General features: G+C 68.5%; 54 protein-coding genes and 6 tRNA genes (1 of these 60 only partly in view). 16 read left to right on the top strand and 44 right to left on the bottom strand.

The features are described 5' to 3' along the window. Nucleotides 1–153: 153 nt before the first annotated feature. Both ABDC25_RS03380 and ABDC25_RS03375 read right to left on the bottom strand, forming a co-directional pair. A tRNA-Arg gene (locus tag ABDC25_RS03380) sits at nt 154–226 on the bottom strand. A gap of 64 nt (nt 227–290) precedes the next feature. Continuing rightward, entirely contained in the window at nt 291–875 is a 585-nt protein-coding gene (locus tag ABDC25_RS03375; RefSeq protein ID WP_021198158.1) for a hypothetical protein, read from the bottom strand. A gap of 130 nt (nt 876–1,005) precedes the next feature. Here ABDC25_RS03375 and ABDC25_RS03370 point away from each other — a divergent pair, with 130 nt between their 5' ends. Beyond that, nucleotides 1,006–1,845, top strand: a complete 840-nt coding sequence (locus ABDC25_RS03370) for an SDR family NAD(P)-dependent oxidoreductase (protein ID WP_347124826.1) — start codon at nt 1,006–1,008, stop codon at nt 1,843–1,845. A gap of 25 nt (nt 1,846–1,870) precedes the next feature. Here ABDC25_RS03370 and ABDC25_RS03365 read toward each other — a convergent pair whose 3' ends face one another. The 8 genes from ABDC25_RS03365 to ABDC25_RS03330 form a co-directional block, all read right to left on the bottom strand. Next, a complete protein-coding gene (locus ABDC25_RS03365) occupies nt 1,871–2,734 on the bottom strand; it encodes a hypothetical protein (protein ID WP_021198160.1) in 864 nt (287 codons plus the stop codon). Then, nucleotides 2,731–2,976 carry a hypothetical protein gene (locus ABDC25_RS03360; protein ID WP_021198161.1) on the bottom strand — a complete coding sequence of 82 codons (246 nt, stop codon included), beginning with the start codon at nt 2,974–2,976 and terminating at the stop codon, nt 2,731–2,733. Before ABDC25_RS03360 ends, ABDC25_RS03365 begins: the two co-directional genes overlap by 4 nt. Nucleotides 2,977–3,084: 108 nt before the next feature. Then, a complete protein-coding gene (locus tag ABDC25_RS03355; protein ID WP_029266074.1) occupies nt 3,085–3,750 on the bottom strand; it encodes a GntR family transcriptional regulator in 666 nt (221 codons plus the stop codon). Between the two features lie 111 nt (nt 3,751–3,861). Next, a complete protein-coding gene (locus ABDC25_RS03350) occupies nt 3,862–4,503 on the bottom strand; it encodes an NAD(P)-binding domain-containing protein (RefSeq protein WP_021198163.1) in 642 nt (213 codons plus the stop codon). A 59-nt stretch (nt 4,504–4,562) separates the two neighbouring features. Continuing rightward, nucleotides 4,563–5,528: a GNAT family N-acetyltransferase gene (locus tag ABDC25_RS03345; RefSeq protein ID WP_021198164.1), complete on the bottom strand. Its 966-nt coding sequence runs from the start codon at nt 5,526–5,528 to the stop codon at nt 4,563–4,565. 16 nt (nt 5,529–5,544) lie between these two features. After that, nucleotides 5,545–5,979, bottom strand: coding sequence for a Fe-S cluster assembly sulfur transfer protein SufU (gene sufU / locus ABDC25_RS03340; RefSeq protein ID WP_021198165.1), 435 nt, complete (start codon nt 5,977–5,979; stop codon nt 5,545–5,547). Beyond that, on the bottom strand, nt 5,976–7,283 hold the full coding sequence (locus ABDC25_RS03335; protein ID WP_021198166.1) for a SufS family cysteine desulfurase: 1,308 nt from the start codon (nt 7,281–7,283) through the stop codon (nt 5,976–5,978). The genes sufU and ABDC25_RS03335 overlap by 4 nt, the downstream gene beginning before the upstream one ends. 42 nt (nt 7,284–7,325) lie before the next feature. Then, nucleotides 7,326–7,706 (bottom strand): helix-turn-helix domain-containing protein, encoded by a 381-nt coding sequence (locus tag ABDC25_RS03330; RefSeq protein WP_021198167.1) that lies wholly within the window; start codon nt 7,704–7,706, stop codon nt 7,326–7,328. Between the two features lie 55 nt (nt 7,707–7,761). Between ABDC25_RS03330 and ABDC25_RS03325 the strand changes: the two genes are divergently transcribed. Together ABDC25_RS03325 and ABDC25_RS03320 are read left to right on the top strand one after the other, a co-directional pair. Next, complete coding sequence (locus ABDC25_RS03325) at nt 7,762–8,190, top strand: nuclear transport factor 2 family protein (RefSeq protein WP_331280346.1); 429 nt, start codon at nt 7,762–7,764, stop codon at nt 8,188–8,190. Nucleotides 8,191–8,346: 156 nt separating this feature from the next. Next, nucleotides 8,347–8,994 (top strand): LysE family translocator, encoded by a 648-nt coding sequence (locus tag ABDC25_RS03320; protein WP_021198169.1) that lies wholly within the window; start codon nt 8,347–8,349, stop codon nt 8,992–8,994. A 32-nt stretch (nt 8,995–9,026) separates the two neighbouring features. Here the strand turns inward: ABDC25_RS03320 and ABDC25_RS03315 are convergent, their stop codons facing one another. From ABDC25_RS03315 to ABDC25_RS03285, 7 genes are all read right to left on the bottom strand, one after another. Next, a complete protein-coding gene (locus ABDC25_RS03315) occupies nt 9,027–9,827 on the bottom strand; it encodes a DUF1206 domain-containing protein (RefSeq protein ID WP_021198170.1) in 801 nt (266 codons plus the stop codon). Between the two features lie 62 nt (nt 9,828–9,889). Next, a complete protein-coding gene (locus ABDC25_RS03310; protein ID WP_021198171.1) occupies nt 9,890–10,525 on the bottom strand; it encodes a GyrI-like domain-containing protein in 636 nt (211 codons plus the stop codon). Between the two features lie 106 nt (nt 10,526–10,631). Then, entirely contained in the window at nt 10,632–11,498 is an 867-nt protein-coding gene (locus ABDC25_RS03305) for a GyrI-like domain-containing protein (protein WP_021198172.1), read from the bottom strand. Nucleotides 11,499–11,626: 128 nt separating this feature from the next. Further along, complete coding sequence (locus ABDC25_RS03300; RefSeq protein ID WP_021198173.1) at nt 11,627–11,761, bottom strand: methionine/alanine import family NSS transporter small subunit; 135 nt, start codon at nt 11,759–11,761, stop codon at nt 11,627–11,629. Next, the gene (locus ABDC25_RS03295; RefSeq protein ID WP_021198174.1) at nt 11,758–13,377 is read right to left on the bottom strand and encodes a sodium-dependent transporter; all 1,620 of its coding nucleotides are present in this window, start codon (nt 13,375–13,377) and stop codon (nt 11,758–11,760) included. The genes ABDC25_RS03300 and ABDC25_RS03295 overlap by 4 nt, the downstream gene beginning before the upstream one ends. A 69-nt stretch (nt 13,378–13,446) precedes the next feature. Further along, nucleotides 13,447–14,121, bottom strand: coding sequence for a haloacid dehalogenase type II (locus ABDC25_RS03290; protein WP_347124819.1), 675 nt, complete (start codon nt 14,119–14,121; stop codon nt 13,447–13,449). A 75-nt stretch (nt 14,122–14,196) separates the two neighbouring features. Beyond that, a tRNA-Ser gene (locus ABDC25_RS03285) sits at nt 14,197–14,285 on the bottom strand. A gap of 189 nt (nt 14,286–14,474) precedes the next feature. Here ABDC25_RS03285 and ABDC25_RS03280 point away from each other — a divergent pair. The 3 genes from ABDC25_RS03280 to ABDC25_RS03270 all read left to right on the top strand — a co-directional run bounded on the left by ABDC25_RS03280 (nt 14,475) and on the right by ABDC25_RS03270 (nt 19,663). Then, nucleotides 14,475–15,185: a potassium channel family protein gene (locus tag ABDC25_RS03280; RefSeq protein WP_347124817.1), complete on the top strand. Its 711-nt coding sequence runs from the start codon at nt 14,475–14,477 to the stop codon at nt 15,183–15,185. A gap of 83 nt (nt 15,186–15,268) precedes the next feature. Next, the gene (locus ABDC25_RS03275) at nt 15,269–16,921 is read left to right on the top strand and encodes an MFS transporter (protein ID WP_235045204.1); all 1,653 of its coding nucleotides are present in this window, start codon (nt 15,269–15,271) and stop codon (nt 16,919–16,921) included. A gap of 147 nt (nt 16,922–17,068) precedes the next feature. Continuing rightward, nucleotides 17,069–19,663 (top strand): family 78 glycoside hydrolase catalytic domain, encoded by a 2,595-nt coding sequence (locus ABDC25_RS03270; protein WP_347124815.1) that lies wholly within the window; start codon nt 17,069–17,071, stop codon nt 19,661–19,663. Between the two features lie 4 nt (nt 19,664–19,667). Here ABDC25_RS03270 and ABDC25_RS03265 read toward each other — a convergent pair whose 3' ends face one another. Continuing rightward, nucleotides 19,668–21,953: a glycoside hydrolase family 3 C-terminal domain-containing protein gene (locus tag ABDC25_RS03265; RefSeq protein ID WP_347124813.1), complete on the bottom strand. Its 2,286-nt coding sequence runs from the start codon at nt 21,951–21,953 to the stop codon at nt 19,668–19,670. A gap of 94 nt (nt 21,954–22,047) precedes the next feature. Here ABDC25_RS03265 and ABDC25_RS03260 point away from each other — a divergent pair, with 94 nt between their 5' ends. After that, nucleotides 22,048–22,632, top strand: coding sequence for a TetR/AcrR family transcriptional regulator (locus ABDC25_RS03260; RefSeq protein WP_021198180.1), 585 nt, complete (start codon nt 22,048–22,050; stop codon nt 22,630–22,632). Here ABDC25_RS03260 and ABDC25_RS03255 read toward each other — a convergent pair. From ABDC25_RS03255 to serS, 9 genes are all read right to left on the bottom strand, one after another. Beyond that, nucleotides 22,629–23,576 (bottom strand): carbohydrate ABC transporter permease, encoded by a 948-nt coding sequence (locus ABDC25_RS03255; RefSeq protein WP_021198181.1) that lies wholly within the window; start codon nt 23,574–23,576, stop codon nt 22,629–22,631. The two genes, ABDC25_RS03260 and ABDC25_RS03255, sit on opposite strands and share 4 nt — an antisense overlap. Continuing rightward, a complete protein-coding gene (locus ABDC25_RS03250; RefSeq protein WP_021198182.1) occupies nt 23,573–24,538 on the bottom strand; it encodes a sugar ABC transporter permease in 966 nt (321 codons plus the stop codon). The genes ABDC25_RS03255 and ABDC25_RS03250 overlap by 4 nt, the downstream gene beginning before the upstream one ends. A 6-nt stretch (nt 24,539–24,544) precedes the next feature. Next, entirely contained in the window at nt 24,545–25,915 is a 1,371-nt protein-coding gene (locus ABDC25_RS03245; protein WP_347124810.1) for an extracellular solute-binding protein, read from the bottom strand. Between the two features lie 40 nt (nt 25,916–25,955). After that, nucleotides 25,956–27,599: a glycoside hydrolase family 13 protein gene (locus ABDC25_RS03240; RefSeq protein ID WP_292774838.1), complete on the bottom strand. Its 1,644-nt coding sequence runs from the start codon at nt 27,597–27,599 to the stop codon at nt 25,956–25,958. A gap of 186 nt (nt 27,600–27,785) precedes the next feature. Next, nucleotides 27,786–28,790 (bottom strand): LacI family DNA-binding transcriptional regulator, encoded by a 1,005-nt coding sequence (locus ABDC25_RS03235; protein WP_021198185.1) that lies wholly within the window; start codon nt 28,788–28,790, stop codon nt 27,786–27,788. Nucleotides 28,791–28,853: 63 nt separating this feature from the next. Next, nucleotides 28,854–30,107, bottom strand: a complete 1,254-nt coding sequence (locus tag ABDC25_RS03230; protein ID WP_021198186.1) for an LCP family protein — start codon at nt 30,105–30,107, stop codon at nt 28,854–28,856. Nucleotides 30,108–30,157: 50 nt separating this feature from the next. Then, nucleotides 30,158–30,242, bottom strand: a tRNA-Ser gene (locus tag ABDC25_RS03225). Between the two features lie 42 nt (nt 30,243–30,284). Next, complete coding sequence (locus tag ABDC25_RS03220; RefSeq protein ID WP_021198187.1) at nt 30,285–31,106, bottom strand: HAD family hydrolase; 822 nt, start codon at nt 31,104–31,106, stop codon at nt 30,285–30,287. Next, nucleotides 31,103–32,419 carry a serine--tRNA ligase gene (gene serS, locus ABDC25_RS03215; RefSeq protein WP_167254688.1) on the bottom strand — a complete coding sequence of 439 codons (1,317 nt, stop codon included), beginning with the start codon at nt 32,417–32,419 and terminating at the stop codon, nt 31,103–31,105. Before serS ends, ABDC25_RS03220 begins: the two co-directional genes overlap by 4 nt. Nucleotides 32,420–32,524: 105 nt before the next feature. Here serS and ABDC25_RS03210 point away from each other — a divergent pair, with 105 nt between their 5' ends. Next, on the top strand, nt 32,525–33,523 hold the full coding sequence (locus ABDC25_RS03210) for a diacylglycerol kinase family protein (RefSeq protein ID WP_136025284.1): 999 nt from the start codon (nt 32,525–32,527) through the stop codon (nt 33,521–33,523). 19 nt (nt 33,524–33,542) lie between these two features. Here the strand turns inward: ABDC25_RS03210 and ABDC25_RS03205 are convergent, their stop codons facing one another. The 3 genes from ABDC25_RS03205 to ABDC25_RS03195 form a co-directional block, all read right to left on the bottom strand. Beyond that, a complete protein-coding gene (locus tag ABDC25_RS03205) occupies nt 33,543–34,268 on the bottom strand; it encodes a hypothetical protein (RefSeq protein ID WP_021198190.1) in 726 nt (241 codons plus the stop codon). Between the two features lie 47 nt (nt 34,269–34,315). After that, nucleotides 34,316–35,776 (bottom strand): cardiolipin synthase, encoded by a 1,461-nt coding sequence (gene cls / locus ABDC25_RS03200; protein ID WP_021198191.1) that lies wholly within the window; start codon nt 35,774–35,776, stop codon nt 34,316–34,318. 86 nt (nt 35,777–35,862) lie between these two features. Next, complete coding sequence (locus tag ABDC25_RS03195) at nt 35,863–36,036, bottom strand: hypothetical protein (protein WP_021198192.1); 174 nt, start codon at nt 36,034–36,036, stop codon at nt 35,863–35,865. Nucleotides 36,037–36,148: 112 nt separating this feature from the next. Between ABDC25_RS03195 and ABDC25_RS03190 the strand changes: the two genes are divergently transcribed. Continuing rightward, a complete protein-coding gene (locus ABDC25_RS03190; RefSeq protein WP_021198193.1) occupies nt 36,149–37,267 on the top strand; it encodes a DUF4192 family protein in 1,119 nt (372 codons plus the stop codon). Nucleotides 37,268–37,282: 15 nt separating this feature from the next. On the opposite strand, the gene lysS is transcribed toward ABDC25_RS03190, so the two are convergent. Further along, nucleotides 37,283–38,815 carry a lysine--tRNA ligase gene (gene lysS, locus ABDC25_RS03185; protein ID WP_347124805.1) on the bottom strand — a complete coding sequence of 511 codons (1,533 nt, stop codon included), beginning with the start codon at nt 38,813–38,815 and terminating at the stop codon, nt 37,283–37,285. A gap of 80 nt (nt 38,816–38,895) precedes the next feature. Between lysS and ABDC25_RS03180 the strand changes: the two genes are divergently transcribed. After that, on the top strand, nt 38,896–40,773 hold the full coding sequence (locus ABDC25_RS03180) for a DUF2207 domain-containing protein (protein WP_347124803.1): 1,878 nt from the start codon (nt 38,896–38,898) through the stop codon (nt 40,771–40,773). Between the two features lie 41 nt (nt 40,774–40,814). On the opposite strand, the gene ABDC25_RS03175 is transcribed toward ABDC25_RS03180, so the two are convergent. The 10 genes from ABDC25_RS03175 to hpt form a co-directional block, all read right to left on the bottom strand. Then, entirely contained in the window at nt 40,815–41,507 is a 693-nt protein-coding gene (locus ABDC25_RS03175; protein ID WP_029266112.1) for a DUF2520 domain-containing protein, read from the bottom strand. Continuing rightward, nucleotides 41,497–43,479 (bottom strand): PH domain-containing protein, encoded by a 1,983-nt coding sequence (locus ABDC25_RS03170; protein ID WP_347124801.1) that lies wholly within the window; start codon nt 43,477–43,479, stop codon nt 41,497–41,499. Before ABDC25_RS03170 ends, ABDC25_RS03175 begins: the two co-directional genes overlap by 11 nt. Then, on the bottom strand, nt 43,476–44,057 hold the full coding sequence (locus ABDC25_RS03165; protein ID WP_347124799.1) for a PH domain-containing protein: 582 nt from the start codon (nt 44,055–44,057) through the stop codon (nt 43,476–43,478). Before ABDC25_RS03165 ends, ABDC25_RS03170 begins: the two co-directional genes overlap by 4 nt. After that, nucleotides 44,008–44,490, bottom strand: a complete 483-nt coding sequence (locus ABDC25_RS03160; protein WP_021198199.1) for a DUF3180 domain-containing protein — start codon at nt 44,488–44,490, stop codon at nt 44,008–44,010. Before ABDC25_RS03160 ends, ABDC25_RS03165 begins: the two co-directional genes overlap by 50 nt. Beyond that, the gene (gene folK, locus ABDC25_RS03155) at nt 44,487–45,026 is read right to left on the bottom strand and encodes a 2-amino-4-hydroxy-6-hydroxymethyldihydropteridine diphosphokinase (protein WP_347124796.1); all 540 of its coding nucleotides are present in this window, start codon (nt 45,024–45,026) and stop codon (nt 44,487–44,489) included. Before folK ends, ABDC25_RS03160 begins: the two co-directional genes overlap by 4 nt. Then, nucleotides 45,023–45,418, bottom strand: a complete 396-nt coding sequence (gene folB / locus ABDC25_RS03150; protein WP_347124794.1) for a dihydroneopterin aldolase — start codon at nt 45,416–45,418, stop codon at nt 45,023–45,025. The genes folK and folB overlap by 4 nt, the downstream gene beginning before the upstream one ends. A gap of 33 nt (nt 45,419–45,451) precedes the next feature. Next, nucleotides 45,452–46,261: a dihydropteroate synthase gene (folP, locus tag ABDC25_RS03145; protein ID WP_021198202.1), complete on the bottom strand. Its 810-nt coding sequence runs from the start codon at nt 46,259–46,261 to the stop codon at nt 45,452–45,454. Next, nucleotides 46,261–46,869, bottom strand: coding sequence for a GTP cyclohydrolase I (gene folE, locus ABDC25_RS03140; protein ID WP_167254695.1), 609 nt, complete (start codon nt 46,867–46,869; stop codon nt 46,261–46,263). The genes folP and folE overlap by 1 nt, the downstream gene beginning before the upstream one ends. A 1-nt stretch (nt 46,870) precedes the next feature. Continuing rightward, complete coding sequence (ftsH, locus tag ABDC25_RS03135) at nt 46,871–48,871, bottom strand: ATP-dependent zinc metalloprotease FtsH (protein ID WP_021198721.1); 2,001 nt, start codon at nt 48,869–48,871, stop codon at nt 46,871–46,873. 73 nt (nt 48,872–48,944) lie between these two features. After that, entirely contained in the window at nt 48,945–49,496 is a 552-nt protein-coding gene (gene hpt, locus ABDC25_RS03130; protein WP_021198722.1) for a hypoxanthine phosphoribosyltransferase, read from the bottom strand. Nucleotides 49,497–49,627: 131 nt separating this feature from the next. On the opposite strand from hpt, the gene ABDC25_RS03125 reads away from it, so the two are divergent. Beyond that, nucleotides 49,628–50,227 carry a DUF937 domain-containing protein gene (locus tag ABDC25_RS03125; protein ID WP_347124790.1) on the top strand — a complete coding sequence of 200 codons (600 nt, stop codon included), beginning with the start codon at nt 49,628–49,630 and terminating at the stop codon, nt 50,225–50,227. Nucleotides 50,228–50,290: 63 nt separating this feature from the next. Here the strand turns inward: ABDC25_RS03125 and tilS are convergent, their stop codons facing one another. Further along, the gene (gene tilS / locus ABDC25_RS03120; RefSeq protein WP_021198724.1) at nt 50,291–51,283 is read right to left on the bottom strand and encodes a tRNA lysidine(34) synthetase TilS; all 993 of its coding nucleotides are present in this window, start codon (nt 51,281–51,283) and stop codon (nt 50,291–50,293) included. 90 nt (nt 51,284–51,373) lie between these two features. Here tilS and ABDC25_RS03115 point away from each other — a divergent pair, with 90 nt between their 5' ends. After that, the gene (locus tag ABDC25_RS03115; protein ID WP_051667909.1) at nt 51,374–52,039 is read left to right on the top strand and encodes a TMEM175 family protein; all 666 of its coding nucleotides are present in this window, start codon (nt 51,374–51,376) and stop codon (nt 52,037–52,039) included. Between the two features lie 98 nt (nt 52,040–52,137). Continuing rightward, on the top strand, nt 52,138–52,629 hold the full coding sequence (locus ABDC25_RS03110) for an inorganic diphosphatase (protein WP_021198726.1): 492 nt from the start codon (nt 52,138–52,140) through the stop codon (nt 52,627–52,629). A gap of 76 nt (nt 52,630–52,705) precedes the next feature. On the opposite strand, the gene ABDC25_RS03105 is transcribed toward ABDC25_RS03110, so the two are convergent. Beyond that, nucleotides 52,706–54,073: a M23 family metallopeptidase gene (locus ABDC25_RS03105; protein WP_021198727.1), complete on the bottom strand. Its 1,368-nt coding sequence runs from the start codon at nt 54,071–54,073 to the stop codon at nt 52,706–52,708. A gap of 210 nt (nt 54,074–54,283) precedes the next feature. Here ABDC25_RS03105 and ABDC25_RS03100 point away from each other — a divergent pair. From ABDC25_RS03100 to ABDC25_RS03090, 3 genes are all read left to right on the top strand, one after another. Further along, nucleotides 54,284–54,356: transfer RNA gene (locus ABDC25_RS03100), tRNA-Glu, on the top strand. Between the two features lie 29 nt (nt 54,357–54,385). Then, nucleotides 54,386–54,459, top strand: a tRNA-Asp gene (locus tag ABDC25_RS03095). 69 nt (nt 54,460–54,528) lie between these two features. Then, nucleotides 54,529–54,601 (top strand) — tRNA-Phe (locus ABDC25_RS03090). Nucleotides 54,602–54,737: 136 nt separating this feature from the next. Here ABDC25_RS03090 and ABDC25_RS03085 read toward each other — a convergent pair. Continuing rightward, nucleotides 54,738–55,246, bottom strand: the 3' portion of a protein-coding gene (locus ABDC25_RS03085; RefSeq protein WP_021198728.1) for a hypothetical protein. 337 nt of this gene lie beyond the right edge of the window; 509 of the gene's 846 nt are visible here — the last part of the coding sequence; the start codon falls outside the window, past its right edge; the stop codon is at nt 54,738–54,740.

Below are 55,246 nucleotides of genomic sequence, written 5' to 3'. Positions count from 1 at the left end.
ATATGATTTTTGGACTGTATAGAAAAACTCGCGACGTGGGCGGATGCGGACGTGGGCGGATGCGGCAGCATCGAGGACCGATGACAGCGGGCAGAAACGCAGAAACGGCCCCCACCGAAGTGGAAGCCGTTCCTTCACTGTCTCAACACAGTGTGCGCCCGAAGGGACTCGAACCCCTAACCTTCTGATCCGTAGTCAGATGCTCTATCCATTGAGCTACGGGCGCCCAGCCCGCTCAGCGGGCCGTAGAACAGCCTACAACAGTCCCGACGCGAAAGCGAAACGAGGCCTCAGTCCTCCACCGACGCAGCCTTCTGCTGCTTCTTCCGGCGCTTGGCCTTGGCCCTCTGCTCCGACGAGAGCGCCTGCAGATCGACGAGTCGAAGGGCCTGCATCCGCGCTTCGCGCATGCGGTTGTAATCGGGATCCTGATCCGGACGCATGCCTTCGACCCGCAGTCGGCGGTCGAGGTTGTGGCGCACATCCGCCCAGGCGGCGTCACGCGCCTCCTCGACGATCTCGGCGAGCCGATCGCGGTCCTGCATGATCTCTCGCAGGCGCACGGCAACGCCGGTGGACTGCTTGGCACGTCGGCGGAGGTTGCGCACATCGCGGTCGCGGTAGTCGTGCGTCCCCACCGGATCGGAGTGCCGGCCCCTCGCCCTCTTGCGCAACGCGGTGACGGTGGCAGCGGCCTCTTCCGACTCCTCGGCCATGGCACGAAGCGCCTCACGCGCGTCGTCGATGTACTTGTCCATGTCGAAGACGCCGTCTTCGGCGATGGTGCCGATGAGGATGTGGTTCTTCACGGCGAGGCGCGCCGCAGCGGTCGCGATCGCAACGCCCTCGGCGATGGCATCCGCTGTCCGTCCCACCGGTACCTCCTCTCCTTGAGCGTACCGGTATCACTGCAGCCCGGTGTCGGCCAGAATGGTTCGGAATCAGCTTGCCCCACCCATCCGACATCCGCGGGTTCGCACCAGGATCGCGCCATGCAGGAGAGCAATGAAGCACCTCGAACTCACCGGCAGCACCACCGTGATCACCGGAGCGGCGAACGGGATGGGCGCGGATATCGCACGCCTGCTGGCGGCTCGGGGAGTGCACCTCGCGCTCATCGACCACGACGCCGCGTCACTCGCGACGATCGCGGCCGAACTGCAGGGCGCGCGCGTGACGACGCACGTCGTCGACCTCCGCCATGACGAGACCGTGTTCGCGACCGCCGCCGACATCACCGAGGCCCACCCGCGCATCAACGCCCTGATCACGTGCGCCGGCTCGTCGATGCTCGGCGACATCGACCAGCTCACCATGGAGGAAATGCGCTGGCTCACCGACGTGAACCTCTGGGGAACGGTCTCGGTCACCAAAGCCCTTCTCCCCGCGCTCCGCGCCGCGCCGGCCGCGCACATCACGCACCTGGCGAGCGTCTACGCACTCGCCGCCCCCGCCGGCCGCATCCCGTACGCGGTCAGCAAGTTCGCGGTGCGCGCGTTCTCCGAGGCTCTGCGGCACGAGCTCGAGGGCACCTCGGTGAGCGTCGGAGCCGTCTACCCTGCGGGGGTGCGCACCGGGATCATCCTGCACGGTCGCTACGCCGCGGCGATCGACCCGGAGGTGGCGGCCCGGGCCGCCGCCGCGCAGGCCGCGATGTACCACACCGAGCCCACCGATGCCGCGGCCCGGATCGTGCGGGCGACCGAACGACGGGCTGCGCGCACGATGGTCGGGCGAGAAGCCCGCCTGATCGACGTGCTCACCCGCATCGCTCCCGCCTCCTACTGGCGAGTGATGCGTCGCCCGCTGCGCGCGGCGATCGACACCACGACGCCGGCGACCTGAGGCGACGCCGGCGACAGGCTCCCGCTCAGCGGACGGTGCCCACCCAGATGGCCGAGGCCCACGCCTGCTGGTCGCCGTTGCAGCCGACCGATCCGGGATAGCCCCGCACCACGGCCATGCAGTTCGCGAGGAACTCCGGGTCACCGCCGAACAGCGCCCCGTACGCCCCGGATGAGGTGAGCGCGCCCCATACGCGGAACTGGTAGATGTGCGCGAGCTCATGCGCCATCGCCCAGTTCAACCGACCGGCACTCCAGTTCGCGATGTCGGCGCGGTACTTGATGTATCCGTTGCTGTTCGCGCAGGCCGGGGCGTTCCCGCCCGCACACGACGAGGACTCGTAGAGTCCCACGCCCCCACCACCGACGAGGTCGAGGGCTGCCCGCACCCGCGCGTACCCCTCCGGACCGCTCGACGACCACATCGGCCCTCCGGGACCCGAGCTCTGTGCCGCCTGCCAGGACGCGACCTCTGTGCCCACCTTCTCCGTGAGCGCGTGCAGGGTCGCCGTGGCCGCCGCGACGGTATCGGGGTTCTCCTTCTCGGCGGCGACGGCCTGCTGTGCCGACAGGGCGGCGGCGCGATGCGCGGCCGTATCCACCCGACCTTCGGCTCCCTGGAGTGCGGCGGTCAGGGCTTGGACCTCGGCGAGGAAGGCGGGCCGCAGCGCAAGGACGGCGGCGCGATCGGCGGTCTCCTGCTCTGCGCGTTCGACGGCCCCGTCGAGGTAGTCGGTGCGCTGGCCGGCGTCGCGATACTGGCCGTTCAGTGCGACGAGCTGTGCGACAGCGGTCGTTCTCTCGTGCTCGAGGGCGTCAGCTCTGCCGATCATCCCCGAGATGAGCAGCACCGAGGCGGCGAGGGTGACGGCCAGCACCCGGCGGATCACGGCAGGAACCCCGTCGTGTCGGCGATCTGCGCGTCCTGCTCAGCGAGCTTCGACCGCAGGGCGGTGAGCTTCTCGGCGAGTTCCCGGTTCTCGCCGCGCGACGTGTCCAGCGCGCCTTCGACGCGTGCGATCTCCGCTTTGACCGCGGCGATCGACGCCATGCGCTCCTGATCCGCGATCGCGACGAGCGTGATCCCGCCGACGAGCAACAGGCATCCGACCGCGACAGCAAGACTCCGCATCTCGCTCCCCAGGACAGCGCAACAGTTCCGGACCGACTCCGATCGCCCCAATATACAACCGGAGCCGACTCTGCGGTCCCCCGACCTGCGTCAGGGCGAACCGGCAGCTCAGGCCGTCAGGTCACTGTTCTCGGCGAGGCGCCGCTCGGCTGCGGACTGACCACTGGCGAGGTGCGCGGGGACGATCCGGCGCAATGCCTCGGTGTCACGCGCAGTCATCGCCTCGAGGATGATGCGATGCTCGTCCGCCATCGCGAGCAGATCGTCGTGCTGACCGAACAACCAGCGCAGACGCGTGAGGAACACGGCGATGAGCTCTCCGAGCATCTCGTTCGCCGCGAGTTCGACGGCGACCTCGTGGAACTCCGCTGCGGCCACCCTCGCAGCCTCGGAATCCTGCGCCTTCGCGGCCGCGAGCTCACGCTCGTAGACCTCGCGGATCCGGGCGATACCGGCCTCGTCGTGCCGCTCGGCGGCGAACACGAAGATCAGCGTCTCGATGGCCTCGCGCACCTCGGCGAAGTCCTGGATGTCCCGATGGGTGAACTCCCGCACGACTGCCCAGGTGCGGGGACGGGCGACGACGATCCCCTCCGCGACGAGCGTGCGGATGGCCTCCCGGACCGGAAGTCGCGACACATTGAGCTCTGCCGCGATGTCGCGCTCCACCAGGCGCGACCCCGGCATCCGCCGCCCGAGGATGATGTCATCGCGAAGGATGCGCGTGACCCTCACCGACTCGAGTTCGCCGCCTCCTGCTATAGCCCCCGCCATCTGGGCATTCTCGCACTCCCGGCGGTGTTCCTCAACTTTTGGTATCCCAAGCCCTCGCAGCGGCGGCGGCCCGGGCGGGGACGAGGGCTCCTCCCTCGCCCCCGACGATGCTCAGGGCAGGCGGTTCGCGATCGCGAGGTTCGCCGTGAGCTCTTCGGCAGTCTGCCGCACCACATACGCCGGGCGGTCGCGCTCGACCCTCCAGGACTCACTGAGCGGACCCACGTTGACGGTGTCGAAGCCGGCCTCGTCGTAGAAGCGCGTCACGAAGGCCACGGCTTCCACGTCATCGCCGGCCGTGGCCAGCGCGCGACGGTCGGGGGTGCCGGCCGGCGTTCCGTCGGACGTGATCTCCGAGGCGAAGATGTGGTTGAACGCCTTCGCGATCTTCGCGCCGGGGAGCGCACGCTGCACCAGCTCCGACGTCGTGGTCTCCCCCTTGTCGAGGGCTTCGATGTGTCCGTCCCGCTCGAAGTAGTAGTTGTTGGTGTCGAGGACGATCTTGCCCGCGAGCTGCTCGGCCGGGAGCTGGTCGATCGCGCCGAGGGGCACAGTGACGACGGCCACGTCTGCGGCAGCGGCCGCGTCCTGCGCCGTCGCGGCCCGAGCCCTGGGCCCGAGCTCGGCGACCAGGTCGGCGAGTGTCTCCGGTCCGCGCGAGTTGGCGATCACCACGTCGTAGCCGTTCGCGATCGCGACGCGTGCGACCTGGCTGCCGATGTGTCCTGCACCGATGATTCCGAGAGTTGTCATGTTGGCCCCAACGCCTCGCGCTCAGGGCTATTCCCGTCGAGTGCTCGCGTGACCGTGGCTCAGACCTCGCGCAGCAGGCTCTCCTCGGTGCGGCGGTAGCCCAGCTGCTCATACAGGTCGACGGCCCCCGTGTTGAAGCCGAAGGCATGCAGCCCGATCGAGTCCGCGCCGAGCCTGCGGGCTTCTCTCTCGGCGGCGTGCATCAACGCGCGTCCGTATCCCTTCCGGCGCTGATCCGCGGCCACCTCGATGTCGAGGATGAACGCCTGCGGACGACCGTCACGCCGCCGCATCCCGAACCACAGGATGCCGACCTCGGTTCCGTCGACAGCAGCGGTGAAGAATTCCTGTCCTTCGGTATCGAGCCCGTCGGGAAGCTCCTCGACCATCTGGCGATGCGACTCGGCGATCGCCTCCTCGGGCGTGTAGCGCCCCGACGCGACGAGGTCGTGCGCGAACCCTTCCTCCGACGCTGCCGCGAAGCGGGGGAAGCGTTCCGCGGTCATCGGCGACACCTCGACGCGGGAAGCGGGGTCGCGCACCGGAAGCGGTTCGAGCACCATCTGGATCGAGGCCACCTCGAATCCGCCCTGTTCGGCGAATACCCGTCCGGCCGTGTCCTGCGGAAAGAGCTGCGCCCCGATCTGGGTGGCGCCCATGTCGCGCGCGATCGGGAGCAGGAGCGCGAGCAGCCCTTCGTTCTGGGCATCGCTCAGTGTCTCGGCACCGCCGAGGCCGACGTCGAGGTCGAGGTCGAGGTCGAGCAGGAGCATCTTCTGTCCGCTCAGGGCCAGCACGAGTGTTCCGAGTTCGCCGTCCGCATCGTCGACGATGCGCATGACCCGCGTCGTCGAGGTCGCACCGTCCTCCGGGAACAGGTCGCCGAACACCTGCTCGACGTGCCCGACAGCGTCCGCGCCGAGGCGTCGCCCCGACTCCCTGTTCCGGTCGATCAGGCGCTGCCGTGCGGTTGTCGCCCACGCCTCGAAGCGGGTGGAGGGGAGGGGCGTCAGGTGCAGGGACATGCGTCCATCCTGCACCTCAGCTGCGCGTGAGCGCGTCTTCCGCGGCGACCCAGGCGAGCATGGCGCACTTGACGCGCGCGACGTACTTCGACACCCCACCGAGGGCAGCGGCATCACCGAGGAGCTCTTCATCCGGTTCGATCGTGCCGCGGGATCGCATCGCCTCGCGGAAGGCCGCGATGCGCACCTCGAGGTCTTCGACGCTGAGTCCTTCCGCGAGCTCCGCCAGCAGAGACGCCGATGCCTGCGAGATCGCGCAGCCGTGCCCCTCCCAGGCGATCGCCTCGACGCTGCCGTCGGCATCGCGGTGCACCTGCAGGGTGATCTCGTCACCGCAGGTCGGGTTCAACTGGTGGGACTGCGCGGGGATCTCGTCGCGGAGTCCATAGCCGTGCGGCGTGCGCGAGTGGTCCAGGATCAGCTCCTGGTACAGGTTCTGCAGGTCGCTCATGCGCCCCTCCGGAAGAAGTCGATCGCTCCGGCGACGCCCTCGATCACGGCGTCCACCTCGGCCTCGGTCGTGTACAGGTAGGTGCTCGCCCTGGTGGAGGAGGTCACACCCAGGCGGCGGTGCAGCGGTTGCGCGCAATGGTGGCCGACGCGAACGGCGATGCCGCGGTCGTCGAGGAACTGACCCACGTCGTGCGAGTGGATGCCCTCGACGTCGAAGCTCGCGAGGCCGACGCGGGGCAGGTCGATACCGGCGCCGAGCACACGCACGCCGTCGATCGCGCTCAGCCCGTCGACGAGACGGCGGCCGAACGCGGCCTCGTGCGCGGCGATGCGCGGCATCCCCACCTCGGTCAGGTATCCCACGGCCGCGGCGAGCGCGATCGCCTGCGAGACGCGCTGCGTTCCCGCTTCGAAGCGCTGGGGCGGCGGCAGATATTCGGCCTCGGTCGTGGTCACCGTGGTGATCATCGAACCGCCCGTCAGGAACGGGGGCATCGCTGCCAGCACCTCGCGCCGACCGTAGAGGGCGCCGATGCCGGTCGGTCCGAGCATCTTGTGACCGGACAGCACGGCGAAGTCGACCCCGAGGGCACGCACGTCGAGCGGGAGGTGGGGTGCCGACTGGCAGGCGTCGAGCAGCGTCAGCGCGCCGACCTCGCGCGCGAGCGAGACGAGCTGATCGACGGGGTTGACGACACCGAGCACATTGGAGACATGGGTGAACGCGACGAGCTTCGTACGGGCGGTGATCAGCTCTGCCGCGACGTCGAGCCGCAGGCCCCCGTGGTCGTCGAGGGGTATGACCTTCAGCGTCGCGCCGGTGCGCGCCGCCAGCTCCTGCCACGGGATGAGGTTCGCGTGGTGCTCCATCTCTGTGGTCACGATCTCGTCGCCTTCGCGGAGACGGAGCCCCTCGGCGGCCGCTCCCCCGCGCCCGAGCGACGCGTTCGACAGCGAGTACGCGACGAGGTTGATCGCCTCGGTCGCGTTCGAGGTCCAGACGATCTCGTCGTCGGCGGCGCCCACGAATCGGGCGACGGCGGCGCGCGCGTCTTCGAAGAGCTCGGTCGCCTCGGCGGCGAGCGTGTGCGCGCCACGGTGCACCGCGGAGTTCATGGAGGTCGCGAAGTCACGCTCGGCGTCGAGCACCGCGGTCGGGCGCTGCGACGTCGCCCCCGAGTCGAGATACACGAGCGGATGCCCGTGCACCTGCGCTCCCAGGATCGGGAAGTCCCCGCGGATGCGCCGCACCTCGGCCTCGTTCAAGGGGGCGATCAGGTCGACACCGGGAGAAACGCTCATCGTTCCAGTTTCCCACCTGTGAGCAGGGGGTGGGCGCAGGCGTCAGCGCCCGTCGAGCGTCTTCGCGTCGGCGGCCTCGTCGTAGCGGTCCTGCGCATCGCGGACATCCTCCACGTGCGACTCCGCCCAGACCTGCAGCGCCTGGAGCGGCTCGTGCAGGGTCCGCCCGAGCGGGGTGAGTCGGTACCGGGGATGACCGTCGTCACCGACCGCCCGCTCGAGCATCCCGTCGCGTTCGAGGGCGCGGAGTGTGTCGACGAGCACCTTCTTCGTGATCCCGTCCATCCGGCTGTGCAGCTCGCCGAAGCGCAGCGGCTGCTCGTGCAGGAGGACGACGATCATCGCGGTCCACTTGTTCGCGATGCGGGCGAGGGACGCGCGCGACGGGCAACTGGCGGAGAACACCGTCCATGTGCGCGACATCCGCCGCTCCTTCCCCGGTGACGTTGAAGTAACCGCGTCCCGGTCGAGACGCTGGATGCTCCACAGTACCGACCCATCCAGGAGGAGCATCATGTCGGCAATCGACGTCGTAGGACAGTATGGTGCGGCCATGGCCGCCGGAGACATGGAGGCGCTGGCCGCGACCTTCCACGCGGACGCCGTCTGGCACCAGCCCGGAGAGAGCCAGGTCTCGGGGGACCATGTCGGTCCCGACGCGATCCTCGCGCACCTCGGCCGGTTCATGCAACTGAGCGGCGGAACCTTCGCCCTCGAGACCGAATCGGCGACCGAGAGCGGCGCACTCGTCTCAGCGACCGTGCGCTTCCGTGCCCAGCGCGAAGGGCGCGACGACCTCGACCAGCACGGCGTCGACGTCTTCCGCGTCGCCGATGACCGCATCGTCGAGGTCTGGTTGATCAGCGAGGACCAGGACGCGGAGGACCGCTTCTGGGGCACGGTCTGATCGAGGGCACCGTCTGATCGAGGGCACCGTCTGATCGAGGGCACGGTCTGATCGAGGGCACCGGATCCGGCAGCACCGTCTCCGGCAGCACCTGATCCGGCAGCGCCGGGTGGCCGGGCCTCGACCGCCCGGCGCCCGCGCCTCTAGGCTCATCCCATGATCGCCCCGGACACGCTGCTCGCCTTCGTCGTCGCCGCGTTCGTCATGGTCGTGATCCCCGGGCCGACGGTGCTGTTCACGATCGGCCGGGCCATGGTGCTGGGGCGCTGGGGCGGGTTCCTCAGCATCCTCGGCACGGCCGTCGGGTCGATCGTCCTCGTCGTGGCCGTCGCGCTCGGCGTCGGCACCGTGATCGCACAGTCGATCGTGCTGTTCACGATCGTCAAGGTGCTCGGCGCCGGTTACCTGATCTTCCTCGGCATCCAGGCGATCAGGCACCGGAAGGATGCGGCGCGGGCCATGATCGCGGCACCGGCACGGCGCTCGGGGTGGCGACTCCTCAGCGAAGGCTTCGTCGTCGGCGTGACCAACCCGAAGTCCATCGCCTTCTTCCTCGCGATCCTGCCCCAGTTCGTCGATCTGCATGCCGGTTCCGTCCCCGCGCAGCTCTTCCTGCTCGGGGCGATCGTCGTCACCATCGGTGTGACGTGCGACGCGGTGTGGGTGCTCCTCGCGAGTGCCGCCCGCGACTGGTTCGGTCGCTCCCCACGACGCATCGAGGCGATGGGCGCGACAGGCGGCGGACTGATGATCGCTCTCGGAGCGTTCCTTCTGGTGTGGAGCGAGAAGCCCGCGACCGCCTGAGTGCGGCCTGAACGCTCACACGTGCCTGGAGGTCACATGCGAGCGAAGCGGGCCCGAGCGATGCAGAAGACGCCGTAGACCGCGAAGCCTGCGCCGACCAGCCCCAGGACGAGTCCTCCCAGGGGCAGCTCGAGCAGGCTGTGCAGAGCAGCGTCGAGCCCTGCGCCCTTCTCCGGGTCCTGTGTCACGGCGGCGACCACGAACAGCACCCCGGTCACGGCCACCGCGATGCCCTTGCCGAAGTAGCCGATCACTCCCAGCGTCACGATGCCCCCGCGAGCGACCCCCGATGGCAGGTCGAGCAGCTTCTCGAAGCCGCGGGTGAAACCGCCGACGACGAACCCGACCCCCACCCCGACGACCGAGAGCCCCACGACGACCAGCAGGGCCACGCCGCCCGGCGCCGAGAGCAGCACCGCGCTCAGGGTCTTCGAGGCCGTCTCCGAGTCGGCGTTGCCACCCACCGCGTAGATCAGGGCCATGCCCCCGACGACGAGGTACGCGGCGGCGATGCCGAAGAGCTTGACGCGCTGACCCCACTTCTTCGTCTCGGCCGGGTCGGCGGCGAGGAAGGCACTGGCGATCTGCCATACGGCAAGCGCGATCAGCCCGGCGGCCACGAGCACGAGCAGCAGGCCTCCGATCGGGCTCTGGCGGATCTGCTCCATCGCTCCGTCCTGGTCGGCGTCGCCGGAGGCGCCCGCCGCGATGGAGATCGCCACCGAGCCGATGATGACGTGGATGAGGCCCAGGACGACGAAACCGGCACGGGCGATCCGTCGGAACGTCGACGACCTCTTGGCGACGCGTGCCGCATTCTTGACCGTGCTCATCGTTGAAGCGTATCCGTCGCACCGGAAGCCGAGGAGGGGCTTGCTTTCCCGGTATCCACCGCTCAGGCGCGCGGCATGACCGGCTGCCGGAGGATCGTGCGCAGCTTCGCCGGATCGACGCGACGCAAATCGCTCAGGTAGATCTCGTGATGGAGTCCTCGCATCTGCAGCCCGTTCTCGGGGATGAAGCGGTGATGCAGATCGTCGAGCACCGGACCTTCGTCGTCGAACGGGCCGACATGCAGCGTCTGCACGCAGGTGGCCTCGTCGAGCGTCTCCAACCGCACGGACTCCAGTGCCGGAATCGACTCCTTCTTCTTCGCTGCCTTCTGCGCGACGGCTTCCACCGCAGCCGCGCACATCGCCCCGGTGATGTGGTCGCCGACCATGATCATCATCGTCCACATCCACGCCGACTTGTCGCGGCGCGAGGTGAACGACTCCATGTCCGGTGCATGCCAGAGTCCTTCGAGCGGCATCACCACCGTGTCGACGCCGAGCTCGTTCCGACTCGCGAACTTCAGCGCATAGGCCACCGGGAACAGGGCGGACACGGCCTCCCGGTACGCGGGTGCGGTGTTCGGGTCGCCTGCCCCGTCGATCATCAGATACTGCAGGGGCGGCACCTCGACGATGCGGAACTCTCCCCTCTTCGCGCGATACGCGTCGAGCGTCTTCTTGGGATCGATCGCCGCCATGACGTGCCCTCCTTGATCGTGCGCCCAGTGTCGCACGGGCGTCGGACACGGTGTGGCGAGGCGAGGGCGGGTGGTGCGCGGACGCCCGCCCGCCCTCGGGCCTGCGTCAGCCGTGCTCGACCGGAAGCCAGAGCTCGCACGACGCGGAGTCACCCCGGAACTCGAGGTAGCGCACGATCGAGGGACCGGGACGCAGCCTCCAGGGGTTCGACGGGAACCACTCGGTCGCTGTGGCGGCCCACAGATCCTGCAGCGTCTCGGGGAACGGGCCCTGGGCCGCGAAGACCGCCCAGGAACCGGCTTCGAGGGGAAGGGAGTCGAGGTCGTCCGGAACGGGAGTGGTGCTCTGCAGGGCGACGCCGTGCAGATACGTGAGCAGCGTGCCCTCCGGTGCGTCCGGTTCGATATCGGCCGTGACGGCCAGGATCCCCGACGGCTCGGCGTCGCCGAGACCCTTGAGGCGCGCGTGTTCCTCGGACGGGATCGCGGCGATGTGCTCCTGGATGTGCGGATTGACGCCCTCGTGGATCAACGGGACCTCGGCGGCATGACCGGCGAGGACGAACGCGGGCCGGGTGGTGATGGTGACGTCCATGGGGATTCTCCCTTCGACGCTCAGGCGGAACCGGAGCGTGGGTTGAGTGCGGAGAGGACCCCCGTCACGGCGCGCATCGGCCGGGCTGATGCCGTGCACAGCCCGGAACGCGCGTCCGAATGCCTCGACCGACCCGTACCCGTGGCGCACGGCCACGTCGAGCAGACTCGCGGCGCCCGCAGCGAGCTCCGCCCCGGCGAGCGTCATCCGACGACGACGCACGTATTCCGACAACGGCATGCCCGCGAGTGCCGAGAACATCCGGCGCAGGTGATACTCGGTGGTGCCGTGCTCATGCGAGAACGAGGCCACGTCGATCTCCTGACCCGGGTCTCCTGCGTCGACCATGTCGATCAAGGCGTTCAGCGTGCCGATCATGAGGTCCTCCTTTCCTCACCATCGTCACCGTCGCCCGCCCCTCGCGACCCGACTTCTGCGGTCCGATGCGATCAGTGCCCGCACTCGATCGGCGCCAGAGTTCGATCGACGTCAGCGCTCGATCGACGTCAGAGTTCGACGGGCGGCGCCGGTTCGGTCTCCGATTCCTCGGGATGACGCGCCAGGTTGACGATCCCGGCGATCAGGCCACCCCACACCGTGACCATGGCGACGATCATCATGACGATCGCGATCGGAGTCATGCGCCGGCTCCCTTCGTCGTGCCGACTGCCGGTATCGCCGAGGTCTCGGTATCCGGTTCGTAGTGCTCCTCGGAGAGGAACTCGTCGTACTCGGGGTCGTCCTTCGCATGCGAGCGCGTGCTCCAGGGCAGCGCCGACAGGATCAGCGCCAGGACGACCAGGGCGATGACCATCCCCCAGCCGAAGATGGCGAGGAACCAGGCGGGATAGCCGCTGTACGGTTCGGAGGTCTTCGCGATGAGCTCGCTGACGAAGAGGTATCCGAGAACGACCGGCGCGAGAACCCCGACGAGCACCTTCCAGACGGTGCCCACCCGGAAACTCGAACGCCGATTGAGGTGCTCGACCAGCACCGGCAGCTTGTGCAGCAGCCAGGCCACGATGATGACCGCCACCAGCGCGACCGCCATGATGCCGAACGAGTTGACGAAGGCGTCGGCCGTGTCGAGCACCGACAGGGCCGTGGTCGTCGAGAAGAGCGCCATCGAGATGATCGCCAACGGGATCGCGACCGTGAGGGTCGTGCGCACGCGCGCCCATCCCAGCTTGTCCTGCAGTGCGGCCACGATCACCTCGAGGATCGAGATGAGGGAGGTGACGCCGGCGAACACCAGGGCTCCGAAGAACAGCACACCGATGATCGACCCTCCCGTGGCCTGCGAGACGATCGTGGGGAAGGCGATGAAGGCGAGGCCGATTCCGGAGGACGCGACACCGGCCACCTCCGTTCCCTGCGCCTGCGCCATGAATCCCAGCGCCGCGAAGACGCCGATGCCGGCGAGGATCTCGAAACCGGAGTTGGCGAAGGCCACCACGAGCCCGGAACCGGTCAGATCGGTCTTCCGCTTCAGGTAGGACGAGTAGGTCACCATGATGCCGAAGGCGACGGAGAGCGAGAAGAAGATGTGTCCGTAGGCGGATGCCCAGACGCCGGGGTCGGCCAGTGCCTCCCAGTTCGGGGTGAAGAAGGCGTTGAGGCCGTCCATGGCTCCCGGGAGGAACAGGGACTGCACCACGAGGATCGCGAACATCACGGTGAGCAGCGGCATCAGGATCATGTTCGCCCGGCCGATGCCGCGCTTGACGCCCAGCGCCATGATGACGATCACGATCAGCCAGACCACGACGAGCGGGATGCCGACCTGTGGGACGAAATCGGTCGATACACCGACCTCGGCGACGTCCGCCGATCGCAGGAAGTCGATGAAGAAGAAGTCGTTCTCGTTGCCCGCGCCCCAGGTGAGCTGGGCCGAGAACCACGTGTACATCGCCGCCCAGGCGATGATCACCGCGTAGTAGACCGCGATCACGACGCAGATGAGCACCTGCCACCAGCCGAGAGGCTCGGCCGCACGGTGCATGCGACGGAACGCCAGCGGCGCCGACCCACGGAATCGGTGACCGATCGCGTAGTCGAAGAACAGCAGCGGGATCCCGGCCGTGAGCAGAGCACACAGGTACGGGATCAGGAAGGCTCCGCCACCGCCCTCGTAGGCGACGTAGGGGAACCGCCAGATGTTCCCGAGGCCGACCGCGGAGCCGATCGCCGAGAGGATGAACACATTGCGCGAGCCGAAGGCTTCACGTTTGTGGGTCTGCGTCGCTGCGGTGGCCATGCGGACGAGGCTACCTGAGGGTCGAGCCGAACGTCGGGTCGGACACAGACACGAGCCGATCCCGCCGCTTCAGTCCAACGCATCCGCCAGCCCGGCCAGGGTGGAGAAGCGAGCGTCGAAGGCGTCGGTCTCCGCGGGCGGATCACCCACCGGACGCGGCACGTACGCGGTCCTCATCCCTGCATCTCCGGCGCCTCTGAGGTCCCAGGCGTGAGCGGCGACCATGAGCACTCTCTCCGGGTCGCCCCCTGCCTCCTCCACCGCGAGCCGGTAGACCCGCGGTGAGGGCTTATAGGCCTCGACGGCATCCGCGGAGAGCGCCCCGTGCCATCGCAGTCCGGCGTGCTCCCCCAGCGCGCGCAGCGACTCCGGGTTCGCATTCGACAGCCCGAGAACATGGAAGCGGGCGGCAAGCCGCGCGACGCCCTCGCACGAATCCGGCCAGGCGGGAAGACGCTTCGTCGCGGTGGCGAGGCGATCGATCGTCGCGGCATCCGTGATCCCCGCAGTCTGCGCCACCCGAGTCGCCGCCTCGCGATCAAGGATTCCGGAGTCGACATAGTCGCGCTCACCCCGTGCGATCCGGCGCTGCTCCCCTTCGATATGACGTTGCCAGACGCCGAGGAGTTCATCGGCATCACGGGGAGAGCCGCCCGCCTCCTCGATGGCGATGCGGAGCCCTCCGGGTTCATCGACCAGGGTGCCCAGCACGTCGAAGACGATCGTGGTGATGTCGCGCAGCATGGTTCGAGTCTGCCCCGACGCGGGAGCGCAGGGGCCGGGAACGAGAAAACCCCCGCCTGAGCGGGGGTTCTTCTGCGGAGACGAGGGGATTTGAACCCCTGGTCCCCGTGAGGGGACTCCACCTTAGCAGGGTGGTGCACTCGGCCGGACTATGCGACGTCTCCAGGCATCCGACCCGAAAGCACGGATGCACCTAGCCATCATAACGGGTCGGACGAGCGGTGACGAACCGGCACCCCCGAACTCGCTTCCGACCGACGCGCACGCGGGCTGAGCGGGGATGCGCACTCGCGCTGGGATACTTGCCGCACATCGTGGGCACCCGACGTCCACCGCGCGGAAGAGGACCGATCATGCCCCGCACCGACACCGTGAACGCGGAGAACGTCCACACCCCCTCGCATCGCGAGCGGGACGGCCAGGCGCGCGGTTACGCGATCATCCTCGGTCTGCTCATCGTCTCGTACGGCTTCTGCGCGGCGCAGCCCAGCACCGACCCGAGCCCCTGGGCCTTCCTCGCCATGCTGGCGACAGTGGCGATGGTGTTCTACGTGACCCGTGCACGACATCTCGTGCAGCGTGTGTGGTGGGTGGTGCTCTCGGTCGCCGGTGCCGCCGCCGTCATCGCCGCGCTCTTCGGCGTCGACGGCCCGGTGCTCGCGATCCCGCTGTCGGCCGCATCGATGCTCGCTCTGCTGGTCGCTCCGTGGGCCATCATCGCGCATCAGGTCAACCGGCGGGGCCTCGACCTGGAGGCGCTGCTGGCGGCGATCACGGCCTACATCCTGGTCGGGATGTTCTTCGCCTTCGTCTACAACCTGATCTCGCAGATCTCCCCCACACCGATGTTCGGCGAGGAGAGCCTCGACTCGCTCGGCAACCAGCTGTTCTTCTCGTTCACCGCACTGACCACGACCGGATACGGCAATCTGGTCCCCGTCGGCACCACCGGACAGGGGATCGCCATCGCCGAGGGCATCACCGGGCAGCTGTTCCTGATCACGGCGGTCGCACGGATCATGCGCGGCGCGAGCGCGAAAGGCAGATCGAGCACGCCCGCCTGAGTGCCTTCGGGCGTGCCCGCCGCCCGCCGACCTCATCCGGAAGGGGTGACGCCCGCACGGAGATCGCCCCGTCGGATGCCACGATGAACAGGCTCGAAGGAGTCACCATGAAGAGATGGGGCGTCATCGCCGTCCTCGGCTCCGCGCAGTTCGTGATGGTGCTGGACGGCACCGTGATGAACGTGTCGATATCGACGGTGGTGTCCGACCTCGACACCACCGTGGCCGCGATGCAGGGCGCCATCACGTTCTACACCCTCACGATGGCGGCGTTCATGCTGCTCGGGGCGAGGCTGGGTGACGTGTGGGGCCGCCGCAGGGCGTTCGTCATCGGATCGTGCATCTATGCCGTGGGGTCGCTGATCACGGCGGTGAGTCCGAACGTGCAGTTCCTGTTCCTCGGCTGGTCGGTCGTCGAAGGTCTGGGTGCCGTGCTCGTCATCCCGGCGATCGCCGCCCTCGTCGCCGACAACTACCGCGGCCGTGAGCGCATCACGGCGTTCGCTATCATCGGCGCCGTCTCCGGGGCCGCCGTCGCGGCTGGACCACTGATCGGCGGATTCGTCACGACCTACTTCGACTGGCGCTACGTGTTCGCCGCCGAGGTGCTCATCATGATCGGCGTGGTGCTGTGCGCCCGGATCGTCACCGACCCGACGCCACGGCAGAGCGTGCGCATCGACGTCCTCAGCGTCGCGCTCTCGTCGGTCGGGCTGGTCGCGGTGGTGTTCGGGATGCTGCAGAGCAAGACGTGGGGGTGGGTGCTGCCGCTGAACCCGCCCACGATCGGCGGCGTCGTGGTCGCCCCTCTCGGCATCTCTCCCGCCGCCTGGTTCATCGTGCTCGGCGTCGTGCTCCTGGCCCTGTTCTTCTCGCGTCAGCGCCTGCTCGAACGCCTCGGCCGGTCGCCGCTCATCCACGTGGGGATGTTCTCGATCACCTCGCTCCGCAGCGGACTCACCGTCCTCGGGGCGCAGTACACCGTGACCGCCGGGCTCTTCTTCATGGTGCCGGTGTATCTGCAGATGACCCTCGGCCTCGATGCCCTGGAGACCGGGATCCGGATCTTCCCCCTCTCTATCGCTCTCGTGCTGTTCTCGATCGTGGGCACCCGACTCTCGCGCCTCTTGTCTCCGCGGACGATCGTGCGCATCGGACAGCTGACACTCGTCGTCAGCGCCCTCATCCTTCTCGGCTCCGCCACCAGCGACCTGCGCAGCGGCTTCTTCGCGACCGGGATGTTCCTCGCCGGAGCGGCCCTCGGACTCCTCGCCTCGCAGCTCGGGAACGTGAACATGTCGAGCGTGACCGAGAAGGAGACGAGCGAGGTCGGCGGGCTTCAAGGAGTGTTCCAGAACCTCGGCTCGTCGCTCGGAACGGCCCTGATCGGCTCGATCCTCATCGGTGCGCTGTCGACCTCGTTCGCCTCGGGAGTCGCGGCGAGCGACCTGCCCGAGACCACCCAGGCGACCGTGGCGAGCGCCACGCAGCACGGAGTCACCATCGTGCCCGCAGCCGACGTCGCCGCCATCGCGGAGAAGGCCGGGCTGGACGATGCCGACGCCGACACTCTCGCCACGGTCTACCGCGATTCGCAGCTGTCGTCGCTGCGCATCGCGTTCTTCGGGCTCATCCTCATCAGTCTGCTGTCGCTCTTCTTCTCGAAGGGGATACCCCACGCGAACGCCGTCCGCAGACGGCACGGCCAGGAGACGGCTGATCAGGAGGCCGGCTGACCAGGAGGCCGGCTGACCAGGAGGCCGGCTGACCAGGAGGCCGGCTGACCAGGAGGCCGGCTGACCAGCGCGGACCCGGCGGAGTCGCCGGTCCGAACGTCGCCGTCGCCGTCGCCATCGTCATCGGGATCGGCGAGGATGAGGACCATGACGACCGTCTCCGCACCCCGCATCGAGCACCACCGGGAACCGTTCGGCATCGGCGAGAGCGCACCGCGCCTGAGCTGGACCACCACGGATGCGCCTGCCGGCTGGCGCCAGGAGCGCTACGCCGTCACGGTGGTGCGCGACGACGCCGAGGAGACCGTCGAGGTCACGTCCGCCGAGCAGGTCCTGGTTCCCTGGCCGACTCGTGCGCTCGACTCCCGCGAGCGGGTCGGTGTGCGTGTGGCGGTGCAGGGCGCCGACGGCCGCTGGTCGAGCGAGAGCCCGCAGACCTGGGTGGAAGCCGGCCTCCTCCACCCCGACGACTGGTCGGCGCGGCCGGTCGGGCTCGACCTCGATGAGGACCCGGAGAGCGACGCCCGCCGCGCCACCCTGGTGCGGCGGAGCTTCCGGCTCGACGGTGAGGTCTCCCGCGCCCGGCTCTACGCCACCGCGCACGGCCTGTACGAACCCGAGATCAACGGCGAGCGCGTCGGCTCCGACACGCTGTCGCCGGGATGGACGGTCTATCGCGAACGGCTGCGGTACTACACCTACGACGTGACCGCCCTGCTCGTCGTCGGCGAGAACGCGCTCGGCGCCTGGCTCGGCGACGGCTGGTACCGCGGACGTCTCGGCTGGCGCGGCGGGTACCGCAACGTGTTCGGAAGCGATCTGTCGTTCCTCGGCCAGCTGGAGATCACCTATGTCGACGGACGACGCGAGACGATCGTGACCGACGACTCATGGAAGGGCGCGCTCTCCCCCATCCTCCGCTCCGGCATCTACGACGGCGAGGACTACGACGCACGCGAGGAGCTCCCGGAGTGGACGACCGCCGCCTTCGATGACGCGCAGTGGCTGCCTGTCGCGGTGCGCGATCGCGATCCGCGCACCCTGGTCGCACCGACGGCGCCACCTGTCCGGGTGACCGAGGAGATCGCCCCCGTCGCCGTGCTCACGTCACCCGGCGGCGCCCGCATCCTCGACTTCGGGCAGAACCTCGTGGGAAGGGTGCGCATCAGCGTGACCGGTCCGCGCGGCACGACCGTCACGCTGCGCACTGCGGAGGTTCTGCAGGAGGGGGAGATCTACACGCGGCCGCTGCGCAGCGCACGCTCCAGCGACTCCTACACACTCGCCGGACGCACCGGCGGCGAGGAATGGGAGCCGCGGTTCACATTCCACGGCTTCCGATACGCCGAGGTCTCCGGCTGGCCGGGCGACCTCGATGCGGATGTCGCGGCCGGCGCTCTGATCGCCCGTGTGCTGCACACCGACCTCGAGCGCACCGGGTGGTTCACCTGCTCCGATCCCCTGGTCGAGCAGTTGCACCGCAACGTCGTCTGGGGCATGCGCGGAAACTTCGTCGACATCCCCACCGACTGCCCGCAGCGTGATGAGCGCGTGGGGTGGACGGGCGACGTGCAGGTGTTCGGCCCGACCGCGTCGACGCTGTTCGACGTCTCGGGGATGCTGTCGGGATGGCTCCGTGACGTGGAGGCCGACCAGCTGCCCGACGGCACGGTCCCGTGGTTCGTGCCCGTGATCCCGTCGCACAAGGTGTGGTCTCCGATCCGCGCCGGCGCCGCCTGGGGAGATGTGGCGACGCTGCTGCCGTGGACCCTGTACCAGCGCTTCGGAGACGAGGGCGTTCTGGCGACGCAGTTCGAGAGCGCACGCCGATGGGTCGACAAGGTGGAATCACTGGCCGGACCCGACCGCCTGTGGAACGAGGGGTTCCAGCTCGGCGACTGGCTCGATCCCGCGGCGCCCCCGCAGGATCCGGGCGATGCCCGCACCGATCGGTATCTCGTCGCCACGGCGTACTTCGCCCGGTCGGCGCGAGCGGTCGCCGATATGGCTCGTGTGCTCGGACGCTCCGCCGACGCGGATCGTTACGGCACGCTCGCCTCCGAGGTCGCTGCCGCTTTCCGGGGTGCGTATGTGAAACCCGACGGCACGATGACCTCCGACGCCCAGACTGCGTACGCCCTGGCCATCGTCTTCGACCTGCTCGCCGACGAGACGCAGCGTGCGATCGCGGGGGCACGCCTCGCCGCGCTCGTGCATGCCGCGGACAACCGCATCGCGACCGGCTTCGTGGGCACGCCGCTCGTCTGCGACGCGCTCACCCTGACCGGCCACGCGGATGCCGCCTACGACCTTCTTCTCGAGCAGGGCTGCCCGTCCTGGCTGTACCAGGTCGTGCAGGGCGCGACCACGGTCTGGGAGCGGTGGGATGCGATGCTCCCCGACGGCACCGTGAACCCCGGGACCATGACCTCGTTCAATCACTACGCGCTGGGAGCGGTCGCGGACTGGTTGCACCGCAGCGTCGCCGGGCTCGCACCCGCAGAGCCCGGATACCGCCGCATCCGCTTCGCACCACGTCCCGGTGGCGGGCTCACCCATGCCTCGGCGATGCAGCGCACGCCCTACGGTGACGCCTCGATCGCGTGGCGCGTGGGCGAGGACGAGCTGCATGTCGACCTCGTGGTCCCGGTCGGCGCGACGGCCGAGCTCGACCTGCCCGGCGCGGTCCGTGAGGAGCTCGGGCACGGCGCGCACGCGCGCACCGTGCCCCTGCTTCCGTGACGCGTCAGCCGGCGGCGGGACCGCCTGCGTTCGCCGCGGCGATCAGCTGCTCGATCTGCTCGAAGTCGACCGGGAGCCCGGGGAATCCGGCCAGGCGTCCGATCGGGAAGGAGGCCATCATCTTCTGCATCGCCTCGTCGTTCGGCATCATCGACGCCGCGGCCGCGTCGCCACCGAGCCCGCCCATCAGGCCACCCAGCGCCTGCTGAACGATGGGGCCGGCGATCGGGTGCGAGATCAGGTCGCCGATCGAGGAGTTCATGGTCAGTTCCTGGTGCACCTCGTCACCCGAGACCTCGACCGACGCGGTCGAGCGGATGTCGCGACTGGAGGCGGCCACATCGACGGCATAGGTGCCGCCCTCGACCACCCAGCGGTCGACGCGGATGTCCCAGTAGGCGAGGTCTTCGCGCCGCACGACGAGCTCGACCGTGCGCGTCTCCCCGGCAGCGAGCGCGACCGAGGAGAAGGCCTTGAGCTCACGAGGTGCGCGCTGCACGATCGACGCGGCCGGGGCGACGTAGACCTGCACGACCTCGCGCCCGTCGCGGTCACCGGTGTTGGTGACGTCGACGCGCACGACGATGTCCCCGTCGGCACCGACATCGGCTGTCGCTCGACCGTATTCGAACGTCGTGTACGAGAGTCCGTGGCCGAACGGGAAGGTCACGTCGAGACCCTTCGCGTCGTACCAGCGGTAGCCGACCAGCAGACCCTCGCCGTAGCGCACGTGTCCGAACTCGCCGGGGAAGTTGCCGAATGACGGGTTGTCCTCGAGCCGGGCCGGCACGGTCTCGGTGAGCTTGCCCGAGGGGTTCACGGCACCGTAGAGCACGTCGGCCACCGCGCTGCCGCCGGCCTGACCGAGCAGCCAGCTCTCGACGATGGCCGGCACGCGGTCGGCGAAGGGCAGGGCCACCACGCCGCCGTTGGACAGCACGACCACGACGCGGGGATTGACCTCGAGCACGGCGTCGAGCAGGGCGAGCTGCGGCGCCGGCAGGTCGATGTGATCGCGGTCGAAGCCTTCCGACTCCTCGGCAGCGGGGAGGCCGAGGAAGACCACGGCCACGTCTGCCGCCTCGGCGACGCCGACGGCCTCTGCCCGCAGGTCGTCGGCAGTCCGACCGGATGTCGCGATGGTGCCGCCTTCGACGGCGAAGCCCGCGGCGTAGGAGACGTTCTCGCCGCCCACGGCACGCAGTTCATCGAGCGCCTTGTCGACGCGGGTGGGGTTGATCAGCGAAGACCCCGCGCCCTGGAACCGCGGCTCGGTCGCGAACGCGCCGATCACGGCGATCTTCTGGTCGACGGCGAGCGGGAGCAGGGCAGCCTCGTTCTTCAGCAGCACGATGGAACGACCGGCCGCCTCGCGGGCGAGTGCGTGGTGGGCATCGACATCGAGCGGGCCTGCCACGGCCGGGCGCTCCCCGGCCTTGCGCACGAGCTCGATGGCGCGGCCCGCGGCGGTGTCGAGCACGCTCTCCTCGAGCGTTCCCGCACGCACGGCGGCGACGAGCTGCGCATCCGTGCGCCCTCCCGACGCCGGCATCTCCAGGTCGAGGCCTGCAGCGACGCCGGCGACGCGGTCATTGACGGCGCCCCAGTCCGACACGACGAGGCCGTCGAAGCCCCAGTCGTCGCGCAGCACGCTGGTGAGCAGCCACGGGTCCTCCGAGGTCCAGACGCCGTTGAGCTTGTTGTACGAGCACATGACGGTCCACGGCGAGGCGTCCTTCACGACGCGTTCGAACCCGCGCAGGTAGATCTCACGCAGCGGGCGGGGGTCGACGTCGGAGCTCGCACGCATGCGGTCGAACTCCTGGTTGTTCGCGGCGAAGTGCTTGAGCGAGGTGCCGACGCCCTTCGACTGGATACCGCGGACCGAGGCGGCGCCGAGGACGCCGGAGACGATCGGGTCCTCCGAGAAGTACTCGAAGTTGCGGCCGCACAGCGGCGAGCGCTTGATGTTGATGCCGGGGCCGAGCACGACGGCGACGTTCTCGATCGCGGCTTCCACGCCGATCGCCGCGCCCACGCGCTCGATGATCTCCGGATCCCATGACGAGCCGATGCCGACGGCGGGTGGGAAGCAGGTGGCGGGGACGCTGCTCGCGAGACCGAGGTGATCGGTGGCACCGGACTGCTTGCGCAGGCCGTGCGGACCGTCGGTCATCATCACCGACGGGATGCCCGCGCGGTCGATGGCCTTCGTGGTCCAGAAGTCCGCACCGCTGGTGAGCGACGCCTTCTCCTCGAGGGTGAGGTCGGAAGCCGAGATCTCGGTCATGGTGTTCCTTTCGCGGGCGACGTCGATGTCCTTGCGAAAACCATATGCCCTTCAGTATTAGATTTCAAACGGCATTCAGGATTAGGGTCGAAGCATGGCACGACGGGGTTCGTATGCGAAAGGCGTGGCGCGACGCGAGGAGATCCTCGAGAGCGCCCTCGACGTGATCGGACGCAAGGGTTACCAGAACGCGTCCCTCAAGGAGATCGCCGAAGTCGTCGGCGTCACCCCCGCTGCTCTCCTGCACTACTTCGGATCGAAGGAAGAGCTCTTCACCGAGGTGCTCCGCAAGCGCGACGAGCACGACGGCCTCGATCCCGCCGGGCTCAGCGACACCGAGGCCAGAGCCGCGTTCATCGGCGTGATCCGCCACAACACCGAGGTCCCGGGTCTCGTCGCCCTGTTCTCACGCCTCTCCGTGGATGCCGCCGACCCGGAACACCCCGCCCACGACTACTTCCTGGACCGCAGCGCGCGCCTGCGCGACTCCATCGCCGACAACTTCGGCGCCGACGACAGACGCTCCACTCTCGACCCGGACACGCTCGCGCGCGTGATCCAGGCGGCATCCGACGGGCTCCAGCTGCAATGGATGATCGACCCGACCGTCGATATGCCCGGCATCATGGGTGCCCTGATCGACGCCCTGCATCCGCCAGTGCCGCCGACCGTCGACTAGCCCTTCACGGCACCCCCGAGTCCGGCCGAGCGCAGGAACACCGACTGGAAGATCAGGAACATCGCGATCGGGATCAGGGTCGCGATCGCCAGCGCCGCCAGGAACACGTCGAGCTCGGTCTGAGACTGCACGGCGGGGAGACGCACCGACAGCGGTTGCACCGCAGGGTCGGGCAGCACGAGCATCGGCCACAGGTAGTCCTTCCACGCGGCGATGATCGCGAACACCGAGACCACGCCGAGGATCGGCTTCGACATCGGCAGCACGATCGACCAGAACAGCCGGAAAGGTCCGGCGCCATCGGTGCGGGCCGCCTCGAACACCTCCCGCGGGAGCGAATCGAAGAACCGCTTCACGAGCAGGATGTTGAACGCGTTCGCGCCCATCGGCAGCCAGACTGCGAGGTAGTTGTTGAGCAGGCTCACGTCCCCGAGCAGCGGCGGATGCACGATCGTCAGGTACAACGGCACAAGCAGCACGATGCCCGGGATGAACAGCGTCGCCAGCACCAGGGCGTTCAGGATCGGCGCGTACTTCGGGCGCAGCACCGACAGCGCGTAGCCCCCGGTCGTCGCGATGAGCAGCTGCACGAACCAGGCGCCGAGGGCGATGATCACCGTGTTGAAGAAGTACTGGTCGATCTGGATGTCGTTCCACGCGGTCGACAGGTTCTCCCAGTCCATGCCGTTCGGCCACAGGGCGAACGGCTGCTGCAGCGTGTCCTGGGTGGGGGTGATCGCCGACTTCGCGAGCCACAGGATCGGCCCGAGCCCGGCGACCACCAGTCCGACGGCGAGGAACACGTGCGTGAGCGACATCCCGATGCGGATGCCGGGCCGCCGACGTTCGGAGTCGGAGATGACGGTGCGGTCCCCGACGCGATCGGCGGCCTTCTCCGCCGCCTTCTCCGCGGCACGGGTCGAGAGGCGGGTGGTGAGGCTCACGTCGTGCTCCAACGGTCGGTCAGCTTGAAGTACAGCCAGGAGAGGAGGGCGAGGACGATCGCGAGCAGCACCGAGACGGCCGTCGCCTCGCCGTAGTCGCCGCCCAGGCTGTTGCGGAAGGCCTTGTCGTAGATGTACAGCAGCACGGTCTTGGTTGCTCCGGCCGGTCCACCGCCGGTGAACAGGAACGGCTCGAGGAAGACCTGCGCGGTGGCGATCACCTGCAGGATCAGCATGATGAAGAGGATGCCGCGCAGCTGGGGCAGCGTGACGTGCCAGATCTTCTTCCAGATGCCGGCGCCGTCGACCTCCGCGGCGTCGTAGAGCTCGGGCGGCACGCCCAGAAGCGCGGCGAGGTAGATGATGATCGACCCACCGGCGCCTGCCCACGTGGCCTCGAGCACGAGCGAGGGCATGGCCTGCACCGCGTCCTGGATCCACGGCTGTGGAGGGATGCCGACGAAGCCGAGCACGGTGTTGAACACCCCGGACGGGTCGGCGCTGTAGAAGAACTTCCACAGCAGCACCGCGACGACCGGCGGGATCACGACGGGCAGGTAGGCGAGCGCCGAGTAGATGCCCTTGCCACGACGCACCTCGCTCATCAGCACGGCCATCAGCAGCGGCAGCGGGAACCCGAAGAGCAGCGCGAGCACGGCGAACCAGAGCGTGTTGATCACGGCGCGGCCGAGCTCGGGGTCGCCGATCACGGCGAGGTAGTTGTCGAATCCGACCCACTCGGAGACGATCAGGTTCGTCTTCTGCAGGCTCATGATCACCGACTGCACGATCGGGGACCACGAGAAGAGCACGAACACGAACAGCATGGGGAGCACGAACAGCAGGTTCGCGAGCCCGCCGCCGCGGAACCAGGTGAGGGGCGAGCGGCGGCGGGAGGGGCGCACAGCGGGCGGCGGAGAGTCCTCCACCGCCGCCCGCTGCTCGGAGAGCGTCATCGTCATGAAGCGTTACTCGTCGAGCTTCGCCTGCGCGTCGGTCTGCACCTGAGCGAGCAGAGCGTCGATGTCGGCGTTCTGGTCGGTCAGGACCTTCTGCACCACGGTGTCGAGGAGGGCATACACCTCCTGCGTCTTCACCTTCGGCTCACCCACCGGCGTCTGGTCCCAGATGCGGTCGCTGAACGGCGCCATCTGCTCGACCGGGACGTTGATGTAGTCGGCGATCCACACCTGCGACTCGTCGTACAGCTCACGGCTGAGCACCGGGAGCAGCGGGGTGCCCACCGCCTGGCCGGACTCGTTCAGGGTCTTCGCATCGAGCACCGCCGCGTCCTCGTCCATCAGCTTCTGCATGTAGTACCAGTCGATCCACGTGACCGCCGCCTCCTTCGTCGCGTCGTCGACCGTGGGGCTGATCACCGCGATGTCACCGCCGCCGAGCGTGCCGGGGTCGTCGCCTTCCATGGGCACGACGGTCATGCCGTAGATGTCCGAGTCCATGCCGAAGTCGCGCACGAGGGCGGTGTAGATGTCGGAACCCGACGTGTACATGCCGATGTTGCCGGCGGCGAACTCCTGGTTGATCGTTCCCCAGTCGAGGTCGACCTTCGACCCGAACGAGCCGTCCTCCCACTTCACATCGTGCAGGAACTGCAGCGAGGCCTTGGTCGCATCGTTGTCGATCGTCGACTCGGCTGTGCCGTCTCCGTTGTCGGTCTGGGTGCGACCGCCGCGGGCGACGGTCTGCGAGGTGAGCTGCCACCCGCCGGTGTTGTTGATCGCCATCTGCGCGTACCCGGCCTTGCCCGTGGCATCCGTGATCTTCTTGGCTGCCTCGCGGATCTCGTCCCACGTCTCCGGCGGGTTGTCGGGGTCGAGCCCGGCCTGCTCGAACAGGTCGCGGTTGTAGTGCAGTGCGGCGGCGTATGCCTGACGCGGGAACCCGTAGATCTTGCCGTCGGCGCCGGTGACACCGTCGAGGATGATCGGGTTGAACTTGTCGGTGTAGCCGAGCTTCTCGATCGCGTCGGTCACGTCCATCAGCTGCCCGTTCTCGAGCAGCGTCTTCGAGTCGGTGAACGGCACGGTGAAGACGTCGGGCAGGCTTCCGCCGGCAAGCTGCACGGCGAAGGTCGGGCCCTCCCACTCGTACTCGACGCCGATGATGTCGATGTCGGGGTGTTCCTTCTCGAACTGCTTCTCCTGCGCGGCGAACGCATCGTAGGCCGCAGCGTCCGCTCCCGGGGGGAACGTCGCGACGCGCAGCTCGAGGCGTCCGTCGCCGCTCTCGCCGTCGCCGCTGGACGTGCAGCCGGCGAGCGCGCCGACTGTCGCGAGCACGGCGATGCCGGCGACCATGGCCTTCGTTGATGACTTCATTGTCTGTCCTTCCATGTGGTGCTGATCGGGTGGTGCAGGGCTACTTCGGCGCCCGGTGCGGGTGCGCGGGGACGGCTCGGAGGGCGAGCCAGGCTGTGGAGTCAGGAGGGAGCGCACCGTCGAGTGGCGCGCTGGCGAGGAGCACCCCGTGGTGCGCCGGCAGCGGCACGGGCGCGGACCCGAGGTTCGTGATGCTGAGCGTGCCGTCCCCTCTGCGGAACGCGAGCACGTCGGCGCCGAGCTCGAGCCACTCGAGGTCGTCTCCGGCGAGGTCGTCGAGTCGACGGCGCAGCGCGATCGTCGCGCGGTACAGGTTGAGGGTCGAGTCGGGGTCCCTGTGCTGCGCGTCGACCGTGAGCGCCTCCCAGTCCTCGGGCTGCGGAAGCCACGGGGCGCCGCCGAAGCCGTACGGCGTGGCCGTTCCGGACCAGGGCAGAGGCACGCGGCATCCGTCGCGCCCCGGGTCGACCCCGCCAGAGCGGAAGTGCATGGGGTCCTCGATCGCGTCGAGGGGCAGTTCCACTTCGGGAAGGCCGAGCTCATCGCCCTGGTAGATGTAGAGACTGCCCGGCAGCGCCGCGACAAGCAGCGCCGCGGCGCGAGCGCGGCTCGCGCCGCGTACGGCATCCGTCGCGGTGCCGAAGCGCTTGCGCTCGAACGCGAAAGAGGAATCGGCCTGTCCGTACCGGGTGACCGGACGCGTGACGTCGTGGTTCGAGAGCACCCAGGTCGCCGGCGCGCCGACCGGCGCGTGTTCGGCGAGCGTGCGGGTGATGGAGTCACGCATCGCCCTGGCGCTCCACGGCTGCGTCATGAATCCGAAGTTGAAAGCCGTGTGCATCTCGCCGGGGCGCAGATAGCGGGCGAAGCGCTCGGCGTCGTCGAGCCACACCTCGCCGACGAGCACCCTTTCGCCGTCGTACTCATCCGCGACGGACCGCCAGTCGCGGTAGATGTCGTGCAGCTCGTCGCGGTCGATGTGCGGGTGGCCGACCGTGGGGGCGGAGCCCGGCGGAAGGTCGGGAAGAGTTGGGTCCTTGACCGGGAGCGCCGCGGAGTCGATGCGGACGCCCGCGACGCCTCGGTCGAACCAGAATCGCAGGACGTCCTCGTGCTCACGCCGCACATCCGGGTGGTTCCAGTTCAGGTCCGGCTGTTCGGGGGTGAACAGGTGCAGATACCACTCGCCGTCGGAGCCGTCGGGGTTCTGAGTGCGCGACCAGGTCTCGCCCTGAAAGCTCGAGACCCAGTTGGTCGGGATGCCGTCACCGCGCTCGCCCCGACCGGGGTGGAACCAGAAGCGCTCGCGCTCCGGGCTGCCGGGGCCGGCCGCCAGCGCCTGTCGGAACCACTCATGCTGATCGGAGATGTGGTTGGGCACGATGTCGACGATCGTGCGGATGCCGAGTTCGAGCGCCTCCGCGATCAGCTGCTCCGCCTCTTCGAGGGTGCCGAAGCGGGGGTCGATGCGGCGGTAGTCCTGTACGTCGTAGCCGCCGTCCGCGAGCGGGCTCAGGTACCAGGGGGTGAACCAGAGCGCGTCGACGCCGAGGCTCTTCAGGTAGGGCAGCCGTGAGCGGACGCCGGCGAGATCGCCGATGCCGTCACCGTTGCCGTCCGCGAAGCTGCGCACATACACCTGGTAGATGACGGCTGTGCGCCACCACCCCTCGCCCACGGGCATCGTCAAGGTGCGGGCCGGTGCCGCCGTGCGCAGAACGTCAGTGTCCACAGATCTCCTCGTCGTCGATGGCGATGAGTCGAATGTAGCTTTTCCGCGCGTTCCGTGCAAGAACTAAACAGAATGTTGGAAAATTGCGATGGCTTACATGCGCGCACAAGGACGGCTCGGGGCCGTCCGCAGCTCAGATCAGCGCAGCGGGCCCGTCGAGGCTCGCAGCACCAGCTCGGGCTCGAACAGCAGTTCGTCGCTCGGCTGGGCCGTGCCGGCGATCTGCGCGAGCAGCAGGGCGATCACGGCGCGCCCCATGGACTCGATCGGTTGTCGCACCGTCGTCAGCGGAGGTTCGGTGCAACTCATCAGCGCCGAGTCGTCGAACCCGACGATGCTCACGTCCCCCGGCACGGAAAGTCCGGCTCGCCGCGCCGCGCGTACGGCCCCGAGTGCCATCGGGTCGCTCGCGCACACGATCGCGGTCGCGCCGGCAGCGAAGAGGCGCGAGGCCCCTGCCTGCCCGGACTCGAGCGAGTACATGCCGCGCACCACGAGCTCGTCGGACAGCGGTGCCCCGAGCGCATCCAGCAGTCGGCGCGCGGACTCGAGCTTGCGGCGGGAGGGGACGTGGTCCTCCGGCCCCAGGAGCAGTCCGATCCTCCGATGCCCGAGCTGGTGCACATGCAGCACGGCCTGTTCCGCCGCGGCGGCGTCGTCGGTCGACACCGTCGCGAAGTGCAGCTCGGCGACGCGGGCGTTGACGAGCACGGTCGGCAGGTTCACCTGGCGCAGCCGCTCGTAGTGCTCATGTGCGGCGTCCGCCTGCGTGTAATTCCCGCCGAGGAAGATGACGCCCGAGACCTGCTGCGCGAGGAGGAGGTCGACGTAGTCCGACTCGGTCACTCCGCCGGCGTTCTGGGTGCACAGCAGAGGCGTGTAGCCGTTCTGGGTGAGTGCGCCGCCGACGATCTCGGCGAACGCGGGGAAGATCGGGTTCTGCAGTTCGGGGAGCACGAGTCCGACGAGGCGGGCACGCTCGCCCCGGAGCTTGGTCGGCCGCTCGTAGCCGAGCACGTCGAGGGCGGTGAGGACCGCCTGCCGGGTGGCGTCGGAGACCCCCGGCTTCTCGTTGAGCACGCGGCTGACCGTTGCCTCGCTCACACCGACCTTGCGGGCCACCTCTGCCAGTCGCTTCGACATGCAGTCAGTGTACGCAAATCCTTGCAAGAACGCGCAAGCAGTTTGCGCGTTCTCGCGAAGGACTCAGCGGACGTTGCCGTTGGAGCAGGTCTGCTGCGCCGCGGAGTTGCCCTTGATCGAATCGGGCAGCGCCACGACGTTGTCAGGCGTCGCTGCCGGGTCGGGAGTCGCTGCCGGATCCGTTGCCGGCTGCTCGACTGGCGCCGTCGGCTCCTGCACGACCACGCCGTCGTTCTTGTTGTTCTCGTGCGTGATCTGCAGCTGTGCATTCGCATCGAGTGCGTCCCAGAGCGCCGAGGCGGCGGTGTAGTTGGGAACGACCTTGTTGGGGTTGGCCGAGTCCGTCCCGTTCGGGTACTGCACGAAGACGATGTCCTCGAACGGCACCGACTTGACCGCGAGGGCGATCTGCACGAGCGTCATCGGGTTCGTGAGCGACTCACTCGGCTCCAGATTCTGGATCGCGGTGTTCGCGAGCTTCAGCATCACGGGGACGTTGCCGAGCACTTCCCCGCTGATCATCTTGCGTGCCAGGCTCGACATGTACTGCTGCTGGTTGCCGATGCGGCCCAGGTCGCTGCCGTCACCGACACCGTGACGCGTGCGCAGGAACTGCAGCGCCTGCAGACCCTCGACCGTGTGGGTTCCCGCAGCCATGTCCAGTCCGGTGTAGCGGTCCTTGATCGGGTTGGCGAGGCAGACGTCGACGCCGCCGATCGCATTGGTGATCTCGATCACGCCGCCGAAGGTGACGCCGGCCGCGAACTGGATCTCCTGATCGGTGAGCTCGGAGATCGTCTTCACGACGCAGTTCAGGCCGCCGTCGGTGTAGGCGGTGTTGAGCGGCTGCTTGCTCATCGCGGAGGTGGCGTTGCCGTTCTTGTCGGTGCACGAGGGGATCGGCACCATCAGGTCACGAGGGAAACTGACGACCGTGATGCGTCGCGGTTCCTGCGAGACGTGGACGAGCAGGTTCACGTCGTTGAGCGTTCCCTCGGCGTCCGAGCCGGAGCAACGAGCACCGAAGAGGTCCTTGTACTTCTCCTCACAGGTGTCGACGCCTGTGAGGACCATGTTGAAGCCGCCCTCGTACTCGCCGATGTCCGGTGGGATGGGGTCCTGACCCTCGATCTCGACCGCGTTCGCCGAGACCGTGCTCGTGAGATCGTAGAAGACGTAGGCACCGACCCCGAGTCCGCTCACCAGCACCACCGCGAGACCGATCGCGATGAACTTCAACAGCTGGCCGACGGTGCCAGGAGTGCCCAGCTGACCATGGCGCGCGATCGTGTGACGGCGTCGGGTGTTCTGGCTCACTCGGGTCCTTTCGGATCAAGCGCCGGTGCGGGGGGCACCGTGCTCACATGCGGAGGGTGTGGGATTCGAACCCACGAGACATCTCTGCCCACTGGTTTTCAAGACCAGCTCCATCGGCCGCTCGGACAACCCTCCCGACAGATGCTTCTGTCGACCAGGCGTGAGTCTAGCCGAGTTCTATTCTCCTGCGCTGACCTGGGCGGGGGCTGGAAGCGTGTCGAGAGCCCGCGCGAGGCCGCCGTCGACGACATCTGCGGTGACCTCGCCCGCCGCTTCCTTCACCACGTCGGGGGCCTGCCCCATCGCCACCGCTCGTCCGCCGAGCGAGCGGGCCCAGCCGAACATCCCGATGTCGTTGCGTCCGTCGCCGGCGACGAAGATGCGGCCCTCGTCGAGCCCGAGTTCCGTGCGCACCTGTTCCAACGCCGTGCCCTTGTCGACACCCTGCGGTGCGATGTCGAGCCACGCGGTCCACCCGATCGCGTAGGACACCTCGTTGAGACCGGCATCCGCCACCAGACGGTGGAAGTCCTCTTCGTCGTGACCGGGAGAGACGACGACGATGCGCGAGACGGGGAGCTCCCCGAGCTCGTCGAAGTCGACCTGCCGGCCGCCGTCGAGAGTCCAGTCGTCGAGCTGCTCGGTGAACAGTCGCTGACCCGAGGCGAGTTCGACCATGTATCGGGCATCGGGAAGACGCTCGCGCAGCAGACCGAGGACCGGGGTCGGATCGAAGGTCTCGACGTTCCAGCGCTCCCAGTCGTCGCCGGAGCGCCGCATCGTCACCGCGCCGTTGGAGCACACCACGTAGTCGGCGGTCAGGCCGAGCTCCTCGACATAGCGTCGCGTGGCCATCCAACTGCGCCCTGTGGCGATGGTGACGACGTTCCCGCCGTCGCGCACCCTGGCGATGGCTTCCGGAACGCCGGGGCTCATCGTCTCGTCCTGCAGCAGGATCGTCCCGTCGACGTCGAGGCCGACCAGCCAGGGTCCTGTCATCGGGCGGCCCGCCCGGCCGCGAGGGGCTCGATCACTTCGAGGCCGCCGAGATACGGCCGCAGAACCTCCGGCACGCGCACCGAGCCGTCGGCCTGCTGGTGCGTCTCGAGCAGGGCGACGATCCAGCGGGTGGTGGCGAGAGTGCCGTTCAGGGTGGCCACGTGCTGCGTCTTAGCCGTGCCCTGGCCCGCGGGATCGGCCGCGTCGACGGCCGGGCGGTGACGCACGTCGAGCCGTCGCGCCTGATAGGTCGTGCAGTTCGAGGTCGAGGTGAGTTCACGGAACGCGCCCTGCGTGGGGACCCACGCCTCGATGTCGTACTTGCGTGCCGCGCTCGATCCGAGGTCTCCGGCCGCGACGTCGATCACGCGATAGGCGAGGCCGAGCGAGGTCAGCATCTCCTCCTGCAGCGCGACGAGGCGCAGGTGCTCGGCTTCCGCCTCTTCCGCGGTCGTGTAGACGAACATCTCGAGCTTGTTGAACTGGTGCACGCGGATGATGCCGCGGGTGTCCTTGCCATGCGATCCGGCCTCTCGCCGGTAGCAGGTCGACCAGCCGGCATAACGGAGGGCACCATCGGACAGGTCGACGATCTCGTCTTTGTGGTAGCCGGCGAGGGCCACCTCGCTGGTGCCCACCAGGTACAGGTCGTCATCCTTGTCGAGGTGGTAGACCTCGTCGGCGTGCTCGCCGAGGAACCCGGTGCCCTGCATGATCTCCGGACGAACGAGCGTCGGGGTGATCAGCGGCACGAATCCGTTCTGCAGCGCTTTGTCGAGCGCCAGGTTCATCAACGCGATCTCGAGGCGCGCGCCGATGCCGCGCAGGAAGTAGAAACGGGCGCCCGATACCTTGGCGCCGCGTTCCATATCGATCGCACCGAGGAGTTCACCGAGCTCGAGGTGGTCCTTCGGCTCGAAATCGAAAGCCGGCACGTCGCCGACACGACGCAGCTCGACGAAGTCCGCCTCGCCGCCGGCGGGGACGCCGTCGATGACGACGTTCTCGATGCGGGCGAGAGCGGCGGCTGCCGCCTCTGCCGCCTCGTTCGCGGCGTGCTGGGCCTGCTTGACCCGCTCGGCGAGATCCTTCGCCTGCGCCACGAGGGCGGCCTTCTCGTCCTTGGGAGCCTTCGCCACCTGCTTGCCGAACGCGTTCTGCTCGGCACGCAGCTCTTCGAACGCGGACAGCGCGGACCTGCGCGATCGATCGGCCTCGAGAGCGACGTCGACGGTGCTCTGGTCGTTTCCACGAGCAGTCTGCGAACGGCGGACGATCTCCGGGTTTTCGCGGAGGAGTGCGAGGTCGATCATCCACCAAGTCTACGGTGAACGCCCGGGCGCGCCGGATGCGCGGACCGTCAGGAGTCACCTGCTCCGGATCGACGGGGCGGGTCTTTCCCGGTTTAGAGTAGCGCCATGACATCCAGCGCACCCGTCCAGCGACAGGCGGCGCTCGTCTACAACCCCATCAAGGTCGACGGCAAGCATCTCCGCGCCACAGTGCGCGACCTCTCGCGCGAAGCAGGATGGGCGCATCCGGCGTTCTATCCCACGACGATCGAGGATGCCGGGCAGCTCGCCACTGCGCAGGCTCTGGAGCGCGGAGTGGACGTCGTGCTGGTCGCCGGCGGCGATGGCACGGTGCGGGCGGTGTCCGAGGCGATCGCGAACAGCGGGGTGCCGTTGGCGATCCTGCCCAGCGGCACCGGAAACCTGCTGGCCCGCAATCTCGGCCTCCCCCTCGGTGACCCGACCGAGATGATCCGCGCCGCGCTCGGCGACTTCCGGCATCCGATCGACATCGGCTGGGCCCGCCTCACACGAGAAGACGGCGAGGAGGCCCAACACGCCTTCGTGGTGCTGGCGGGCATGGGGCTCGACGCCGACATGATCGCGAACACCCGATCCGACCTGAAGAAGTCCGTGGGATGGATCGCGTACGTCGACGGTGCCGCCCGCTCACTGCCGCGCGCGAAGCCGTTCCGGGCCGTCTACCAGGTCGATGACGGACGCCTGCACTCGCACCGCGCGTACAGCCTGCTCTTCGCGAACTGCGGCACTCTCCCCGCCGGCATCTCCCTGATCCCCGACGCATCGATCACCGACGCCGCCCTGGACGTCGCCGTCATCCAGCCGACCGGCATGTTCGGCTGGTTCGGGGTCTGGCGGAAGATCTGGTGGGACAACTCCGTGCTCCGCCGCTTCCGCGCCGGACGCCGGGTACTCGAGCACCGCGGTAAGAACGCCTCGGTGCACTACTTCCACGGTGCCGCCGCCGAAGCCGCAGCACCCGAGCCCATCCCGATCGAACTCGACGGCGACGAGTTCGGTGAAGCGGTGCGCATCACCTGCTGGGCTGATCCTGGGGCTCTGCTCCTGGCACTGCCGTCAGGCCACCCGGTGCACATCCTCTGAGAGCCGCGGCCCCGGACGCTCAGCGGACCTCGACCGTGCCGTCGAGCCCGCCGCCGACGAGGGTCAGAGTGAAGGCCGCCTCGTCGTCGACCGTGTCATCGCCGAAGGAGAGGATGGTCGCACGCGGTCCCATGTCCATCGTGCACACCTGGTTCGCGTCAGTCACGAACGTCGCGGTCCCGGCGTTCCCCGAGCCCTCCAGTGTGTCGACGACCGGCGGGCAGGACGAAGATCCCCAGGTCAGCAGAACGAGGCCGCCGTCGTCGAACCAGCCGGCCGATGGCAGATACTCGGTGGGCGTCCCGGGCGTACCCGTCGCCGCCGGATCGCCGTCGAGGTCCACATCGTCGGTGATGTCACCGTAGGTGACGTTCATGGTGATGTCGGCCTTCGGGTCCACGCCTTCCGGCAGCGTGCCCAGGCTCGCGCGCGGCGCGAGATCCTTCGTGCAGGGCTTCGAAGCCTCGCCCTCCGCGTCGACGAGGGTGACGGTCACGGTCTGTCCTTCCGCGGTGACCTGGTCGACCTGCGGCACGCAGGTGGAGGAGCCCACCGTGATGACGGCGAACATGCGTCCTTCGTCGAGCAGTGCACCCTCGACGTCGTTCTGATCGTCGATGCCGGCGCTCGGGGCTGGAGAGCTGGTCGGCGTCTGCGCGCCCGGACCGGCAGTGCACCCTGCGATGAGGAGCGCAGCGGCGACGACGCCCATGACGGAAACGAGAGGACGAAGTGCGGAGGTCATGGTCACAGGGTAGCCCTCACGAAGTTCGTGCGGATAGCCTGCGTCGCCTACTGCAGCGCGGAGGTGAGGCGGGCGAGGTTGTCGAGCACCGTCGAACGAAGCGGCTGCTGCATCCACTCCTCCAGCGTCAGCTCTCGGCTGAGCGAGCGGTACTTGTCTTCGACCTCGCGCATCTCGGCGACGAACTCCTCGCCTCGCACCAGCATCGAGACCTCGAGGTTCAGACCGAAGGAGCGCATGTCCATGTTGCTCGATCCGATCACGGCGACCTCATCGTCGATGGTCAGCGTCTTGGTGTGCAGGATGTACGGCTTGCGATACATCCAGATGCGGACTCCGGCCTTGAGCAGCACCTCGTAGTAGCTGCGCTGGGCGTGGTACACCATCGCCTGGTCGCCCTCTTCCGACACGAACAGCTCGACGTGCACGCCGCGGTCCACGGCCGCGGTGACCGCGAGCAGCAGCGCCTCGTCCGGGACGAAGTAGGGGCTGACGATCATGATCTTCTTCTTCGCCGCATAGAGCAGGCTGAGGAAGAGCCGGAGGTTGTTCTCGACCTCGAAACCGGGACCGGACGGGACGACCTGGCAGTCGAGGTCGCCGGAGCCGATGTTCGCGTGAGCGATGTCGATGCCCTCGAGGACGGTGTCGGTCTCGCTGTACCAGTCCGCGACGAAGATCGCGTTCACGCTCAGCACGACCGGGCCGTCCAGACGCACCATCAGGTCGACCCAGTGCAGACCGCGCTTGATGTTCTTCGGCAGGTTGTAGGTCGAATCGGTGATGTTCTGCGATCCGAGGAACGCGATGTTGCCGTCGACGACGAGGAGCTTGCGGTGGTTGCGCAGATCGGGGCGCTGCATCTTGCCCTTGAGCGGCTGCACCGGGAGCATCAGATGCCAGTCGGCGCCCATCGCATTGAGGCGCGCGATGGTCTGCTTGTAGCGGGGCTTGCCGCGGTTGGCCCAGTGGTCCAGGAGCACGCGGACCTCGACACCACGGGCGCAGACCTCTTCCAGCGCCCGGAAGAAGTTGTCGGTCGACGTGTCGGACTGCAGGATGTAGAACTCGACGTGCACATACTCCTGCGCCGTGCGGATCGCCTGCGCCATCTCATCGAGGGACTCCTGGTAGTCCGAGATGAGGTGGGCGCCGTTGTCGCCCGAGAGCGGGAGGGCGCCGAGCTTCTGATTCATCTGCACGATCGGCCCGAACCACGCGGGTGCGTTCGGGCGGAGCGTGCCGAAATGCAGGTGCTCGCTGGTCTCGGCGATGTACTCGTTGATCTGATCCTGTTTGCGCCGACGCGCGCGGGGAAGGCGCGGGTTGCCGATCACGAGGAACAGGAAGACACCGACGAACGGTATGAAGAACACGGCCAGCAGCCATGCCATCGCCGCCGTGGGACGCCTGTTGCGGGGGATGACGATGATGGCCGTGACACGGATGATGATGTCGAGCACCACGAGGAAGGCGGCGATCCACCATCCCCAGGTCTCCGCAGTCATCGTGCCCCCTCGCCACCGCAGTGACCATCACAGCCGAGGCGCACCCGAACAGGTGCGCTGGCTTCACAGTAGCCGATGGGTCGGACTCAGGCGCGCGGCGGGAGGCCTCGCGCGGCGCGCTCCTCAGCCTCGATCTGCGCGTGCACCTTGCGCTCGGTCCGGTCGAAGCGGAGAATGCCGCGGACCACGAGGAAGAACACGATGCTCACTCCGACGGTCGGCAGAAGCGACCATGCCGCGGCGAGCCAGAAGTTGTCCATCACCCCATGGTACGCGAGCCACTGTTCGTGCACATTTCGGCGTTCACAGGAACTCCGTCCACAGGGTCCTCTTTCGCGCTCGGCGGGCTTCGCCCTCGACGACACTCTCGGGATGACAACAGTTCTCCGAGCCTCCGATTCCGCCGCTTTCCTCGGCATCGTCCCGTCCCTCGCGGGCTTCACGCCCCGTCGGAGCATCGTGCTCCTCCCTTTCCGAGGCAGCCGCACCGACGGAGCCATGCGTCTCGATCTCCCGCAGGAGAAGGCTGACCTCGAGGTCTATGCCGACGCCGCCGTCGGCCTCGTCGCCCGCGTCACAGCGACGGATGCCGTCGCGGTCGTCGTCTACACCGATGAGGAGTCGCACCCGACGCGAGACGGTCTCGTCCTCCCCCACGCGGTCGCCGTCGACGAGCTGTTGGGGTGCGCAGAGGAGGCGGGCCTCCGCATCGTCGACGCTCTCTGCGTGACCCCCTCCGGGTGGTCGAGCTACCTCGACGAGGAGCCCGAGCTGGGGCCGTTGGCGCAGATCCGCACTCCCGCCGATCTACCGCTGTCGACCGACGTGTCCGGAGACCAGAGCGTCGGGGCGGATCTCCCGCACGTCGACCTCGCCGAGAAGGAACGTGTGGGGACCGCGTCGCTCGAGCTCGCGGCGTTCCTCGATCGGAAGGGTCGAGGTCGACTGACGAGTCGGGATGATCCGCGGCTCATCGCCGCGCTCGTCCTGCTCGACGATGTTCCGGCCTTCTACGAGTCGGTGCTGGCGGCACCCGACGCTCTGCCCCCGTTCGCGACGGCCACGCTGCTGTGGTGCCTCGAGCAGCCCCTTTTGCGGGACGTCGCCATCGCTCAGTGGGCGACCGACCTGGCAGGCGGCGTGCGCACCCTCGCTGCACAGACCGCGTTCGAGGCATCCGGGGTGATGATCCCCGACGAGGTGGGTGAGGTGTTCCTCGGGCGCGGCCCCACTCCCGACACCGACCGCCTCCGACGCGCCCTCACCGCCGCACGCGAAGCGGCGGCACGGGCTCCGAGGCTCTCGCGATCCGCACCCCTCACCGTGGCGGCGTGGTTGTCATGGGCTCTGGGACGCGCCAGCCACGCGGGCCGATACCTCGAGATGGTGCGAGAGATCGACCCGCACTATTCACTGGCCGCGCTCCTGGAGACCATGATCGGCGGAGCGATACTCCCGGAGTGGGCGTTCCGTCGCCACTCGGCGCAGTGACCGTCGGTGATCGTGTTACTTGACCAGGGGGAACAGGATGGTCTCACGAATGCCCAGGCCGGTGATCGCCATCAGCAGGCGGTCGATCCCCATGCCCATTCCTCCGGACGGCGGCATTCCGTGCTCGAGGGCCCGCAGGAACTCTTCGTCGACCGGCATCGCCTCGACGTCACCGCGTGCGGCGAGTTTGGCCTGTTCCACGAAGCGCTCGCGTTGAATCACGGGGTCGACCAGTTCGGAGTACCCGGTCGCCAGCTCGAAGCCACGGATGTACAGATCCCACTTCTCCACGACACCCGCGATCGAGCGGTGTTCACGGACCAGGGGCGACGTGTCGACGGGGAAATCCATCACGAACGTGGGGCGGACGAGGTCGCCCTTCACGAAATGCTCCCACAGCTCCTCGACGAGCTTGCCGTGAGTGGCCTGCGGAGGCAGATCGACGTCGTTGGCCTCGGCGAACGCGATCAGGTCTTCGACCGAGTCCTGCGGAGTGGTGGTGCGCCCGGATGCGGCCGACAGCGACTCGTACATCGAGATGCGGTCCCACTCGCCGCCGAGCTCATACTCGGTACCGTCGGCCCAGGTCACGGTCGTGGAGCCGGCGACCGCGATCGCCGCGTTCTGCACGAGCTCCTGTGTGAGGGCGGCCATCTGGTTGTAGTCGCCGTACGCCTGGTAGGCCTCGAGCATCGCGAACTCGGGGCTGTGTGTAGAGTCGGCTCCCTCGTTGCGGAAGTTCCGGTTGATCTCGTAGACGCGCTCGATCCCGCCGACGACAGCGCGCTTGAGGTACAGCTCGGGTGCGATGCGCAGGTACAGCTCGGTGTCGAACGCGTTCGAGTGCGTGATGAACGGGCGGGCAGAGGCCCCGCCGTGCTGCACCTGCAGCATCGGGGTCTCCACCTCGAGGTAGTCATGGCTGGTGAACGTCGAACGCAGGCTCGCATTCACGGCGGCGCGCGCGCGGACCGTCGTGCGCGCCTGCTCGCGCACGATCAGGTCGAGGTAGCGGCTGCGTACGCGGCCCTCCTCGCTGAGTTCGGAGTAGGCATTGGGGAGCGGCAGGATCGCCTTCGCCGCGATCGTCCAGTCGTCCGCCATGATCGACAGCTCGCCGCGGCGACTGGAGATGACTTCACCGTGCACGAAGACGTGGTCCCCCAGGTCGACGTACTCCTTCCAGTCGGCCAGCGACTCCTCGCCGACGTTCGCCAGGGAGATCATGGCCTGGATGCGCGAGCCGTCACCCGCCTGCAGAGTGGCGAAGCAGAGCTTGCCGGTGTTGCGGCTGAACACCACACGACCCGCGACTCCGACGATGACACCGGTTTCGGCGCCGGCCTCGAGCTCGCCGTACTCGGCGCGCAGCGCGGGAATCGTGTGCGTGACGGGAACGGCGACCGGGAACGCCCCGCCGCCCGCATCCACCCGCTTCTCGATCAGGCGCTCGCGCTTGGCGAGGCGCACGGCCTTCTGCTCGTGGACGTCCTCTTCGAGGGAAGGGTCGGTCGAGGCCGATTCGGGCGCGGCGGACGCGTCAGTCATGTGGGGGGCTCCTTGGAAGTCCCTCCCAGTTTACCGAGGCGGCATCCCGCTGCTTGGCGCACGCTGGGTAGCCTCGAAGAATGGCCCACACACGGATCCTCCGCGCGTTCGCTGCCCTCTCCCTCGCGATGCTGGCGGTCCTCGCCCCTGCCGCCGCGCAGGCCGCGTCCGACGGGCCCGCGTCGCACCTGGCTGCGCCCCGGCCCGCGGACGTCCCCACCGATGTCGACGATTTCTCCTACAGCTCGTGGGATGCCGCCTACGAGATCGGTCTCGACGACGAGGGCCGCGCCCGCATGCGCGTGACGGAGACCCTCGTGGCCCGCTTCCCCGACGTCGACCAGAATCGCGGCATCGTCCGCGGACTCGCGACTTCATACGAAGGGGCGAGCATCGAGACGACGATCCTGTCCGTGACCGACGGCAACGGGGCGGACGTGCCCTACGAGACGGACGAGGAGGACGGGCTCCTCTACGTGCTGACGGGTAACGACGACGACTTCGTGCGGGGCCTCACCACCTACGTCATCGAGTACGAGATGCGCGACGTGATCCTCGCGACCGATCGGTCCGAGAGTTCGTCCGCTCCCCCGGCAGACGAGTTCTACTGGGACCTGCTCCCCCTCGACAGCACGCAGCCCATCGACCGGTTCCGCGCCGAGATCGTGTTCGATCCTGCGATGAGCAACGCACTCGACGGTGCCACCCGCTGCTACTCCGGCCCTTCCGGCTCGAAGGAGGAGTGCGAGCTGGAGGGTCCGACCACCGACGGCCGCAGCGCGACCTTCCGTGTCGAATCGGGGTCTCGTCCCGCCGGTGACGGGGTGACGGTGGCCATCGGTTTCGAACCGGGCACCGCCACGCAGCCGCTCGCCCGCACACCGGATCCGGTCGCCGACGTCGCACCGATCGCCGCCGCGGTCGGCGCTCTCGGACTCGCCGCCAGCAGCTGGGTGGCGGTGTCGGCCTTCGCGCGCAGACGGCGAGCCGCTACCGGCATCGTGGTCGCCCAGTACGACGTGCCGGACTCGCTGCCCCCGCTGCTCGCCGCTGCCGTCGTTCCCGGGGCCGAAGACGTGATCCCGTCCGAGATCGTGCACCTCGCCGTCCGTGGCATGCTGCGCATCGAAGAGGGGACGGAGGAAGACCAGCCTCGCGTTCGTCGTCTCGGCGAGGCACACAGCCCCGACCAGCTCGACGTCGACGCCCTCGAAGCGCTCTTCCTCGATGCGGACGCCGACGGGGTGGTCGATCTCCCCGCCGCCGACGAAGCCTTCGCCGCTCGGATGACGGCACTCCAGCACCGAGGCACGACCGAGGCGCAGAGCCGCGGACTCACCGAGAAGGCACGCAGTCGAAGTGCTGTGATCCTGCAGTGGTGTGCGATCGGCCTCGCCGTCGTCGGCTTGGCGTTCGGGATCTGGAGCGCCGCCAGCGGACGCCTGTCCGCGATCCCTGCACTCGTCGTGATCTCCATCGGGGCTTTCCTCGTGCTGCTCTCCAGCGTCTATCCGTTCTCGAAGCACACGGTGCTCACCGTCGAAGGCGCACGCACCTACGAGTATCTGCAGGGAGTGAAGGAGTTCATCCGGGTCGCCGACGCCGATCGCCTGCGCATGCTCCAGTCGTACACCGGAGCCGAACGTCGCGCCGACGGCACCGCCGACGTCATCCACGTGTACGAACGGCTTCTCCCCTACGCGATCCTGTTCGGGATGGAACGCGAGTGGGGTGATGTGCTCGAGAAGGCCTACGCGAATGCGGAGCGCGGCGCATCCTGGATCGGCGACCCGGCATCGTTCGCACTCCGGACGCAGCTCGCCTCGTTCGTGGCATCGTCGCACTCCGCCGCGACGTACTCGGCCCCCTCGGCGGGCTCTTCGTCGAGTGCCGGAGGGTCATTCGGCGGCGGGTTCTCCGGAGGCGGCGGAGGCGGCGGCTTCTCCGGCGGACGGTGAGTCCCACTGGCGCCCGCATCCGGGGTACCGCCGCGGAAGCTTCAGATCAGCGGGGGCGCGTCGGAGGCTTCGCGCAGCGCACGCTCGACGGTCGACTGCACCAACGCCGAGAGGTAGCCGCCGGGGTTCTCCACGCCGATCTCCCGTAGTCGCGCGGTCGACTGTCCGATGATCGACCGCGAGAACTCGGTGGCTGTCGCGATCGCATCGGCGTAGGCCGCGCGATCCGCCTCCGCGATCACGACGGGCTCGCACCCCATCTCCACGGCGAGGGCCTGGGCGATCGGCAGCACGGCGACCGGAGCGGTCACCGCGGCGAACCCGGCATGCAGCTGCCGAAGGTCGATCGACGTCCCTGTGAAGGTGATCGCGGGATGCACGGCGAGGGGGATCGCCCCGCGTTCGGCTGCCGGGCGCAGCACGTCGATGCCGTAGCCGGGGTCGGTGTGCAGCACGAGCTGGCCGATCTGCCAGCCGCCCACCTCGGCGATGCCCGCGACGAGCGACGGCAGCTGCTCGCTGGGTACCGCGATGATCACGAGCTCGGCGCGACGCACGACCTCCAGGGCATCGAGAACCGGCACGTCCGGCAGCACGGCCGAGGCGCGTTCGTCGTCGGATCCGCTGGTGATCCCGATCACGGCATGTCCTGCACCGCCGAGCGCCGCCCCGACGACCGGCCCTACGCGCCCTGCCCCGATGATGCCGACGCCGAGGCGTCCGTCACGCGCCATCGTCGCGCCTCGTCCGCCGGAGCAGCGGGGGTGCGGGAGGAGCTGCCGGCGGAGCAGCCGGGAAGTTCGGAGGCACCTGCGGACCCTCCGGAGCGTTCTCCGCGGGCGCTGCCGGTACACCCGAAGGCGGTCCCACCGGAGATGCCGGCGGAAGCACCGGAAGCACCGGAGGCGCCGGCGTGTCGACCGGCGGTGCAGGCGGCGATACGGGCGGGGCGGGCGGCCCTGCCTGTCCGGGGACGGGGAAGACCGGCGGCGGGCCGGTGTACGCCGGCGGGGCCGGGGGCGCTGCGACGGGAATCTCCGCCGCGTGCGCACTCCAGCGGTGGGTGGTGTCGCGAGACGCCGCCTCCGCGGCCGCACGGCTGACCTCGTCGACCAGAGCCAGCGCATCGGCACGTTCGAGACCCGAGAGGTACCCGGTGATCGGCCCGGGGACCGTGTGCACCTGTGCGCCGGAAACCTGCTGGTGCCGGTCGATCGGCCCCTGGCTGAGCGAGACCCCCTGCAGACGTGCCAGCGGGAACACGGCGAGCTTGCGCCAGACGTTTCCGCGGCGCAGCAGCAGACCGAAGTCGGCGACGAGGTAGCCGTGTCGCTTCCAGGAGAACGGACGCCGCCACGCTGCACGCCGTGGCATCGTCCGATACGCGTCGCCATCGGCGGGACCAACGACGCCCTGATCCCAGAGGAACGGGATGCTCTCCCCAGGAACGTCGGGGAGCACCAGCGCGAGCACGCGTTCGACATCGGCGCGTTTGCCGACGGGCAGCACCACGTTGAACTGCTGTCCGCTTCCCGACGACTGCTGGGCTGCGCTCTTGCCGCTCATACGGTTGATCTTGATCGTCCACCACCCGAACGGGCGCCACAGCAGCGACTGCGACACCTCCACCGCGAAGATGCGTCCCGGCGGGAGCGTCTCGGTCACGGTCGTGAGAAGACCGTAGGTGATGCGCACGCCGTCAGGAGTCGGAGCGATCGAGTAGCGCAGCGACTTCGAGATCTGCGCCCAGGTGATACCGACCACGGCGATGACCATGGGGACGCCCATGCCGAGACCCAGCCCGAGGAGGACGAAACCTCCATCCGAGTTGCCATCGGCCAGCATCCCGATCAACGCGCTGCCGATCGCGATCGCGAAGATCGCTCCGAAGAAGACGAACCACAGCAGCCCGGAGATCAGCTGCGAGCCCACAAGCCGGCCGGTCGGGATCTTCACGACGCTCTCGGGGACGACATCGGCGAGGTCGACGCCGGAGATGAGGCCGTTGACACCCGCGTTCATCGAACCGACCAGCTGCGCCCGGGCGGATGTCGGACCGGGTGCGGCCGACGTTGCCGCCGGGTTCAGAGCGGCGTCGCGCGCCGCGCGAGCACCGGATGCCAGACGCAGGATGTCGGCACGCACCGACTCCGCGCGGGGCGTCGCGAGGTATTCGAGCTCGACGTTCGCGTCATTGCCGGCTCCGACCACCTCGAGCTTCGCGAGACCGATGATGCGGGCGGGGAATGGGCGTGTCAGGTTCACGCCCTGCACGCGGTCGAGAGGTGCGCGGCGGTGCGAGCGGAAAATGATTCCCTTGCGGACCTCGACGTGATCGCCGGTGATCCGGAACTGCTGGAAGCGCCAGACGAACCAGAAGATCAGCACCAGCACGATCACGAGCCCGAGCACGCTGAGGAGCGCGACCAGGATCAGGTTGTTCGAGAGCACCCAATCGACAGGATCGGCACCGGCGTAGTCGCCGTAGTGCGCTTCTTCGGGCGTGAAGATGCCCACGGCCCAGGTGATCAGGCGATCCCGCATGTTCGCGATGACGATACCCGCGATGATGATCAGCGCGAGCCCGCCCTTGAAGAGCGGGGTGAGGGGGTGCATGCGGTGCCACTCACCGTTCGCGAGCGTCGTGGAACCCTCCTCGACGGGCAGCGGCGCGCTCGGCGCGAAAGGGGGCTGCTGCTCGCTCACAGGCCGGTCCGACGGGTCTCGGCTACCTGGATGAGGGTGTCGCGCAGCGCCTCGGCCGCACCCTGCGTCAGACCGGGGATCTGCACGCCGGTCGTTGCGGCGGCCGTGACCATCTTGAGTTGGGCGATGCCGAACGCGCGGTCGAGCGGCCCCTGCGTGATGTCGACCAGCTGCATGCGACCGTAGGGGACGGCGATCATGCGCTGCCACAGGATGCCCTTGCGGAAGACGATGTCGTCGGCGCGGAGCATGTAGCCGATCGCCTTCGCCTGGCGCGGCAGGATGATGAGGGCGAACACGGTGATGAGCAGGATGATCCCGGCGGGGATCCACACCCACTGCTGATGCAGCACCACGTTCAGCACGACGGCGGCGATCGCGACGATCGCGATGAAGATCACGTTCTGCACGATCTGCGACACGACATAGCGCGGCGAGATCTGGTGCCACGTGCCGTCGAGTTCGAGGCGGGCCTCGTTGCGTGCCGTGCGCAGCTGGGTGTACGTCCCCCTGTCGAGGGCGTCGAGGTCAGTGCCCTCCGCCGGGTTCAGGGGCGCGGTCTCTGGGTTCTGAGTCATCAGGATCCTTCGGCAGGGTGCAGAACTGCTCGGCGACGAGCGCGGCGATCACGAGGACGATCGCGCTTCCGATCAGGGCCAGCATGGCCACAGTCGACCCTACCTGCGGAATGACGGGACGTGACAGGAGGAACACGAGCAGCCCGGCTCCGAACCCGGCCATGATCGCGCCGAGCAGACTCGAGGCCCGCGCGAGTGTCGCCGCTCTGAGTGCGCGGAAGGGATCGATGCGGATGCCCGACCGCACGCTGCGCCGCACCGGCCAGGCGACCCCGAGGGAGGCTGCGCCGATCAGCAGGAGGAGCACCGGAAGCAGGAGCGAGGGGGTGAACGTGACACGTCCCGATGCCGTCAACAGGTGATCGAGCAGGAACCCGCCCCCGCCGGCGAGCAGTGCGAGGACGACGAGCACGCCCGCAGAGGTGCGTCTCATCCCTCGCTCCGGGCCCGCAGTTCCGCCACGAGGTCGGCGACTCTGCCCCGGCCGAGCAGCACCGCGTCCTGGTCGACATCCAGCCACGGTTCGAGCACGAAGAGGCGTTCGGCAGCGCGCGGATGCGGCAGCTGCAGACGCGGTTCGTCGGAGATGACCTCGCCGTACGCGATCAGGTCGAGGTCGAGCGTGCGGTCGCCCCAGCGCTCCCGTCGCTCTCGGCCGTTCTCGTCCTCGATGGCGTGCAGCATCCCGAGAAGGATCTCGGGAGCGAGGCGCGTGGTCACCAGAGCCACGGCGTTGACGTAGCCGGGTGCCTCGGGATCGGGCCCGTCGAGCCGAAGGGCGACGGTCTCGAACAACCGGGAGAGGCGCACCTCGCTGACCAGCGGGAGCCGCGCGATCCTCTCGGCGGCCGCCCTGATCGTGTCGTGGCGGTCGCCGAGGTTCGCGCCGAGGGCGACGACCGCGGTGGTCTCCGGACGTCCGGGACGAGGCGCGGGCATGTCGGGCGGGTTCGCGAGGTTGCGGCTCATACGATCGTGTCCTCCAGCGCGTCAGGCGTTCGGCGGCGATGCACGGTGACCGCCACATCGGTGAAGTCCAGCGCGATCGGCGCATGCGGCTTGTGCACGGTCACGACGACGTCCTGCACCCGACGGTCTTCGAGACCGACGGCGGCGATCCTCTCGGCGAGCGTCTCGATCAGGTTCACCGGTTCCCCGGCCACGACCGCGGCCACCTTCTCGGCGAGCTCTCCGTAGTGCACGGTGTCCCTCACGTCGTCGGAGACGGCAGCCTGCGCGAGCGACAACCGCAGACGAAGATCGATCGTGAACTCCTGCCCGTCGCGGCGTTCGTGCTCGAAGACACCATGACGACCGAAGACGGTCAGACCGGTGAGGACGATCTCGTCGAGGGACTCCATGCTTCTAGCGTACGGGGCCACCCCGATGCGCCCTCAGCCTTCCCAGGCGTGCGCGATCGCGAGGGCGTCGCGCGTGCTCGCCACATCATGCACACGCACGGCCCAGACTCCGGCCCTGACCGCGAGAGCACTGGTCACAGCGGTAGCGAGGTCGCGTCGAGACTCCGACACGTCACCGTCGCTCTCGGCTTCCCGGCGCAGTGCTTCGGCGAGGAACCGCTTGCGCGATGTGCCGATGAGCACGCGCGGCCCGAGGGCGACGATCTCGTCGAGCCCCCGCAGCACCTCCCAGTTCTGCGCGCCCGCCTTGGCGAACCCGATACCCGGGTCGACGATCAGGCGCGATGGGGCGATTCCGGAGGCCGCCGCCTCGCCGATGCGCTCCTGCAGCTCCCCCGCGACCTCGCGGGCGACGCGACGGTACTCGGCGTTCGCGTACATGTCGGCGGAGAAGCCACGCCAATGACCGATCGCGAAATCGGCCCCGGACTCCGCGACGGCCGCGCGCATCTCGGGATCGGCGAGCCCTCCGGAGACGTCGTTCACGATCCTGGCGCCCGCCCGCACGGCCGCAGCCGCCGTCGATGCGCTGAGCGTGTCGATGCTCACGGGAACACCCGCGGCAGCGAGCTGTTCGATCACGGGGATGACGCGCTGCTGTTCGGCCTCGTCGCCGACGCGGTCGGCGCCCGGCCTGGTCGATTCTCCGCCCACATCGAGCACAGCCGCACCCTCGGCTCGCAGTCGCAGTCCGTGGGCGACCGCGCGATCGACGTCGAGATAGCGTCCGCCATCGCTGAACGAATCGGGCGTCACGTTGACGATGCCCCAGATCCCGGTCATCAGCGCGCCGCACCCCCGAGAGGCACCGACGCGCCGATCAGGGTGATGAGCTCCGCTCGGGCGACGGCGTCCGTGTACTCTCCGCGCGCCGCGATAGTGAGCGTCGATGCCTCGGTCTGCCGCCCGCCGCGCATCGTGACGCACCCGTGTGCCGCATCGAGCACGACCAGCACCCCGCGGGTGTCGAGGTGCTCTGCGATCGTGTCGGCGATCTGCTCCCCGAGGCGCTCCTGCACTTGAGGACGTGCCGCGAGGATCTCGACGACGCGCACCAGCGCTCCGAGCCCCACGACCTGCTCCCCGGGGAGGTAGGCGATATGCGCATGACCGGCGAAGGGCAGCAGATGGTGCTCGCAGACGGAGCGGAAGCGGATGTCGCGCAGCAGCACGGCTCCGGAGGGCAGGGTATCCGGTGCGGGGCCGCGGGAGACGCTGATGGTGCGCGCCAGCGGCTCGGCCGGGTCTTCGCCGACGCCCGAGAAGAACTCGGAGTACAGCTCGCCCATCCGCATCGGGGTCTGTTTCAGCCCTGGCCGGTCCGGGTCCTCGCCGATCGCTTCGAGCAGCTCCCTCGTGAGCCGCTCGACGCGCTGCCTGTCGACGGTCACGTCACGCCGTCGCGGGCCGCGGGTGCCCGGCTCCCGCCGAACCCTGCTGCGTGCGCGGCGTTCCGGCCGGAGCCTCCACGGATGCCGCAAGCGAGACGTCCTTCTTCGGCACCTCGATCGGAGGACGCTCGGACACCGGGCGCCCTTCGCTCGACAGCCACAGCGGGCGCTCGGGAAGCTTCTTGATCTCGGTGAAGATCTCCGCGATCTGATTGTGGTCGAGGGTCTCCTCCTCGAGCAGCGCCAAAGCGAGCTTGTCGAGGATGTCGCGGTTCTCGCTGATGACCTCGTACGCCTCGTTGTGCGCCTGTTCGATGAGGGCACGCACCTCGGCGTCCACCCGCTCCGCGACCTTCTCCGAATACTCGCGACCGCGTCCCATGTCGCGTGCCACGAACATGTCGCCGCCCTCGGTGCCCAGCTTGACCGGTCCGACCTGCGTGGTCATGCCGTACTCGATGACCATCTTGCGCGCGATCGAGGTCGCCTTCTCGATGTCGTTCGAGGCACCTGTGGTGGGGTCGTGGAACACGATCTCCTCCGCGACGCGGCCCCCCATGGCGTAGGTCAGCTGGTCCTGGAGCTCGTTTCGGGTGACCGAGTACTTGTCGTCCAGCGGCAGCACCATCGTGTAGCCGAGAGCCTTGCCACGGGGCAGGATCGTGATCTTGGTCACGGGGTCGGTGTAGTTCATCGCCGCCGCCGCGAGCGCGTGGCCGCCCTCGTGGTAAGCCGTGATCAGCTTCTCCTTGTCGCGCATCACACGGGTGCGTCGCTGCGGACCCGCGATCACGCGGTCGATGGCCTCGTCGAGAGCACGGTTGTCGACCAGCTGCGCGTTCGAGCGCGCGGTGAGCAGCGCGGCCTCGTTGAGCACGTTGGCGAGATCTGCGCCGGTGAAACCGGGGGTCTTGCGGGCGACGACTTCGAGGTCGACGCTCTTCGCGAGGGGCTTGCCCTTGCTGTGTACCTCGAGGATCTTCTGTCGGCCCTTGAGGTCGGGCGCGTCCACGCCGATCTGACGGTCGAAGCGACCGGGGCGCAGAAGCGCGGGGTCGAGGATGTCGGGACGGTTGGTCGCCGCGATCACGATGACGTTCGCGTTCGGGTCGAAGCCGTCCATCTCGACCAGCATCTGGTTGAGGGTCTGCTCGCGCTCATCGTTGCCGCCGCCCATACCGGCGCCGCGGTGACGGCCGACGGCGTCGATCTCGTCGATGAAGATGATGGCGGGCGCATTCTCCTTGGCCTGGCCGAAGAGGTCGCGCACGCGAGAGGCGCCGACGCCGACGAACATCTCGACGAAGTCGGAACCGGAGATGGAGTAGAACGGGGCGCCTGCCTCGCCGGCGACGGCGCGGGCGAGGAGCGTCTTGCCGGTTCCGGGAGGGCCGTACAGCAGCACGCCCTTCGGGATGCGGGCGCCGATGGCCTGGAACTTCGCGGGGTCCTGGAGGAACTCCTTGATCTCATGGAGTTCTTCGATGGCCTCGTCGGCACCGGCGACATCGGCGAAGGTGACCGTGGGGGTCTCCTTGTTGACGAGCTTGGCCTTGGACTTGCCGAACTGCATGACCTTGCCGCCGCCACCCTGCATGGACGACAGGAGCCACCAGAACAGCAGGCCGAGCAGCACCAGCGGAAGAAGGAGCGAGAGGAAGCCGTCGAACCAGGTCGCACGGGGAACGGCGTCGTTGAAGCCGTCCTTCGGAGCCGCCTCGTTGATCGCGCTGACCACCTCGTCGGCGCGGGCGTCGACGTAGTAGAACTGCACGTCCTCCGAGCCCTTGAAGGGCTTCGAGAGCGTCATGTCCACGCGCTGGTCGCCGTCGGTGTTCACGACCTCGGTGACCGTCGTGCCGGAGAGCAGCTTGAGCCCCTCCTGCGTCGTGATCTGCTTGGGCGCGCCCAGATTCGAGATCAGCAGGAAACCGCCGAACAGGAGCACGCCGATCAGCGCGACGTAGATCAGCGGATTCCGGGTGAGCTTCTTCACATCCATGATCGGATCAGCGTATCGCGCGCGCCCTAGGGGGTCGCTGTGCGTTCACCCACGGCGTAGCGCGTCGCGGTCGTCAGCTGTAGACGTGCGGAGCGAGCACCGCGACGTCGCGCAGGTTGCGGTAGCGCTCGTCGTAGTCGAGGCCGTATCCGACGACGAAATCGGTCGGGATGTCGAACCCGACGTACTTGCAGTCGATGACGACCTTCGCGGCCTCGGGCTTGCGCAGGAGGGCGAGCACCTCGATCGACTCGGCTCCGCGGGATCCGAAGTTCTCCAGCAGCCAGCTGAGGGTCAGGCCCGAATCGATGACGTCCTCGACGATGAGCACGTGCTTGCCGTTCAGGTCGGTGTCGAGGTCCTTGCGGATCTGCACGACACCGCTGGACTTGGTGCTCGCACCGTAGCTCGAGACCGCCATCCAGTCCATCGGTGCGTGGAAGGGCAATGCCCTGGCGAAGTCGGCCATCACCATCACCGCGCCCTTGAGGACGCCGACGAGGACGAGGTCCTTGCCCGCATAATCCTCTGCGACCTGTGCCGCGAGTTCATCGAGCTTGGCGAGGATCTGCTCCTCTGTGACGAGAATGCTGGTGAGGTCGTCCTGGATTTCCGCGGCGCGCATGGATCGATTTTAGGCGACGCGATCGGATGCTCGGTCCCGGTGGGTCGGCCGGGAAGGCATCTCCCCCTCCCGCGCCATCCGCACTACTGTGAGCGGTGATGTGGGCGGACGCCCCGACGGAAGGATTCACCATGGCTCTTGACGACATCCTCAGGCAGGTGCCGATCGACGACATCGCCGAGAAGCTGGGCGTCTCGCGGGACGAGGCCAAGGTCGCTGTCGAGCAGGGCGGTGCGGTGCTGCTCGGCGGGCTCGCGCAGAATGCCAAGACTGACGAGGGCTCCGCCGCGATCCAGAACGCACTGAAGAAGCACGAGGGCAGCGCCGGCGCCGCGAAGGTCGACGACATCGATCAGGCCGACGGCGGCAAGATCGTCGCGCACATCCTCGGTTCGAAGGAGAAGGAGGTCACGAAGGAGCTCACCGAGTCGAAGGCGACCCCCGGCATCGACTTCGGCAAGCTGCTGCCGATCCTCGCTCCCATCGTGATGGGCCTCATCGCGAACGCGAGCAAGGACAAGGCCGCGAAGTCGGATGCCGGCGCGGAGAGCTCTGGAGGCATCGGCGACCTCATCGAAGGCATCCTCGGTGGCGGCGACAAGGGCGGCTCCGCCGGCGGCGGCATCGGTGACGTGATCGGCGGGCTGCTGGGCGGTGGCAGCAACGGCGCATCCGGCGGTGGCATCGACCTCGGAGGGATCCTCGGCGACCTCTTCGGCGGCAAGAAGTAGAGCTTCCGCGCTGAGCGCGTTCCGTCTCGCGAAGACGCCACAGGCGCCCGAGACGAAACGCGCTCAGCGACCGGATGCCGTGAAGACGATGCGGCCGCCCTGTCGCACGACCGAGCACTCGGGGAGGTCGATCGGTCCCTGGCCGCTCCAGTCGGTCACCAGTCGCGCGACCTCGATGGTCTGCACCCGCGTCAAGCTCACCCCGAACTCGCTGTCGACGACGAGGCGGATGATCCTGTTGCGCAGCGCCGCCGGGTTCGCGGCGAGCGCCGCCACGCTGACCGAGATGCCCGCCTCCGCGTGCTCGACGATGTCCTCGATGGTCTCGTGGATCATCTCGTCGAACGCCTCCGCGTCCTCCCGCAGCTGCTCTGCCGTGCGGGCGAGGGCCTCGGCGATGCCGGGACCGAGCTCGGCCTCGAGCACGGGGAGCACGCGCTCGCGCACCCGGACCCTCGCGTAGCGGCCATCGAGGTTGTGCGGGTCATCCCAGGGGTCGAGGGCCGATGCCGCGCAGAATGCCCGCGTCGTCTCCCGGCGCACCCCGAGCAAGGGGCGTACCCACCGCACGCCGTCGTCGTCCTCCCGCACCGGCGCCATCCCCTGCAGGCTCGCGGCGCCGGAGCCGCGGGCGAGTCCGAGGAGCACTGTCTCCGCCTGGTCGTCGAGGGTGTGCCCGAGCAGCACCGCGGCGGCACCGACATCGATGGCCGCATCGCGAAGAACGCCGTAGCGGGCATCACGAGCAGCGGCTTCGGGCCCTCCCTCGCCCGCGACGTCGACGCGCACGAGCAGGGGGTCGAGACCCAGCTCGGCGGCCGTGCGCGCCGCGCCGGAGGCGACCTCCGCGGAGTCGTCCTGCAGGCCGTGATCGACCGTCAACGACGCCGCACGGACACCGAGCTTGGGTGCTTCGAAGGCGGTGGCCGCGGCGAGCGCGAGCGAGTCCGCGCCTCCGGAGAGGGCGACGATGACCGTCGATCCTTCGGGGAGTTCGGCGAGCGCGGTGCGCACGGCGAGGCGGATCTCGGCGATGGCGGGAGGAAGTGACGGCACCCGTCCACGCTAGGGCACTCCCCTGCTCGGCGCTCTTCCGATCCGCGCGCGCACGACGGTGCGGCGCTGTGGCGGGGCTATCCTGACGCCGTGACCGACAACACGCGTACACGTCCGTTCCGGACCGAGAGGTTCAAGGCATTCGTCGACGCCGTCGTGGCGATCGCCATGACACTGCTCATCCTGCCCCTCATGGAGTCGGTCTCCGAGGCCGCATCCGGCCACACGAGCACGGCCGAGTTCCTGGACGAGCATTCGGGGCAGCTGCTGAGCTTCGGGCTGAGCTTCCTCCTCATCGCCACGTTCTGGATGGGGCACCACCGCCAGTACCGGGACGTGGAGCGGATCACCGGACCACTGCTGTGGATCAACGTGGCGTGGATGGCCACGATCGTCTGGCTGCCGGTCCCCACCGCGATGATCGGCCAGATGGACACCGACGCGCTGCAGGCCGTGGTGTACATCGGCACGCTGATCATGACCCAGGTCACCACCCTCGCCGGCTGGCTCTATCTGGCGCGTCATCCCGAACTCGGCGAGGTGTCGACCGAGACCATCCGGTTGGGGGCGATCGGCGACCTCGCGGCGATCATCCTGTTCGCCGCCGCACTCGTCATCGCGGTCGCCGCCTCGCCGAACGGATACGCCGGTCTCTTCCTGCTGCTCCTGAGCGACCCGATGAGCCGACTGCTGAATCGTCTGTTCCGCAGACGATCGAATGACGACGACGCGCCGACCGTCGACGCCGGGTCCTGAGCACGCCGGGTCCTGAGCACGCCGGCCCCCGGGCGTGCGAGCGCCGCGGGTAGGCTAGTCCGCGGTATCCAACCGAACTTTTCCTGAGGAGCACACGCATGGGCGCACACGACGCCGTCATCGAGATTCCGCGCGGCAGCCGCGTGAAGTACGAGGTCGACCACGAGACCGGACGAGTGCACCTCGACCGCGTGCTCTATACGACCTTCGGCTACCCGGCCGACTACGGCTACTTCGACAACACCCTCGGCGAGGACGGCGACCCGCTCGACGTGCTCGTGCTGCTCGACCACGCCATCTACCCCGGTGTCGTCGTCGAGGTCCGTCCCGTGGCCGTGCTGAAGATGAGCGATGAGGCCGGCGGAGACGACAAGCTCGTCGCCGTGCTCTCGAAGGACCCGCGCTGGGCGCACATCCAGGACATCGACGACATCGCCGAGTACACGAAGAAGGAGATCTCGCACTTCTTCGAGCACTATAAGGACCTCGAGCCCAACAAGTGGGTCAAGGTCGACGAGTGGGGCAACGCCGCCGAGGCGCAGCGCATCCTCGACGAGGCCATCGTCCGCTTCGGCGAGCAGGGTCACTGACCCTCCGCCTGCACGAAGAAGACCCCCGGTTCCGCTCAGCGGCCGGGGGTCTTCTTCGTGCAGAGGTGAGAGCTGGTCAGGCGGAGACTCCGCGTGCCCCGAGGAAGGCCACGGGGTTCACGGGGCCACCGTTGACGTAGACCTCGAAGTGCAGGTGGCAACCGAACGAGCGGCCCGTGTTCCCCGCGTAGGCGATGACCTGACCGGAACTGACGCTCTGCCCCCTGCGGACGAGGATGCCGCCGTCACGGATGTGGGCATAACCGGTTCCGACACCGCCGCCGTGCTGGATGCGGATGTAGTTGCCATAGCCGTCGTTGGGGCCCGCGTAGTCGACCGTGCCCGAATTCGCAGCGTAGATGGGCGAGCCGCAGCCGTTGGCGAAGTCGGTGCCGTAGTGGAACGACGAGGAGCAGCCCTGAGAGCCGCACTGCACGGAACGGGGTCCGTATCCCGAACTCTTTCCTCCGCCGTGCGGGCGGCACCAGCCACCGCTGCCCTGGCTTCCGCCACCGCCACCGCCACCACCCGCAGCTGCTGCGGCCGCAGCCGCTGCGCGCTCGGCGGCTTCGCGTTCGCGACGAGCCTTCGCCTCGGCTTCGACACCGGCCTGGTAGCCGGCGACCGTCTGGGTGGTCGCGTCCTTGAGAGCGGCGAGCTGCGCCTGCATCGTGGCGAGGTTGGCCGACTGCTCGTCCAGAGCGGCCTGAGCCGCATCCGCCGCCTGCTGAGCCGCGACCATCTTCTCTTCGGCGACCTTCTGCAACCGGTCGCGCTCGTTCCGCGCGACGACGGCCTGATCGCTGAGGGACTGCGCGGAGTTGCGCGCCGCGACAGCCTTGTCGTAGACCGACTGGTTGTACTCGAGGAGCTTGTCCATCGTGCCCAGGCGCGCGAGCAGCTCATCGGCGTTGCTCGCCGACCCGGCGAAGAACAGCTCCATCGACGTGTCGTCGCCACCGTTGCGGTAGAGCTGGGCGGCCACCTGGCCCGCCTTGCGCGCCGAGCTGTCGGCGACCCCCGCCTGTTCGTCGGCCTTCGCCTGCATGGAGTCGGCCTCGGTGGCCGCAGCGAAGTAAGCCTGCTGCGCGTCGTAGAACTCCTGGGACGCGACCTTGGCCGCGGCCTGGGTCTCGGCCACCTTCTGCGTGAGCGACTGGATCAGTCCCTCGATGCGCGAGACCTCCGCGGCCTTGGCCGCTTCATTGCTCTTCGCGCGCTGCACGTCGTCCCAGCTCGGGTACGTGGCGGCATAGGCGGCGGAGACGCCGTTGGTGATGCCGAACGCGCTCAGCGCGACGACGCCGAGCGCGCCGATGCCGAGGGCTCCACGACGGCTGATGCCGTTCTTGCCGAACGCACGGCGTTCGGTCGGGCTGGGCGCGCAGCCGCAGTCCTCGGACGCCGCAGCAACTGCAGCGTCCAGCGTGATCTTGTCGTTCACACGGCCCCTTCCGCCGGTTTCACAGTTGCCACACTAACAACAACCTTCACATCCGCACCAGGGGGCATGGCGGCGTCTTCGTCCACTCCCGACACGTCGATCGTGCCCCCGGAACACGCCCGGGTTGCGGCGCCGCGCCCTCGATTCGCGATTTGCCCGAAACATCCCTTATGCTTGAGCGTCGGCAAGGAAGTCCCCCGGGACTGACTCGGCCCCATCGTTTAGCGGCCTAGGACGCCGCCCTTTCACGGCGGTAGCACGGGTTCGAATCCCGTTGGGGTCACACCTTCCGATATAATTGAAAACAAGTATGGCCCTGTAGCGCAGTTGGTTAGCGTGCCGCCCTGTCACGGCGGAGGTCGCGGGTTCAAGTCCCGTCAGGGTCGCTCCGTGCGATGAGCTCTTTCTTCGGAGAGGGCTCTTCGTCTAGGACGCGACAGGTTCGCCGGTCGCGCGGCTCTGTAGCTCAGTTGGTAGAGCGTTCGACTGAAAATCGAAAGGTCACCGGATCGATGCCGGTCGGAGCCACACGGCTGATCATTACAATCAGCCCAGAAACCCTCGCCTAGCTTCTACATGGCGGGGGTTTTGCTTTTCCCTGGTGAGAGTCGGACCGAACCGCTCCGGACGGAACTCTCGACGTCCGCACGGTGCACGTCGTCGGCTACAGCGCGTCCTTCGCCTCCCGAGCCAGGTCCAGAGCATCGGTGGCTGCTTCCGCTCGTGTCGCCGCGTCGGCCCGACTCTGTTTCGCTTCCGGAAGGACGCGCTCCACCCGCGCCAGCTCGGCACGAGTCCGCGACATTTGAGCATCGAGCTCCGCAGCGCGCGCGGCGAGCTCGTCGTTCCGGGCCTGCAACTCCTGAAGTGCCTTGTCACGCGTCGTGAGCTCCCTTTCGGCGGATGCCTGCTCCTTCTCCGCCGCGACGACCGCGCGCTCGGCCTCGCGTCGAGCGCGACGGGTCTGCAGCTCATCCGCCGGAGGCGGCTCAGACGCAGACTCGAGCTCGGGCACGTCCCCCGCCACGGCGTCGCGGATGTCGTTCTGCGTCGACGCGGGGGTGAGAGCACGCGACAGTCGGCCTGAGGCGACTGCTGCCGCCGCTGCCGGATTGAAGAACGCAGCGGAGATGGTCTGCTCGACCGCCTGGAGGGTTGAGGGCGTGACCCGCT

Origin of the sequence: Microbacterium sp. SY138, from assembly GCF_039729145.1 — a bacterium.
Lineage (GTDB): Bacteria > Actinomycetota > Actinomycetes > Actinomycetales > Microbacteriaceae > Microbacterium > Microbacterium maritypicum_A.
This window is presented reverse-complemented; position numbering and strand designations above follow the sequence as displayed.

What these genes read in the sequence shown, in the direction of transcription:
- ABDC25_RS03245 (WP_347124810.1), bottom strand. Translation starts at nt 25,915, where the DNA reads ATGAAGTCATCAACGAAGGCCATGGTCGCCGGCATCGCCGTGCTCGCG.
- ABDC25_RS03330 (WP_021198167.1), bottom strand. Translation starts at nt 7,706, where the DNA reads ATGTCGCGCACATGGACGGTGTTCTCCGCCAGTTGCCCGTCGCGCGCG.
- ABDC25_RS03295 (WP_021198174.1), bottom strand. Translation starts at nt 13,377, where the DNA reads ATGGCCACCGCAGCGACGCAGACCCACAAACGTGAAGCCTTCGGCTCG.
- ABDC25_RS03345 (WP_021198164.1), bottom strand. Translation starts at nt 5,528, where the DNA reads ATGTCCCTGCACCTGACGCCCCTCCCCTCCACCCGCTTCGAGGCGTGG.
- lysS (WP_347124805.1), bottom strand. Translation starts at nt 38,815, where the DNA reads ATGACTGACGCGTCCGCCGCGCCCGAATCGGCCTCGACCGACCCTTCC.
- ABDC25_RS03270 (WP_347124815.1), top strand. Translation starts at nt 17,069, where the DNA reads ATGACGACCGTCTCCGCACCCCGCATCGAGCACCACCGGGAACCGTTC.
- ABDC25_RS03180 (WP_347124803.1), top strand. Translation starts at nt 38,896, where the DNA reads ATGGCCCACACACGGATCCTCCGCGCGTTCGCTGCCCTCTCCCTCGCG.
- ABDC25_RS03310 (WP_021198171.1), bottom strand. Translation starts at nt 10,525, where the DNA reads ATGGCGGCGATCGATCCCAAGAAGACGCTCGACGCGTATCGCGCGAAG.
- ABDC25_RS03265 (WP_347124813.1), bottom strand. Translation starts at nt 21,953, where the DNA reads ATGACCGAGATCTCGGCTTCCGACCTCACCCTCGAGGAGAAGGCGTCG.
- ABDC25_RS03175 (WP_029266112.1), bottom strand. Translation starts at nt 41,507, where the DNA reads ATGGCGCGTGACGGACGCCTCGGCGTCGGCATCATCGGGGCAGGGCGC.
- ABDC25_RS03160 (WP_021198199.1), bottom strand. Translation starts at nt 44,490, where the DNA reads ATGAGACGCACCTCTGCGGGCGTGCTCGTCGTCCTCGCACTGCTCGCC.
- ABDC25_RS03280 (WP_347124817.1), top strand. Translation starts at nt 14,475, where the DNA reads ATGCCCCGCACCGACACCGTGAACGCGGAGAACGTCCACACCCCCTCG.
- ABDC25_RS03125 (WP_347124790.1), top strand. Translation starts at nt 49,628, where the DNA reads ATGGCTCTTGACGACATCCTCAGGCAGGTGCCGATCGACGACATCGCC.
- serS (WP_167254688.1), bottom strand. Translation starts at nt 32,419, where the DNA reads ATGATCGACCTCGCACTCCTCCGCGAAAACCCGGAGATCGTCCGCCGT.
- ABDC25_RS03260 (WP_021198180.1), top strand. Translation starts at nt 22,048, where the DNA reads ATGGCACGACGGGGTTCGTATGCGAAAGGCGTGGCGCGACGCGAGGAG.
- ABDC25_RS03320 (WP_021198169.1), top strand. Translation starts at nt 8,347, where the DNA reads ATGATCGCCCCGGACACGCTGCTCGCCTTCGTCGTCGCCGCGTTCGTC.
- ABDC25_RS03305 (WP_021198172.1), bottom strand. Translation starts at nt 11,498, where the DNA reads ATGATCGGCACGCTGAACGCCTTGATCGACATGGTCGACGCAGGAGAC.
- ABDC25_RS03370 (WP_347124826.1), top strand. Translation starts at nt 1,006, where the DNA reads ATGAAGCACCTCGAACTCACCGGCAGCACCACCGTGATCACCGGAGCG.
- hpt (WP_021198722.1), bottom strand. Translation starts at nt 49,496, where the DNA reads ATGCGCGCCGCGGAAATCCAGGACGACCTCACCAGCATTCTCGTCACA.
- ABDC25_RS03350 (WP_021198163.1), bottom strand. Translation starts at nt 4,503, where the DNA reads ATGACAACTCTCGGAATCATCGGTGCAGGACACATCGGCAGCCAGGTC.
- folB (WP_347124794.1), bottom strand. Translation starts at nt 45,418, where the DNA reads ATGGAGTCCCTCGACGAGATCGTCCTCACCGGTCTGACCGTCTTCGGT.
- ABDC25_RS03300 (WP_021198173.1), bottom strand. Translation starts at nt 11,761, where the DNA reads ATGACTCCGATCGCGATCGTCATGATGATCGTCGCCATGGTCACGGTG.
- sufU (WP_021198165.1), bottom strand. Translation starts at nt 5,979, where the DNA reads ATGAGCGACCTGCAGAACCTGTACCAGGAGCTGATCCTGGACCACTCG.
- ABDC25_RS03195 (WP_021198192.1), bottom strand. Translation starts at nt 36,036, where the DNA reads ATGGACAACTTCTGGCTCGCCGCGGCATGGTCGCTTCTGCCGACCGTC.
- ABDC25_RS03240 (WP_292774838.1), bottom strand. Translation starts at nt 27,599, where the DNA reads ATGCCCGTGGGCGAGGGGTGGTGGCGCACAGCCGTCATCTACCAGGTG.
- ABDC25_RS03110 (WP_021198726.1), top strand. Translation starts at nt 52,138, where the DNA reads ATGGGCGCACACGACGCCGTCATCGAGATTCCGCGCGGCAGCCGCGTG.
- ABDC25_RS03355 (WP_029266074.1), bottom strand. Translation starts at nt 3,750, where the DNA reads ATGGCGGGGGCTATAGCAGGAGGCGGCGAACTCGAGTCGGTGAGGGTC.
- ABDC25_RS03335 (WP_021198166.1), bottom strand. Translation starts at nt 7,283, where the DNA reads ATGAGCGTTTCTCCCGGTGTCGACCTGATCGCCCCCTTGAACGAGGCC.
- ABDC25_RS03250 (WP_021198182.1), bottom strand. Translation starts at nt 24,538, where the DNA reads ATGACGATGACGCTCTCCGAGCAGCGGGCGGCGGTGGAGGACTCTCCG.
- ABDC25_RS03205 (WP_021198190.1), bottom strand. Translation starts at nt 34,268, where the DNA reads ATGACCTCCGCACTTCGTCCTCTCGTTTCCGTCATGGGCGTCGTCGCC.
- ABDC25_RS03360 (WP_021198161.1), bottom strand. Translation starts at nt 2,976, where the DNA reads ATGCGGAGTCTTGCTGTCGCGGTCGGATGCCTGTTGCTCGTCGGCGGG.
- ABDC25_RS03290 (WP_347124819.1), bottom strand. Translation starts at nt 14,121, where the DNA reads ATGCTGCGCGACATCACCACGATCGTCTTCGACGTGCTGGGCACCCTG.
- ftsH (WP_021198721.1), bottom strand. Translation starts at nt 48,871, where the DNA reads ATGGATGTGAAGAAGCTCACCCGGAATCCGCTGATCTACGTCGCGCTG.
- ABDC25_RS03325 (WP_331280346.1), top strand. Translation starts at nt 7,762, where the DNA reads ATGCTCCACAGTACCGACCCATCCAGGAGGAGCATCATGTCGGCAATC.
- ABDC25_RS03315 (WP_021198170.1), bottom strand. Translation starts at nt 9,827, where the DNA reads ATGAGCACGGTCAAGAATGCGGCACGCGTCGCCAAGAGGTCGTCGACG.
- ABDC25_RS03190 (WP_021198193.1), top strand. Translation starts at nt 36,149, where the DNA reads ATGACAACAGTTCTCCGAGCCTCCGATTCCGCCGCTTTCCTCGGCATC.
- ABDC25_RS03210 (WP_136025284.1), top strand. Translation starts at nt 32,525, where the DNA reads ATGACATCCAGCGCACCCGTCCAGCGACAGGCGGCGCTCGTCTACAAC.
- ABDC25_RS03165 (WP_347124799.1), bottom strand. Translation starts at nt 44,057, where the DNA reads ATGACTCAGAACCCAGAGACCGCGCCCCTGAACCCGGCGGAGGGCACT.
- folK (WP_347124796.1), bottom strand. Translation starts at nt 45,026, where the DNA reads ATGAGCCGCAACCTCGCGAACCCGCCCGACATGCCCGCGCCTCGTCCC.
- folP (WP_021198202.1), bottom strand. Translation starts at nt 46,261, where the DNA reads ATGACCGGGATCTGGGGCATCGTCAACGTGACGCCCGATTCGTTCAGC.
- ABDC25_RS03220 (WP_021198187.1), bottom strand. Translation starts at nt 31,106, where the DNA reads ATGACAGGACCCTGGCTGGTCGGCCTCGACGTCGACGGGACGATCCTG.
- ABDC25_RS03275 (WP_235045204.1), top strand. Translation starts at nt 15,269, where the DNA reads ATGAACAGGCTCGAAGGAGTCACCATGAAGAGATGGGGCGTCATCGCC.
- cls (WP_021198191.1), bottom strand. Translation starts at nt 35,776, where the DNA reads ATGACTGCGGAGACCTGGGGATGGTGGATCGCCGCCTTCCTCGTGGTG.
- ABDC25_RS03235 (WP_021198185.1), bottom strand. Translation starts at nt 28,790, where the DNA reads ATGTCGAAGCGACTGGCAGAGGTGGCCCGCAAGGTCGGTGTGAGCGAG.